Origin of the sequence: Corynebacterium kozikiae (genome assembly GCF_024580965.1) — a bacterium.
Classification (GTDB): Bacteria; Actinomycetota; Actinomycetes; order Mycobacteriales; family Mycobacteriaceae; genus Corynebacterium; species Corynebacterium kozikiae.
On the sequence record NZ_JANIKJ010000011.1, the window covers coordinates 1 to 56,781 of the forward strand.

Annotated in this window: 52 protein-coding genes and 1 tRNA gene (1 of these 53 only partly in view); 30 read left to right on the forward strand and 23 right to left on the reverse strand. The window is 62.7% G+C overall.

What is annotated here, in order from left to right:
• The first annotated feature begins 136 nt into the window (after positions 1–136).
• Genes NQ018_RS07625 through NQ018_RS07640 form a run of 4 tightly spaced genes read left to right on the forward strand, consistent with a single transcriptional unit; the run spans position 137 to position 2,100 of the window.
• The gene (locus NQ018_RS07625) at positions 137–577 is read left to right on the forward strand and encodes a DUF3180 domain-containing protein (protein ID WP_257060122.1); all 441 of its coding nucleotides are present in this window, start codon (positions 137–139) and stop codon (positions 575–577) included.
• 5 nt (positions 578–582) lie between these two features.
• Positions 583–975 carry a DUF6779 domain-containing protein gene (locus tag NQ018_RS07630; RefSeq protein WP_257060126.1) on the forward strand — a complete coding sequence of 131 codons (393 nt, stop codon included), beginning with the start codon at positions 583–585 and terminating at the stop codon, positions 973–975.
• A complete protein-coding gene (locus NQ018_RS07635) occupies positions 972–1,367 on the forward strand; it encodes a hypothetical protein (protein ID WP_257060128.1) in 396 nt (131 codons plus the stop codon). Before NQ018_RS07630 ends, NQ018_RS07635 begins: the two co-directional genes overlap by 4 nt.
• Positions 1,357–2,100, forward strand: coding sequence for a pantoate--beta-alanine ligase (locus tag NQ018_RS07640; RefSeq protein WP_257038949.1), 744 nt, complete (start codon positions 1,357–1,359; stop codon positions 2,098–2,100). The genes NQ018_RS07635 and NQ018_RS07640 overlap by 11 nt, the downstream gene beginning before the upstream one ends.
• On the opposite strand, the gene NQ018_RS07645 is transcribed toward NQ018_RS07640, so the two are convergent.
• On the reverse strand, positions 2,073–3,206 hold the full coding sequence (locus NQ018_RS07645; RefSeq protein WP_257060130.1) for an HNH endonuclease signature motif containing protein: 1,134 nt from the start codon (positions 3,204–3,206) through the stop codon (positions 2,073–2,075). The genes NQ018_RS07640 and NQ018_RS07645 overlap by 28 nt on opposite strands.
• Positions 3,207–3,295: 89 nt before the next feature.
• Positions 3,296–4,138 carry a carbohydrate kinase family protein gene (locus NQ018_RS07650; RefSeq protein WP_257060133.1) on the reverse strand — a complete coding sequence of 281 codons (843 nt, stop codon included), beginning with the start codon at positions 4,136–4,138 and terminating at the stop codon, positions 3,296–3,298.
• Here NQ018_RS07650 and lysS point away from each other — a divergent pair.
• Positions 4,137–5,669 (forward strand): lysine--tRNA ligase, encoded by a 1,533-nt coding sequence (gene lysS, locus NQ018_RS07655; protein ID WP_373566920.1) that lies wholly within the window; start codon positions 4,137–4,139, stop codon positions 5,667–5,669. The genes NQ018_RS07650 and lysS overlap by 2 nt on opposite strands.
• On the opposite strand, the gene NQ018_RS07660 is transcribed toward lysS, so the two are convergent.
• On the reverse strand, positions 5,613–6,422 hold the full coding sequence (locus tag NQ018_RS07660; protein ID WP_257060137.1) for an alpha/beta hydrolase: 810 nt from the start codon (positions 6,420–6,422) through the stop codon (positions 5,613–5,615). The genes lysS and NQ018_RS07660 overlap by 57 nt on opposite strands.
• 160 nt (positions 6,423–6,582) lie before the next feature.
• On the opposite strand from NQ018_RS07660, the gene NQ018_RS07665 reads away from it, so the two are divergent.
• Together NQ018_RS07665 and NQ018_RS07670 are read left to right on the forward strand one after the other, a co-directional pair.
• On the forward strand, positions 6,583–9,216 hold the full coding sequence (locus NQ018_RS07665; protein ID WP_257060140.1) for an ATP-dependent Clp protease ATP-binding subunit: 2,634 nt from the start codon (positions 6,583–6,585) through the stop codon (positions 9,214–9,216).
• Positions 9,217–9,219: 3 nt separating this feature from the next.
• Positions 9,220–9,390, forward strand: a complete 171-nt coding sequence (locus tag NQ018_RS07670) for a DUF4236 domain-containing protein (RefSeq protein WP_257038955.1) — start codon at positions 9,220–9,222, stop codon at positions 9,388–9,390.
• Here the strand turns inward: NQ018_RS07670 and NQ018_RS07675 are convergent.
• On the reverse strand, positions 9,387–10,181 hold the full coding sequence (locus NQ018_RS07675; RefSeq protein WP_257060141.1) for an HhH-GPD family protein: 795 nt from the start codon (positions 10,179–10,181) through the stop codon (positions 9,387–9,389). The two genes, NQ018_RS07670 and NQ018_RS07675, sit on opposite strands and share 4 nt — an antisense overlap.
• 17 nt (positions 10,182–10,198) lie before the next feature.
• On the opposite strand from NQ018_RS07675, the gene NQ018_RS07680 reads away from it, so the two are divergent.
• Both NQ018_RS07680 and NQ018_RS07685 read left to right on the forward strand, forming a co-directional pair.
• Positions 10,199–10,807 (forward strand): carbonic anhydrase, encoded by a 609-nt coding sequence (locus tag NQ018_RS07680; protein WP_257038957.1) that lies wholly within the window; start codon positions 10,199–10,201, stop codon positions 10,805–10,807.
• Positions 10,808–10,861: 54 nt separating this feature from the next.
• Entirely contained in the window at positions 10,862–11,494 is a 633-nt protein-coding gene (locus NQ018_RS07685; RefSeq protein ID WP_257060143.1) for a hypothetical protein, read from the forward strand.
• Here NQ018_RS07685 and radA read toward each other — a convergent pair.
• The gene (gene radA, locus NQ018_RS07690; RefSeq protein WP_257060144.1) at positions 11,465–12,826 is read right to left on the reverse strand and encodes a DNA repair protein RadA; all 1,362 of its coding nucleotides are present in this window, start codon (positions 12,824–12,826) and stop codon (positions 11,465–11,467) included. The genes NQ018_RS07685 and radA overlap by 30 nt on opposite strands.
• A gap of 212 nt (positions 12,827–13,038) precedes the next feature.
• Here radA and NQ018_RS07695 point away from each other — a divergent pair, with 212 nt between their 5' ends.
• The gene (locus NQ018_RS07695) at positions 13,039–14,634 is read left to right on the forward strand and encodes a hypothetical protein (RefSeq protein ID WP_257060145.1); all 1,596 of its coding nucleotides are present in this window, start codon (positions 13,039–13,041) and stop codon (positions 14,632–14,634) included.
• 146 nt (positions 14,635–14,780) lie between these two features.
• Here the strand turns inward: NQ018_RS07695 and NQ018_RS07700 are convergent, their stop codons facing one another.
• Positions 14,781–15,353: a type III secretion system chaperone family protein gene (locus tag NQ018_RS07700; protein ID WP_257060146.1), complete on the reverse strand. Its 573-nt coding sequence runs from the start codon at positions 15,351–15,353 to the stop codon at positions 14,781–14,783.
• 174 nt (positions 15,354–15,527) lie between these two features.
• On the opposite strand from NQ018_RS07700, the gene NQ018_RS07705 reads away from it, so the two are divergent.
• From NQ018_RS07705 to rlmB, 5 genes are read left to right on the forward strand one after another with little or no spacing between them, the layout of a single operon-like run.
• Positions 15,528–16,112 (forward strand): CarD family transcriptional regulator, encoded by a 585-nt coding sequence (locus tag NQ018_RS07705; RefSeq protein ID WP_257060147.1) that lies wholly within the window; start codon positions 15,528–15,530, stop codon positions 16,110–16,112.
• Complete coding sequence (gene ispD, locus NQ018_RS07710) at positions 16,084–16,785, forward strand: 2-C-methyl-D-erythritol 4-phosphate cytidylyltransferase (protein WP_257060148.1); 702 nt, start codon at positions 16,084–16,086, stop codon at positions 16,783–16,785. Before NQ018_RS07705 ends, ispD begins: the two co-directional genes overlap by 29 nt.
• The gene (gene ispF, locus NQ018_RS07715) at positions 16,782–17,258 is read left to right on the forward strand and encodes a 2-C-methyl-D-erythritol 2,4-cyclodiphosphate synthase (RefSeq protein ID WP_257038964.1); all 477 of its coding nucleotides are present in this window, start codon (positions 16,782–16,784) and stop codon (positions 17,256–17,258) included. The genes ispD and ispF overlap by 4 nt, the downstream gene beginning before the upstream one ends.
• Positions 17,259–17,263: 5 nt before the next feature.
• Complete coding sequence (gene cysS / locus NQ018_RS07720) at positions 17,264–18,661, forward strand: cysteine--tRNA ligase (protein ID WP_257060149.1); 1,398 nt, start codon at positions 17,264–17,266, stop codon at positions 18,659–18,661.
• 10 nt (positions 18,662–18,671) lie between these two features.
• On the forward strand, positions 18,672–19,607 hold the full coding sequence (rlmB, locus tag NQ018_RS07725) for a 23S rRNA (guanosine(2251)-2'-O)-methyltransferase RlmB (RefSeq protein WP_257060150.1): 936 nt from the start codon (positions 18,672–18,674) through the stop codon (positions 19,605–19,607).
• Here rlmB and NQ018_RS07730 read toward each other — a convergent pair.
• The 4 genes from NQ018_RS07730 to NQ018_RS07745 are packed head-to-tail and all read right to left on the reverse strand — an operon-like array spanning position 19,573 to position 22,817.
• Positions 19,573–20,340, reverse strand: a complete 768-nt coding sequence (locus tag NQ018_RS07730) for a CE1 family esterase (RefSeq protein ID WP_257060151.1) — start codon at positions 20,338–20,340, stop codon at positions 19,573–19,575. The genes rlmB and NQ018_RS07730 overlap by 35 nt on opposite strands.
• On the reverse strand, positions 20,303–21,178 hold the full coding sequence (locus tag NQ018_RS07735) for a metal ABC transporter permease (protein ID WP_257060153.1): 876 nt from the start codon (positions 21,176–21,178) through the stop codon (positions 20,303–20,305). Before NQ018_RS07735 ends, NQ018_RS07730 begins: the two co-directional genes overlap by 38 nt.
• Positions 21,179–21,877 carry a metal ABC transporter ATP-binding protein gene (locus NQ018_RS07740; RefSeq protein WP_257060156.1) on the reverse strand — a complete coding sequence of 233 codons (699 nt, stop codon included), beginning with the start codon at positions 21,875–21,877 and terminating at the stop codon, positions 21,179–21,181.
• A 19-nt stretch (positions 21,878–21,896) separates the two neighbouring features.
• A complete protein-coding gene (locus NQ018_RS07745; RefSeq protein WP_257060158.1) occupies positions 21,897–22,817 on the reverse strand; it encodes a metal ABC transporter solute-binding protein, Zn/Mn family in 921 nt (306 codons plus the stop codon).
• Between the two features lie 95 nt (positions 22,818–22,912).
• Between NQ018_RS07745 and NQ018_RS07750 the strand changes: the two genes are divergently transcribed.
• Entirely contained in the window at positions 22,913–24,013 is a 1,101-nt protein-coding gene (locus NQ018_RS07750) for a LacI family DNA-binding transcriptional regulator (protein WP_257060160.1), read from the forward strand.
• On the opposite strand, the gene otsB is transcribed toward NQ018_RS07750, so the two are convergent.
• The 5 genes from otsB to thrE are packed head-to-tail and all read right to left on the reverse strand — an operon-like array spanning position 23,985 to position 28,513.
• Positions 23,985–24,734, reverse strand: a complete 750-nt coding sequence (gene otsB, locus NQ018_RS07755) for a trehalose-phosphatase (RefSeq protein WP_257060163.1) — start codon at positions 24,732–24,734, stop codon at positions 23,985–23,987. The genes NQ018_RS07750 and otsB overlap by 29 nt on opposite strands.
• Positions 24,731–25,168 carry a hypothetical protein gene (locus NQ018_RS07760; RefSeq protein ID WP_257060165.1) on the reverse strand — a complete coding sequence of 146 codons (438 nt, stop codon included), beginning with the start codon at positions 25,166–25,168 and terminating at the stop codon, positions 24,731–24,733. Before NQ018_RS07760 ends, otsB begins: the two co-directional genes overlap by 4 nt.
• A complete protein-coding gene (locus NQ018_RS07765) occupies positions 25,161–26,597 on the reverse strand; it encodes an alpha,alpha-trehalose-phosphate synthase (UDP-forming) (RefSeq protein WP_257060167.1) in 1,437 nt (478 codons plus the stop codon). Before NQ018_RS07765 ends, NQ018_RS07760 begins: the two co-directional genes overlap by 8 nt.
• Complete coding sequence (locus NQ018_RS07770) at positions 26,598–26,927, reverse strand: hypothetical protein (protein ID WP_257060169.1); 330 nt, start codon at positions 26,925–26,927, stop codon at positions 26,598–26,600.
• 50 nt (positions 26,928–26,977) lie between these two features.
• Entirely contained in the window at positions 26,978–28,513 is a 1,536-nt protein-coding gene (gene thrE, locus NQ018_RS07775; protein ID WP_368734692.1) for a threonine/serine exporter ThrE, read from the reverse strand.
• Positions 28,514–28,635: 122 nt separating this feature from the next.
• On the opposite strand from thrE, the gene NQ018_RS07780 reads away from it, so the two are divergent.
• Both NQ018_RS07780 and NQ018_RS07785 read left to right on the forward strand, forming a co-directional pair.
• Positions 28,636–28,708, forward strand: a tRNA-Thr gene (locus NQ018_RS07780).
• Between the two features lie 358 nt (positions 28,709–29,066).
• Positions 29,067–29,726, forward strand: a complete 660-nt coding sequence (locus NQ018_RS07785; protein WP_257060172.1) for a lipocalin family protein — start codon at positions 29,067–29,069, stop codon at positions 29,724–29,726.
• Between the two features lie 16 nt (positions 29,727–29,742).
• Here the strand turns inward: NQ018_RS07785 and NQ018_RS07790 are convergent, their stop codons facing one another.
• The 5 genes from NQ018_RS07790 to NQ018_RS07810 form a co-directional block, all read right to left on the reverse strand.
• The gene (locus NQ018_RS07790) at positions 29,743–31,185 is read right to left on the reverse strand and encodes a threonine/serine exporter family protein (protein WP_306428987.1); all 1,443 of its coding nucleotides are present in this window, start codon (positions 31,183–31,185) and stop codon (positions 29,743–29,745) included.
• Positions 31,172–32,467 carry an MFS transporter gene (locus tag NQ018_RS07795; RefSeq protein WP_257060176.1) on the reverse strand — a complete coding sequence of 432 codons (1,296 nt, stop codon included), beginning with the start codon at positions 32,465–32,467 and terminating at the stop codon, positions 31,172–31,174. The genes NQ018_RS07790 and NQ018_RS07795 overlap by 14 nt, the downstream gene beginning before the upstream one ends.
• A 26-nt stretch (positions 32,468–32,493) precedes the next feature.
• Entirely contained in the window at positions 32,494–34,440 is a 1,947-nt protein-coding gene (locus tag NQ018_RS07800) for a solute carrier family 23 protein (protein ID WP_257060178.1), read from the reverse strand.
• A 125-nt stretch (positions 34,441–34,565) separates the two neighbouring features.
• Entirely contained in the window at positions 34,566–35,105 is a 540-nt protein-coding gene (locus NQ018_RS07805) for a TetR/AcrR family transcriptional regulator (protein WP_257060179.1), read from the reverse strand.
• A complete protein-coding gene (locus NQ018_RS07810) occupies positions 35,092–36,552 on the reverse strand; it encodes an MFS transporter (protein WP_257060180.1) in 1,461 nt (486 codons plus the stop codon). Before NQ018_RS07810 ends, NQ018_RS07805 begins: the two co-directional genes overlap by 14 nt.
• 203 nt (positions 36,553–36,755) lie before the next feature.
• Here NQ018_RS07810 and NQ018_RS07815 point away from each other — a divergent pair, with 203 nt between their 5' ends.
• Both NQ018_RS07815 and NQ018_RS07820 read left to right on the forward strand, forming a co-directional pair.
• Positions 36,756–37,469: a response regulator transcription factor gene (locus tag NQ018_RS07815; RefSeq protein ID WP_257038983.1), complete on the forward strand. Its 714-nt coding sequence runs from the start codon at positions 36,756–36,758 to the stop codon at positions 37,467–37,469.
• Positions 37,469–38,944, forward strand: coding sequence for a sensor histidine kinase (locus NQ018_RS07820; protein ID WP_257060181.1), 1,476 nt, complete (start codon positions 37,469–37,471; stop codon positions 38,942–38,944). The genes NQ018_RS07815 and NQ018_RS07820 overlap by 1 nt, the downstream gene beginning before the upstream one ends.
• Here the strand turns inward: NQ018_RS07820 and NQ018_RS07825 are convergent.
• Positions 38,919–39,587 carry an alpha/beta fold hydrolase gene (locus NQ018_RS07825; RefSeq protein ID WP_257060183.1) on the reverse strand — a complete coding sequence of 223 codons (669 nt, stop codon included), beginning with the start codon at positions 39,585–39,587 and terminating at the stop codon, positions 38,919–38,921. The two genes, NQ018_RS07820 and NQ018_RS07825, sit on opposite strands and share 26 nt — an antisense overlap.
• A 3-nt stretch (positions 39,588–39,590) precedes the next feature.
• Complete coding sequence (locus tag NQ018_RS07830) at positions 39,591–40,013, reverse strand: HIT family protein (protein ID WP_257060184.1); 423 nt, start codon at positions 40,011–40,013, stop codon at positions 39,591–39,593.
• 52 nt (positions 40,014–40,065) lie between these two features.
• Between NQ018_RS07830 and purD the strand changes: the two genes are divergently transcribed.
• The 8 genes from purD to trhA all read left to right on the forward strand — a co-directional run bounded on the left by purD (position 40,066) and on the right by trhA (position 53,852).
• The gene (gene purD, locus NQ018_RS07835) at positions 40,066–41,334 is read left to right on the forward strand and encodes a phosphoribosylamine--glycine ligase (RefSeq protein ID WP_257060185.1); all 1,269 of its coding nucleotides are present in this window, start codon (positions 40,066–40,068) and stop codon (positions 41,332–41,334) included.
• A gap of 4 nt (positions 41,335–41,338) precedes the next feature.
• Positions 41,339–42,475 (forward strand): pyridoxal phosphate-dependent aminotransferase, encoded by a 1,137-nt coding sequence (locus NQ018_RS07840; protein ID WP_257060210.1) that lies wholly within the window; start codon positions 41,339–41,341, stop codon positions 42,473–42,475.
• A gap of 600 nt (positions 42,476–43,075) precedes the next feature.
• On the forward strand, positions 43,076–44,515 hold the full coding sequence (gene purB / locus NQ018_RS07845) for an adenylosuccinate lyase (protein ID WP_257060187.1): 1,440 nt from the start codon (positions 43,076–43,078) through the stop codon (positions 44,513–44,515).
• 108 nt (positions 44,516–44,623) lie between these two features.
• Positions 44,624–45,517 carry a phosphoribosylaminoimidazolesuccinocarboxamide synthase gene (locus NQ018_RS07850; protein WP_257039377.1) on the forward strand — a complete coding sequence of 298 codons (894 nt, stop codon included), beginning with the start codon at positions 44,624–44,626 and terminating at the stop codon, positions 45,515–45,517.
• A gap of 467 nt (positions 45,518–45,984) precedes the next feature.
• Entirely contained in the window at positions 45,985–48,099 is a 2,115-nt protein-coding gene (locus NQ018_RS07855; protein WP_257060188.1) for a S9 family peptidase, read from the forward strand.
• A gap of 10 nt (positions 48,100–48,109) precedes the next feature.
• Positions 48,110–48,580, forward strand: coding sequence for a glutathione peroxidase (locus tag NQ018_RS07860; RefSeq protein WP_257060191.1), 471 nt, complete (start codon positions 48,110–48,112; stop codon positions 48,578–48,580).
• A gap of 89 nt (positions 48,581–48,669) precedes the next feature.
• Positions 48,670–52,380: a phosphoribosylformylglycinamidine synthase gene (locus NQ018_RS07865; protein WP_257060192.1), complete on the forward strand. Its 3,711-nt coding sequence runs from the start codon at positions 48,670–48,672 to the stop codon at positions 52,378–52,380.
• A gap of 809 nt (positions 52,381–53,189) precedes the next feature.
• Positions 53,190–53,852, forward strand: a complete 663-nt coding sequence (gene trhA / locus NQ018_RS07870; RefSeq protein WP_257060212.1) for a PAQR family membrane homeostasis protein TrhA — start codon at positions 53,190–53,192, stop codon at positions 53,850–53,852.
• 35 nt (positions 53,853–53,887) lie between these two features.
• On the opposite strand, the gene NQ018_RS07875 is transcribed toward trhA, so the two are convergent.
• A complete protein-coding gene (locus NQ018_RS07875; RefSeq protein WP_373566923.1) occupies positions 53,888–54,874 on the reverse strand; it encodes an acyl-CoA thioesterase in 987 nt (328 codons plus the stop codon).
• A gap of 59 nt (positions 54,875–54,933) precedes the next feature.
• Between NQ018_RS07875 and NQ018_RS07880 the strand changes: the two genes are divergently transcribed.
• On the forward strand, positions 54,934–55,314 hold the full coding sequence (locus tag NQ018_RS07880) for a sterol carrier family protein (protein WP_257053688.1): 381 nt from the start codon (positions 54,934–54,936) through the stop codon (positions 55,312–55,314).
• Positions 55,315–55,455: 141 nt separating this feature from the next.
• Positions 55,456–56,781 carry the 5' portion of an amidophosphoribosyltransferase gene (gene purF, locus NQ018_RS07885; RefSeq protein ID WP_257039162.1) on the forward strand. The gene runs 165 nt beyond the window's last position, so only the first 1,326 of its 1,491 coding nucleotides appear in the window; the start codon lies at positions 55,456–55,458; its stop codon lies beyond the right edge, outside the window.

Genomic DNA, 56,781 nt, shown 5'->3' on the forward strand with positions numbered 1-56,781 from the left:
CCCTCCCGCACCCCCACGCCCACGAGCGTGACTTTGTGCTCGTCCCCTGGCTCGACGCCGACCCCCACGCCACACTGAGTGGGAAGGCCGTGACCAGCCTGATCACGGGCCCCCCACTCACTACACTGGGGGACCTATGATCCGGTTCCTCGCGGCGGCCGCCTTCTTCGCGGCCTGCACCTACATGCTGATGCTGCGCTTCTACGGCGCCCTCGTGCCGGTGCCCGCGGCGGTCCCGGTGACGCTGCTTGGTATGGCGGCGTTGTGCGTCGGCTTCGCCCTCCATATCCGCCGAAGTGTGGCGCAGCGCCGCGTCGGCCTCGACCGCACCCAACTCAACCCCCTGCGCGCCGCCGGCTACCTGGCGTTCGCGAAAGCCAGTGAGTGGACGGCGGCGATCATGGGCGGCACCTACCTCGGCATGGCGGGCTACGTACTGCCGCGGGCGGGGCGCCTGAGTGCAGCGGCTGCCGACGCCCCCGTGGTAGTCGCGGCCGTAATCGCCTCCCTAGCCCTCGCGGCGGCGGCACGCTGGCTGGAGCGCAACTGCATGACCCCGCCGAACGCGGTAGGTTAGAACCCATGAAAGAATGGGTCCTGATCGCGCTGGCCGTGGTGTGCAGCATTGTCACGCTCACGACGGGATCAGTGCCGCTCCTCAAAATCGCCCTACTCATCTCCCTATGGGCCGCCCTCGGCGGCGCCTTCATGGTCGCCCGCCTCCGCCAGCAGCAGACTCACGAGGACTCACTGAGTGAAATACGCGCTCAACTGGACGCCATGCGCGAGCAGCTTGAGGAGCTCAGCGGCTACTCAATGGCACAGCAACCAGCCCTGCATGCCGAGGCACAGCGCATCGCCGAACTGCCCGCAGCCGACTCTGACCCCGACACCGAATCCGCCGGCCGCCGCCGCGCCGACGCCCACACCAACGGCATCTCCGTAGCCGAACTCATCGCCCGCAACCGCAAATGAACACCCCCAGCCTCAGCGTCTACATCACCGACCCCACCGTCACCATCCCCACTCACCACCGCCTAGTGAGTGACCCCCACACCGCAGACGCCCTCATCTCCGCCACTCCACTGAGTGGGCTGCGCCGTGGCCAGCTCGTCATCTACACCGACCCCGCCCTCGGCCTTGAGCCCGCGGTGGACCACAGTGGCTTGGCGGTTCCCTACGGCGAGCGCACGGTGATTTTCGCCTCCAGCGAGATCGCCCAGGTGCTCATTGAGCTGCTGTTCCCGGCCCACCCCCACTCAGTGGCGTTGGAGCACCTGCCTGCTTTCCGTGCTGCCTACGCGGCGTTCGTGCGCGCGCAGCAAGAATTGGACACCCTGATCACGAGGAGCCCCAGTGCCTTTTGAACCCGGCCGCGCAATGCCGCTTTCCGACCCCGCCCCCTTCACCCGCGCCTTCCGCCGCCTCGGCAAGCCCGTGTGCCTGGTCCCTGTACTGAGTGACACCCTCCACGCCGGCCACTTTGCGCTCATCCGCGCCGCCCGCTCAGTGCCTGGGGCGGTCACGCTGGTCGCCGCGCCGTTCGCGGTGCAGGGGTTGGAGAAGGAGCGTGTCGACGCCACCTGGCACTACGATCCCCGTGAACTCACTCCCCGAATCGGCTTTGACTACGAGCCCCTCAACCCCGAAGTCCCCGACAAACTCGCCCGCCTGATTGCACTGAGTAACAGTGTCGGTGCCAGCGATATGTTCCTGGGCGAGAAAGATTATGAGCTGCTGGTGATCACTCAGCGGGTGGTGAACGATTACCGTTTGCCGCTCAAGCTTCACTCAGTGCCGGTGGTGCGGATGCCGGATGGGTTGGCGGTGTCGGGCCGGAATGTGCGTGTGCCTGAGTCGGAGCGGGAGTTGGCGCTGGTCCTGGCTGCTTCACTCACTGCTGGGGTGCATGCGGCGCAGGGTGACTCGGTGGGGGCGGCGTTGGGTGTGTTTGAGGCAGCCGGGATTGCCCCGTTGTATTTGGAGTTGCGGGGGCTGGGGTTGGGGCCTGCGCCGCGGGAGGGGGATGTGCGTTTATTGGGTGGTGTGGAGCTCCCTTGTGGTGTGGTGCTTCATGATTCGGTGGGTTGGGCGAGGTAGGCTTCGGTTTCTTCGCGCCAGCCTTTGCGGGTTGTGGCGGTGTGGTTGCGGGTGCCGGGGTGGTGGGGTGTGCGTTTGTAGATGGGGGCGCCGGTGGTGGGGCAGCGTTCCATGCGGCCGTTTTTGGGGTGGGCGGGGTTGTCGTCGTTGGTGGCGTTGTGGTCGGGGCAGAGGAGCATGAGGTTGTCGGTGGTGGTGGCGCCGCCGCGGCTGAAGGCCACGACGTGGTGGTATTGGCAGCGCCAGGCGGGTTGGGTGCAGCCTGGTTGTGGGCAGACGAGGGTTTCGGTGGCCAGCAGGAGGCGTTGGAGGCGGTCGGCGAAGCGTTTGATGGGGATGGCTTCCGCGCCGATGCGCCCGCGTTCGTCCTGCGCGGTCACGATGGCGTAGCCGGTGTCGCCGATCTCCAGCCCGCCGAGCTCGGACAGGGGGATGCCTGCGCCGTCAAACGTGTAGACCTTGCCGTCCTTGAAGTAGCCTTCCGACGGGCGCAGGGGCAGCAGGAGGCCAGGTTGGTAGGCCCGCGCGCCGTCGGCGGCGTGTTTGCTGCCGAGGATGGCGTCGATGAGGGACTCGGCGAAGGCTTCGGGGCGGCTGACGCCCTGTTTGAGGCGGGAGTTGATGTCGCGTTCGAGGAGGCGCTCGATCCGGGTGAGGGTGGCGTCGTTGAACACTCCGTGGAGGCGGCGCTGGCCGTTGGCGTCAGCTTTACGCTGAGAGTAGAGGCGTTGCTTGCGGTTCGGGGCGTAGCCGCGGCTGGTTTTGAACTCGGTGACCAGCTCCTTGGCTACGTCGATAGCTTCATCCACCGTCTTGCCGGCGGCTTTGACAAGGCACCGACGCGTGACCTCGGGGCGATCCTCCTCCGAGAGGGCCTTGACCTGCTTTGCGATGCCGTCGAGGGCCTCCAGCGGGATCCCCTGCGCCGCCTCGCGTACCCCGGGCGGCGCGAAGAATTTATACATCCACTCCATGCGCCGCACGGTGTCCTTGGACATGCAAAATCGCCGCGCCACCTCTTCTTTTGAATCCTTGCGCCGCGCGGCCACCACAGCCGCCACGAGCGCAAAACCTGCCTTGTGATACGCCAGTGCAATTTGTTCCATGGCACACACGCTAAGGGGGCGGAAAGCGGCAGAGAAGAGGCCCTGGCTGCCTGTGGATAACTCAGTGCAACCAGGCGGCAACCAAGCGGCTAGTTATCCACAGAAGCGAGGAAGGCCTTGACTTCTTCCCTCGTAGGTGGTTGGGCGCCCACCCGTGTGCACGTCACCGCGGCGGAGTTGGCGGCGTGCTGGGCGATCTCCTCCCACTCAGTAGCGCCTGCCTGGAGCTGAGCCAGGATGGCGCCCATGACGGTGTCGCCGGCACCGATCGTATCTGCCACCTCAATCGCCGGGGCGCTCACGCGGAATACCTTCCCCAGTGAGTGGACCTCTAGGCCCTCGCCGCCACGGGTGATCACCTTGACCGGCGCTGTGGGGTGGCCCAGGAACTCGTCTTCTTCCTCGGAGAGTTTCAGCAGATCAACGTGATCGATCAAGTCCAGCAGGCGGGCTTTGTGTGACTCAGTGGCGTAGAACGGCCGAATATTCGGGTCCAGCGCCACGAAGCATCCTACTGAGTGGAGGTGTTTGGCCAGCGCGATGTAGCGGCTGGCCGCCGGCTCGAGGGCGAGGGAGACGGTGCCAAAGCAGGCGATGGAGGGCGTTTCACTCAGTGAGGGGTTGGCGAGGCGGTCTGCGGTGCCTTCGGCGTAGAAGGTGTAGGTGGCGGAGCCGTCGGGGCCGATGTTGGTGAGTGCGAGGGTGGTGGGTTCGGGGCCGCGTTGGATGCCGGTGGTGTCGATGCCTTCTTGGGCGAGGGTTTGGACGAGTTGTTCGCCGAAGGCGTCTGTGGAGAGGCGTGAGATGAAGCGGACTTGGGCGCCTTGGCGTGCCGCTGCGATTGCTACGTTGTAGGGGCCGCCGCCGAGGGCCGCGGTGAATGCGCCGTTCTGGGGTACGAGGTCTACTAGGCCTTCGCCGCAAATGATCATGGCTGTTATTGTATCCCGTGTGGAAAAAGAACCAGAGCAGCTTCGTATTCGGCGTGAAAAGCGCGCGTCCCTCCTAGATCGCGGCCATGAGCCGTATCCGGTGGAGGTGGATCGCACGGATAGTATTTCTGCTTTGCGTGCGCAGTATGAGGGCAAGCTTGAAGACGGCGAAGAGACGGACCATGAGGTTGCCGTCGCGGGGCGTGTGATGTTTGTGCGCAACACCGGCAAGCTGTGTTTTGCGGCGTTGCAGGAGGGCAATGGGCAGACGATTCAGGCGATGCTTTCGCTTGCGGTGGTCGGCGAGGAGGCGTTGGCGAGCTGGAAGCAGGACGTTGACCTGGGGGATATCGTTTCCATTCGCGGCCGCATCATCCGTTCGCGCCGCGGTGAGCTGTCTGTGATGGCCTCCTCCTGGCACATGGCGTCTAAGGCGATCCGTCCGTTGCCGGTGGCGTTTGCGGAGATGAGCGAGGATTCCCGCGTGCGCCACCGCTACACCGACCTCATCATGCGTGAGCAGGCCCGTACCAACGCCTTGACCCGTATCAAGGTGATGCGCGCCCTGCGCAACTTCCTGGAGGGGGAGGGCTTCCTTGAGGTGGAAACCCCGATGCTGCAGACGTTGCACGGTGGCGCAGCGGCACGCCCCTTTGTCACTCACTCGAACGCCCTGGACATCGACCTTTACCTGCGCATAGCCCCTGAGCTCTACCTGAAGCGCTGCGTGGTCGGCGGCATCGAGCGGGTCTTCGAGGTCAACCGTAACTTCCGCAATGAGGGCGTGGACTCCTCTCACTCACCGGAGTTCGCCATGCTGGAGACGTACCAGGCGTGGGGCACATACGACGACGGCGCCGCCTTGATCCAAAACCTCATCCAAGCCGTAGCCCTCGAGGTTTTTGGCTCCACCACGGTGACGCTTGCGGATGGCACTGAGTACGACCTCGGTGGCCAGTGGAAATCCATTGAGATGTACCCCTCGCTGAATGAGGCGCTGGCGCGGAAGTTCCCTGGCCAGCCGGAGGTAACCATCCATTCCACGGTGGATGAGCTTAAGGGAATCGCTGCGGTGATTGGCCTGGAGGTGCCGTCGAAAGGCGGCTGGGGCCACGGGAAGTTGGTGGAGGAGATCTGGGAACATCTGTGCGCAGACCAGCTCCATGGGCCGATTTTTGTGCGGGATTTCCCGGTGGAGACCTCGCCGCTGACTCGCCAGCACCGCAGCAAGCCGGGTGTGACGGAGAAATGGGATCTGTACGTGCGCGGCTTTGAGCTGGCCACCGGTTATTCGGAGCTGGTGGACCCGGTGATTCAGCGCGAGCGTTTTGAGGACCAGGCGCGCCTGGCTGCCGGCGGCGACGAAGAGGCAATGGTGTTGGACGAGGACTTCCTCGCAGCCATGGAGCAGGGCATGCCGCCCACTGCGGGCTGCGGCATGGGCATTGACCGCCTGCTCATGGCGCTGACCGGCTTAGGTATCCGCGAGACCGTCCTGTTCCCCATGGTCAAGCCGGAGCGTCTCAGTTAGCCACTCGATGTAGCGGGCGGTGACCTCCTCCTTGCCGTAGTCATTGAGGATTTCGTGGTAGCCGCCCGGCTGCAGTTCAAGCTGGATGGACGTGGACTTCTTGGCGAACTCCTTGGAACCTTGGGGGTTGGCCAGGTGGTCGTCGGTTCCGTGGAGGATCAGGGTGGGGATGCTCGGCCAGGAGCCGGCCAGGGCGGCGTGGCCTTCCAACATCATTGAGGTGCCAGTGAGGAGGGGGACTTTCCCCAGGTAGTTCAGGGGGTCGTTCTGGTATTCGGCTACCGCCTGTGGGTCGCGGGCGGTGTGGGCGGCGTCCAGGCTGGCGGCAGGGAGGCCGGGGAAGAACTTGGCCAGAGCGCGGCCGGCGCGCACTGCGGGCAGGGGCAGCGCCGTCTCGGGGAGGAATGCCGGGCCGGAAAGCATTACTGCCTGCACGTTTTCAGCGTTGTGCTGCACTGATCGGGCGGTGATGAGTCCTCCCATTGAGTGGCCGAAGAGCACCAGCGGTTGGGAGCCAAGCTCGCGGCGTGCGGCGAGGTGATCCTGCACGAGGGTAGCTACGTCTACCTGTGCCTTCTTTCCCTCTTCGGCGGCTGCGCCGTGACCGCGGTGATCGTAGGTGTAGGCCTCGATGCCGGCGTCGTTCAGCGCCTCGATAAAGGGCAGGTAGCGCCCGTGATGCTCGGCGTAGCCGTGGGCGATGAGCACGGTGGCGCGGGGACGTTGTGGGGTGGGGAAGTGTTTGAGTTGCATTCTTCCTTTGTAGCGCGCTTTGTTCGCTTATGGCGTACATGGTGCCTGAACTGGGAAAATGGGGGTTTTAGGTGGGGTTGGGTGAGCGTTTGGGAAATGCGTGTCCATTGCGAGCGTTAGAGTGGGTGACACATTAGGACAATCTTTTAGGGGAGTGAACATGTTCGAGCGGTTTACTGATCGTGCTCGTCGCGTGATCGTGCTGGCCCAGGAGGAAGCCCGCGGGCTGAACCATAACTACATTGGCACTGAGCACATCCTGCTCGGTCTTATCCATGAGGGTGAAGGCGTTGCGGCGAAGGCGCTGGAGTCCATGGGGATTTCGCTTGACGACGTCCGCCGTGAAGTCGAGGAAATCATCGGCCGCGGCGCGGAACCGCCGGTAGGCCACATCCCCTTTACTCCGCGCGCCAAGAAGGTGTTGGAGCTTTCCCTACGCGAGGGCCTGCAGATGGGCCACAAGTACATCGGCACCGAGTTCTTGCTGCTCGGCCTCATCCGTGAAGGCGAGGGCGTTGCTGCGCAGGTGCTGGTGAAGCTCGGCGCTGACCTGCCTCGCGTGCGTCAGCAGGTGATCCAGTTGCTCTCCGGCTACGAGGGTGAGACGCCAGAAAACAGCCAGGAAAACGACGAGCCCGTGGGCGCATCGGCCCCACGCGGTGGCCAGGGCCGAAAGGGTGGCCAGGGCGATCGTTCCAACTCGCTGGTACTGGACCAATTTGGCCGCAACCTCACCCAGGCTGCGCGCGATGGCAAGCTGGACCCAGTTGTGGGCCGCGAGCAGGAAATCGAGCGCATTATGCAGGTGCTTTCCCGCCGTACCAAAAACAACCCGGTGCTGATCGGTGAGCCCGGTGTGGGTAAGACCGCCGTGGTGGAGGGCTTGGCGCTGGATATTGTGAATGGCAAGGTGCCGGAGACGCTCAAAGATAAGCAGGTCTACTCACTGGACTTGGGCTCCCTGGTGGCCGGCTCCCGTTACCGTGGTGATTTTGAGGAACGCCTGAAGAAGGTGCTCAAGGAAATCAACCAGCGTGGTGACATCATCCTGTTCATCGACGAGATCCACACCCTGGTTGGCGCAGGTGCCGCAGAGGGTGCGATCGACGCCGCCAGCTTGCTTAAGCCAAAACTCGCCCGCGGTGAGCTGCAAACCATTGGTGCTACCACCTTGGATGAGTACCGCAAGCACATCGAGAAGGACGCCGCCCTTGAACGCCGCTTCCAGCCGGTGCAGGTCCCGGAGCCATCCGTGGAGATGACGATCGAGATCCTCAAGGGCCTCCGCGACCGCTACGAGGCACACCACCGCGTGTCCATCACTGACGGCGCCCTGGCAGCAGCGGCGCAGCTTTCTGACCGCTACATCAATGACCGATTCCTGCCAGACAAGGCAGTGGACCTCATCGATGAGGCCGGCGCCCGGATGCGCATCAAGCGCATGACTGCACCTGAGTCTATCCGCAAGGTAGATGACAGGATCGCGGAGGTCCGCCGCGAAAAGGAAGCAGCCATCGACGCCCAAGACTTTGAAAAGGCCGCTGGCCTGCGCGATCAGGAGCGTCAGCTCTCCGAGGAGCGCGCGGTCAAGGAAAAGCAGTGGCGCGATGGCGACCTGGAGGAAATCGCTGAGGTAGGCGAGGAGCAGATCGCTGAGGTGCTGGGCAACTGGACCGGCATTCCAGTGTTTAAGCTCACTGAAGAGGAATCCTCCCGCCTGCTGCGCATGGAAGAGGAGCTGCACAAGCGCATTATCGGCCAGGAGGATGCGGTCAAGGCAGTCTCTCGGGCAATCCGACGCACCCGCGCCGGCCTCAAGGACCCTCGCCGCCCATCCGGCTCCTTCATCTTCGCCGGCCCATCCGGTGTGGGTAAAACGGAGCTCTCCAAGGCCCTGGCGAACTTCCTGTTCGGTGAAGATGACGCCCTCATCCAGATCGACATGGGCGAGTTCCACGACCGCTTCACCGCCTCCCGCCTCTTCGGTGCTCCTCCGGGCTACGTGGGCTACGAGGAAGGTGGCCAGCTCACCGAGAAGGTGCGCCGCAAGCCATTCTCGGTTGTGCTCTTCGACGAAATCGAAAAAGCGCACAAGGAAATCTACAACACCTTGCTGCAGGTGCTGGAAGACGGCCGCCTCACCGACGGCCAGGGCCGCGTGGTGGACTTCAAGAACACCGTACTGATCTTCACCTCGAACCTAGGCACCCAGGACATTTCCAAGGCTGTGGGCATGGGCTTCAGCTCCGTTGGCGAAACCGACGCCGAGGGCCAGTACGAGCGCATGAAGCAGAAGGTCAACGACGAGCTCAAGAAGCACTTCCGCCCAGAGTTCCTCAACCGTATCGATGAGATCGTGGTGTTCCACCAGCTCACCCAAGAGCAGATTGTGGAAATGGTGGACCTGCTGGTTGGTCGCGTGTCCAAGGCGCTCGGCCAGAAGGACATGGGCATCGAGCTCACCGACCTGGCCAAGAACCTCCTGGCCAAGCGCGGCTTCGACCCTGTGCTCGGCGCGCGCCCACTGCGCCGCACCATCCAGCGTGAGATCGAGGACGTACTGAGTGAGAAGATCCTCTTCGGCGAGGTCGGCGCTGGTGAGATCGTGACCGTAGACGTTGAAGGTTGGGACGGGGAGTCCAAGGACACCGACCGCGCCCGCTTCACCTTCACGCCTCGGCCAAAGCCGCTGGATGAATTCACTGAGTCAGAGGAGGTGCTCGCAGCGCAGCAGGCGGTGCTCGACGCAGCGGACAACCCCGAGGACCTGCCTGAGGAACTGGTAGAGGAGTAAGCAATGGGAATCACCTTCCGCAAGCGCAAGAAGCTCGGCAAGAACTCTTGGCTGAACCTCTCCGGCTCCGGTGCGTCCGCCAGCACCAAGATTGGGCCGGTAACGGTGAACTCCCGTGGCGGAGTGTGGGTGAACCTGCCCGGTGGGCTCACCTACCGAGGGCGCTGGCGCTAAGCCGGCAGGTCGTAGTGGCCCTCGTGGTGGACCACGAGGCCGTCGGCAATAAGTGAATCCAATGCCACCTGGCGCATCGAGGGGTCGGGCCAAGCAACATCAACGCTTGGCACCGGCCCCTTTTCGCGCAGCAAGGCCAGGATCTTCCCGCGCACCTGCCGGTGGCTGCCAGCAAACCTCCCCTGCTTCCGCGTCACCTCCACAGTGCCATCCCATTGGCAGCGCCCACTGAGTGGGCAGGCCCCACACTGGGGGTTCTTGGTGCACACGAGTGCGCCGAGTTCCATGAGGGCAACGGAGGCGGTGGGCGCATCGGTGAGGGGAAGCAGGTTTTCTACTGCCTCGATGGTGGGTTTGATGCCGAAGGCGCGGCTGACCACGCGGCGGACGTTGGTGTCCACCACCCCAACTCGCTGCCCGTAGGCGAAGGCGGCTACGGCGCGGGCGGTGTAGTCGCCCACCCCCGGTAGTTTGAGCAGGCCCTCGACGGTGGTGGGCATGCCTTCTTCGGCGACGATGCGCGCGGCCTCTTGGAGGCGCAGCGCCCGCCTTGGGTACCCTAGGTTCGCCCACGCGCGGATAACCTCGCTCGTTGGGGCGCTGGCGACGTCGGCAGGCGTGGGCCAACGCTGCATCCATGCTTCCCAGAGTGGCTCGACGCGGGAGACCTGGGTTTGCTGGCTCATCACCTCGCTGACGAGCACGCCCCAGGCGGTGGTGTGCTCATTGCGCCACGCGATGGTGCGTTTGTGGGTGTGATACCAAGAAATTACGGGCAAAAGTTCATTCATGCGTGCACAATTGAACCATGAATGAAAGAGATCCAAAAGCTGTATGGGAAGCACTGCTTGAAGGCAATGAGCGCTTTGCCAACGGCACCCCAATGCGCCCGCACCAGGAGCTGGAGCGACGCCTGGAGTTGACCAAGGGGCAGTCGCCGCGGGTGTGCGTGTTTACCTGCGGTGATTCCCGCGTACCGGCGGAAATCCTGTTTGACGCCGGCCTGGGGGACATCTTCGTGGTGCGCACCGCCGGTGAAGTGGTGGATTCCGGCGTGATGGCCTCCCTGGAGTTTGCCGTCAGTGGCCTCGGGGTGGAAGTTGTGGTGGTGCTGGGTCATGAGAGTTGCGGCGCGGTGAAAGCAGCGGTGGAGGTGCTCAATGGCGCGGAGGTTCCCCAGGGGCACCTGCGCACCTTGGTGGAGCAGATCACCCCTTCGGTGCTCGAGGCCCGCACCCAGGACCACCTCACTTCTGGGGACTTTGAGCGCCACCACGCGGATGCCACCGCTCGTAAGGTTCTGTATAAGTCGCCGGCGATCAAAGAGGCCGTGGACCGCGGAGATACAGCCGTGGTGGCTGCGCGCTACCGGCTTTCCGACGGCGCCGTGGAAACCGTAGCCACCTACGGGCTCTAGACACGCCCAAACAAAACCTCAACGCGCTGGTGATCACCGCTTATTCTGGTAGGCATGAACAGGCTTCCAGAGGTGTACTACCAGCGCAGGCGCGCCGCCGCGGCGGCAATTCTGGTGATTGTTGTGCTGCTATTGGTGGCGGTGTTTGCTCTTAACCGCCCCGATACTTCCGCCCCGGCGGCACAAACCTCCACGGTGATCACCACCACCACTGCAGCGCCAGCCTCTGCAAGCTCCGAACCCACGGAAACCGAAACCGAAACGGAAACCCAGGCTCCAGCCGCTACCGAAGCCAGCGGCTGCACTCTGGCGGACCTTGAGATCACTGCAGAGACGGATTTTGCCAACTACCCGGCGGACTCGCAGCCGGTGTTCTACATGACGGTGCGCAACCCCACTCAGGAAGATTGCGTGATCAACCTGGACCAGGACGTGCTGCGCTTTGAGGTCTACGCGATGGACACTAACCAGCGCATGTGGGCAGATATTGACTGCAACCCAGCGGTGGGCAACGGTGAGGAAACCTTCGCTGCCGGCTCGGAGCGCTATTTCGAGGCAACGTGGTCGCGTACCACGAGCGCCCCTGAGCAGTGTGAGGACCGCGCCCCCGTGCCGGCGGGCAGCTACTACTTGCACACTGTGGTGGGGGATAACCCCTCACAGCCTGCCACGTTCAATCTCCAGTAGCGCTTCCTTGATGGTGCCTACGGGGCGGATTTCCAGCCCCGCGGGCGCCTTTTGCTTTGTTCCGGCGGGAAGGATGGCGCGCTCGTAGCCAAGGCGAGCGGCCTCCTGTAGGCGCTTGTCCAGGCCGGGGACGGCGCGGATTTCTCCCGCCAGGCCGACCTCGCCAAGCACGATCGTGCGGGGTGGCAGCGGGGTTCCACTGAGTGCGCTGGCTGTGGCCAGCGCGATTGCGAGGTCTGCTGCGGGCTCGCCGATTTTCAGCCCGCCCACGGTGGCCACATATACCTCTTTATTGTGGGTGGGTTTGCCGCCGCGGGCGCCGAGCACGGCGAGGACCATGGGGACTCGGGTGGCGTCGAGGCCCGTGACTGCGCGGCGAGGAGATTTGGACTCAGTGTGCACCACGAGCGCCTGGACTTCGGTGAGCATGGGGCGAACCCCGTCCATGGCTACGGTGACCGCGGTGCCATCTGGGGTTTCGCCGCGATGGGAGAGGAAGAGGCCGGTGGGGTCGGGGACTTCGTGGATGCCGTCGCTGCGTTGTTCAAAGCAGCCCACCTCGTCGGTGGCGCCAAAGCGGTTTTTGATGCCACGGAGCATGCGGAGGCTGAGGTGGCGGTCGCCTTCGAAGTGCAGCACCACGTCAACTAGATGCTCGAGGACGCGGGGGCCGGCCACGTTGCCGTCTTTGGTGACGTGTCCCACCAGGATGATGGGCACGCCGGTGGTTTTGGCCAGGGTGGTGAGCGCCGCGGTGACTGCGCGGGTTTGGGCAACGCCGCCGGCCACTCCTTCCACACCGCTCGCGTGCATGGTCTGCACGGAGTCCACGATGAGCAGGCTGGGCGTCAGCTCCCGGGCGTGGCCAAAGATCACATCGAGTTCACTCTCTGAAGCCAGGTAGAGGCTGTCCACGAGGGCGTCGGTACGCTGCGCGCGCATGCGCACCTGCCCCGCCGATTCCTCCGCGGTCACATACAATGCCGTGCGCCCGAGCTTCGCCCACTTGCTGGCCACTTCAAGCAGCAGGGTGGATTTGCCGACGCCAGGTTCACCCGCGAGCAGGATCACTGAGCCTGGCACGATGCCGGAGCCGAGTACTCGGTCCAGCTCGGAGATGCCGGTGGGCAGGCTGGTGGCGGCCGTGGGGTCAACGCTTGTGATGGGGGTAGCGGGGGAGGTTGGGGTAAGCACTCCCACTTTGCTTACCGACGCAGGCGTTGGGGCTCCCTGTTCCATCGAACCCCAGGCGCCGCACTCCGGGCAGCGTCCAAGCCATTTAGGTGACGTGTACCCACACTCGGTGCAGGTGTGCTGTGGTTTCTTGGCCATGCGAACACTGTAGATCACCTGAGATCACCTTAGGTCACAGTCTACTGAGTGGGCCTGGTGGGCATGTCAGAATTCCTTGGTGGGCGATTTTTTTCTAGGATGAGTTTGGTGCTTTGCGTCACCACAAGAAACTTAGGAAAATATAAGAGTCAGTGGTAGTATCGCCTTAGAAAATTACTAACAGCAGGATTGAAGCAGAAATGGAGGTGCCCGTGAGCAAGTCTGTTCGTCGGGCGGCAGCGGCAGCAATGGCGCTGAGCTTCAGTTTTGCTGTATCTCCACTCGTTTTGGCGCAGGACGTAGCCGAAGTGCAGCCAATAACGGACGTCGTTACTGCGCCTGCTCTCGCGCCAGAAGCAGCGCCCATTACAACGCCCGCGGTGATTGCGGACGACATTGTGGGCACCATCCCCAGCCCCGTTGATGCGACGGTGACCCGCACTCTGCGTGATGCCGAGGGGAACGTTCTGACCGATGGCTCCACCTACCAAGCTGGCACCCGCATGAGCCAGTCCATCCACTTCAATCTCAATGAGATTCCTGAGGATGGCGACTTCATTCCCTTCCAGCTCACCGGCTTCAGGATCTCCCGTGACGTGGGATTTGACATCAACGACGAACACGGCAACCTCATGGCTGTGGGTTCCATCTCCACGTCTGGTGAAGGCATCATCATTTTCAACAGCCACCTCGCCGAGGAGAACCGCCGCGTCCACATCAACCTGGAGCTCGGTTACATCCCCGCTGGCATGGAAAACAAGCCTTCCTCGGTGGAATTGGGTATTGACTACGAACTCATCAACCTCAACGTTGCCTATGCCCGATTGCCATGGTTTGTGCGCACTGTGGGCCAGGAAATGACCGTGGTCATCAACCAACCAGAGCGCGACCTCACCAACGTCCTCATCCGCGCATCGGGTATCGACGGCGCCAGCATCCACTCCACCAGCGCAGCACTGCCCGAAGGGGTCACGCTTGTAGAGGAAAACGGCGAGCTCTTCTACAACATCGCGCACGTACCCGCCGGCACGTCCGTGGAAATTCCCGGCATCGGGGTTGAGGGCGTGGAAGATAGCAAGGTTCGTTTTGAGATCACCTCTGACCAAACTCTTTCCCTCGGCATGAATGTGCCGGCGCCAGTGCGGGTGGTTGAGCCAACGCCGGAACCGGAACCGGAACCTACGCCGGAGCCGGAACCGGAACCTACGCCGGAGCCCACGCCGGAACCGACTCCCGATCCGGAACCGACACCCGAACCCGAGCCCACGCCCGAACCGGAGCCTACTCCGGCGCCGGAGCCGGAACCGACGCCGGAGACCCCTGCTTTCCCCTATGAAGTTCTCGCTCCAATCATCGGTGCGGCGCTCGTTCCTCAGTTCTGGGCGCAGCCAAGTCCGGGTGTGGCTCCTGCTCCGGGTGCGGGTGCCCAGCCAAATGCGCAGGCAGTGGAAACGCATCCTAATGGTGAAACCACAGACTTCCAGGAGTCTGAGCTGCCCTCGGAGATTCAGTCTCTTGTTGCTGTGACACCCGCTCTGGCGTTCTTGCCTGGCCTGTTCGGTCAAAACATTGGGCAGGCCGGTGAGGTAGTGGGCACTGTGGAAGTGAGGGATGAAAACGCCCCTGTGCCTTCCGCTGCCGATACCGATGGTGAGCAATCCAATGGAGTGGTGGCTGCACCCCTGGAGACGCATGAAATCCAAGTTGCCCAGCCTTCCCGTGAGCTGGGACTGCCCACCGTGCTGCTGAACATGGTGGCTGCTACTGTGCTTGTGGTTGGCTTGGTGGTGTTAATCCGCCTGATTTAACAGTGAAGGGAAAGCCGCCGCCGAGGTGAGAAGTTGAGGCCTCGGTGGCGGCTTTCGCCTTCGTTGGTGTACTCAGACAGCAAAAAGCTCCCCGTGAGTCCAACTCAATTCACGGGGAGCTCATAGGCTACAACCTATGTGACCAATTAGTGGCCTTCGCCTGCGCCTTCACCGATGACGCGGTCGTTTTCACCGGAAGGGGCAACTGGCATGGAGACGGTGGAGTTCACGGTGACTTCACCGGAGCCGAAGTCGAAGACCACGGGAACGTTGCCGCCAAAGGCGAGGCCGGTGTTCTCCAGGGTTGCGTCCACGAGCTGGTAGCACTGGCCTTCTGGCTCGGTGAGGAGGTCCATCTCCTCGGGCAGGCCGCCCATGACAACGCAGCCCTTATCCAGGGTCACTGGTTCGGAGAGGGTCACTGGGGTGCCGTCCACGGTGATGCCGCGGAGATCGTAGCTGCGGTCTGCGGTGTCCAGGTTGGCGGCAAAGAACTTCACGCCTGCCTGGCCTTCCTCGTTCACATGCACGGTGACATCACGGAGCTGCACACCTTGGTACGCGCTGAAAGCGCCATCCACTGCAGGGACCTGGGAGGAGGTTTGGGTGATTTGTCCAGCGCTGCAGGATGCGAGTGCGAGCGCAGAGGTGGCGGCTACTGAGATCAGCGCGCCACGGCGTGCTGCAGACTTCAGGGACTTCACGAGTTCGTCCTCCATAGGGTAAAAGGTGGCGTAAATCGTTCTTAACTCTAGTATTTGTTGGCCCCTCACATCTAGTTTCCGGCAAACGGGGGCAAACTTTCGGTGTAGGGGTTTTCGAGCCTTTTAAGGGCGCGTTTTCCATGGTCGTGGTAGCATTGGCGAGTTACGAACCAGCAAGGGAGTAGATGCATGGAATTCAAGGTCGGCGATACCGTTGTGTACCCACACCACGGCGCGGCTGTCATTGAGGCTATCGAGCACCGGGAGATGGGTGGGGAGACCCTGGAGTACCTGGTCCTGCAGATTCACCAATCCGACCTTGTGGTCCGCGTCCCCTCCAAAAATGCCGAGCTCGTGGGCGTGCGCGATGTGGTGGATGATGAAGGTCTCCAGCGTGTCTTTGGCTTCCTTCGGGAGACGGACGTGGAGGAGGCTGGAAACTGGTCCCGCCGTTTCAAGGCCAACCAGGAACGCCTTGCTTCCGGTGATGTGAACAAGGTCGCTGAGGTGGTGCGTGACCTGTGGCGCCGGGATCAGGGCCGTGGTCTTTCCGCCGGTGAGAAGCGCATGCTGGCCAAGGCTCGTCAGGTGTTGGTGGGTGAGCTAGCGCTCGCGGAAAACGTGGATGACGCCAAGGCCGATGCCTTTATGGAGGAGGTCAACGCCACCATCGAACGTCAGCGCGCGGACGGCGTTGCCGAGCCCACCACGCAGCTCGCGGACGATGACGCCGACTTAGACCTCGATGATCTCAACTTCGACGACGAAGATTAACTCCGTGACCTTTGCCCTTATCGCAGCAGCCGGCCAGGGCACGCGCCTGGGCGCCAACATGCCCAAGGCGATGGTTCGCCTCGCCGGCCGAACGCTGCTCGATCACTCAGTGGCGGCGATGGAGGCCTCCGGGGCAATCCAGGAGATCCTGGTGATCATCCGCCCGGAGATGGAAGCACAGGTCAAGGCGGAAATCGGCGCCCGCGCGCGCATCGTGTATGGCGCCGGGGAGCGCGCTGACTCCGTTTGGGAAGGCCTCAAAGCAATCCAGGCCCAGGAGGGCAGGGTGCTGATTCACGACGCTGCCAGGGCCCTCACACCCCCAGCGATGATCGCGCGCGTCGCCGCCGCTCAGGCGCCCGCTGTGATCCCGGTGGTGCCGGTATCGGACACCATCAAGGAAGTGTGCGGGTTAACGGTACAGTCCACCCCGGACCGCTCCACGCTGCGGGCGGTGCAAACTCCCCAGGCCTTTGACCTGCGCACGTTGCGTGAAGTTAATGCCAAGTATTTTGCCCAGCGCAGCTTTGAAGCCACGGATGACGCCTCCCTCATGGAATGGGCTGGCATCCCAGTGGAGTGCGTGGAGGGCGACCCTCTGGCTTTTAAAATCACCACCTCGCTGGACCTCTTGTTGGCCCAAACCCTCATCGATGCTCAGGAGCACCAATGATCATTCCCCGCGTAGGTGTGGCTACGGACGCCCACCAGATTGAACAAGGTAAGCCCTGCTTCATCGCCTGCCTGGAGTTCCCGGAGGACCACGGTTGCGAGGGGCACTCAGACGGCGACGTAGTAGCCCACGCCATCGTGGATGCATTGCTTTCCGCCGCGAATTTGGGCGACCTCGGTTCCTTTGTGGGCGTTGGCCGCAAGGAGTACCAAGGCGCCTCCGGCGCCCGCCTGCTGGCCGAATGTAAGGCGCTACTGAGTGAGAAGGGTTTCACCATCGGAAATGTGGCGTGCCAGTTGGTGGCCCAAACGCCGAAGATGGGCCCGCGCCGTGAGGAGGCGGAGCGAGTGATTGGGGAGATCCTCGGCGCGCCGGCGAGTGTTTCTGCAACCACAACGGATCGTTTGGGTTTCACTGGCCGTGAGGAAGGGCGAGCCGCAATAGCCACCGCTGTGGTGTGGCAACTAGACTGAGCGGCGTGACCTTGAAGATTTTTGATACCGCCACCCGCACTTTGAGAGATTTTGTTCCCCTGCGCGAGGGGCACGCTTCCATTTACCTCTGTGGTGCAACGCCGCAAACGCAGCCGCATATTGGGCATGTGCGCTCCGGCGTGGCTTTTGACATCCTGCGCCGCTGGCTTCTGGCCAAGGGCTTGGATGTGGCGTTTGTGCGCAACGTGACGGATATTGATGACAAGATCTTAACCAAGGCCAGCGAGCATAATCGCCCCTGGTGGGAGTGGGTTTCCACCTATGAGCGCGAGTTCACCAAGGCCTACAACATCTTGGGAGTGCTGCCGCCTTCCGTGGAGCCGCGCGCCACGGGGCACATGACTCAGATGGTGGAGTACATGCAGCGGCTCATTGATGCCGGCTTTGCCTATGAGGCGCAGGGCAGCGTGTACTTTGATGTGGCCGCCTGGGCCGCGGCCCCGCACTCGGACTACGGCCATCTTTCCGGCAACCGCTTGGAGGAGATGGAGCAAGGGGAGACGGACAACCTGGGCAAGCGCGGCCCGCAGGACTTTGCTCTGTGGAAGGCTGCGAAGCCCGGCGAACCCTCGTGGCCCACCCCTTGGGGTCCGGGGCGCCCAGGGTGGCACTTGGAGTGCTCGGCAATGGCCACCTGGTATTTGGGTGGGGAGTTCGACATCCACTGTGGCGGCCTTGACCTGCAGTTCCCGCACCACGAGAACGAGATTGCCCAGGCTCACGCGGCCGGTGACGGTTTTGCCCAGTACTGGATGCACAACCACTGGGTCACTATGAGCGGTGAGAAAATGAGCAAGTCTTTGGGCAACGTACTCAGCGTGCCCAATATTTTGGAGCTGGTGCGTCCCGTTGAGCTGCGCTATTACTTGGGCAGCGCCCACTACCGTTCCATGCTGGAGTATTCCGAAGCCGCGCTGCAAGAGGCAGCCGCCGGGTATCGCCGCATTGAAGCCTTCCTTGGGCGCGTCGGCAATGTTGAGGCCACGGCCTGGCCGCAGGAGTTCGAAGCCGCGATGGACGAGGACCTCTCCGTGCCTAAGGCGCTGGCAGTAATTCATGGGCATGTGCGCCAGGGCAACAGCGCGCTCGCTGCCGGTGACGCCACCGCCGCGCGCAGGATCGCCGGGGAGCTGCGCGCCATGACCAAGGTGCTTGGCATCGACCCCACTGAGTGGGAGGACACCAGCCAGCAGCAATCCGACGCCGCCATGTCTGCCCTCGACGCACTCATTACCGCGGCGCTTCAGGAGCGCACCGACGCCCGGGCGGCCAAGGATTGGGCCAGGGCAGACGCGGTGCGGGATCGTCTCCAGGCCGCCGGCATCAGCGTGGTGGACACCCCGGAGGGCCCCACTTGGGAGCTTTCCGAAACACAACTTTGAGGATTATTGAATGGGATCAAAAACTAACCGCCCTGGTCTGCGCAAGACCAACAAGAAGGGCGCCGTCAAAGGCTCCGGTGGGGTTCGTCGCCGCGGGTTGGAAGGCAAGGGGCCCACGCCCAAGGCCGAGGACCGCGTGTACCACGCAGCGCACAAGCGCAAACTGGAGCGGGAGCGGCGTGACCGCGGCCGCCATGTGAAGGAACAAGATGAGATGGTGGTGGGCCGCAACCCGGTGATCGAGTGCCTGCATGCCAAGGTGCCTTCCTCCGCCCTGTACCTGGTGGAGGGCACCCGCAACGATGACCGCCTCTCCGAAGCACTGCAGATGGCGCTCACCCGCAACATCCCCATCATCGAGGTGCCGCGCCATGAGATGGACCGCATGACTGGCAACGGCATGCACCAGGGCATTGGTCTGCAAATCCCGCCGTACCAGTACACCGATGCGCACACCCTCATGGAGCGTGTGGCCGACTCCGGCACCCCAGGCATGGTGGTGATGCTGGACAACATCACCGACCCCCGCAACCTCGGCGCGGTGATTCGTTCGGTGGCGGCCTTTGGTGGCCACGGCGTGGTGATCCCCGAACGCCGCTCCGCCTCCGTGACCGCCGTTGCGTGGCGCACTTCCGCGGGCACCGCCGCGCGCTTGCCGGTGGCCAAGGAAACCAACCTCACCCGCACCATCAAGCAGTTCCAGCAAAACGGCTACCAGGTGGTGGGCCTCGACGCCGGCGGTGAGCACACCCTGGACACCTACGACGGCACCGGCCCGGTCCTGATCGTGGTCGGCTCAGAAGGCAAAGGCATTTCCCGCCTCGTGCGCGAGCAGTGCGACGTCATCATGTCCATCCCCATGGCCGGCTGGGTGGAATCCCTCAACGCCTCCGTGGCTGCCGGCGTGGTGCTCAGCGAGTTTGCCCGCCAGCGCCGTCAAGGCTAAAGCCCAGGCCGAAGAACTGCGCGATCGCCTCCGCCGCCACAAAGTGCGTGCTCGCCGGCCCTAAAAACGGTGAGGCCACCGGCCTGGTGGTGGGTACGTGGTGGCCTACGCCATTGAGCACCCAGGCCTGAACGGGGGCCTCACCTGCCCAGTCATACACATCAAAGCCCTGCCTCCTTGTGTGGCGGGGCTTTGGCATGAGGCCGTTGTGCTGCACAAAGTACAGATTGGAGTCCGTAAAGCTGCGGTGGGCGCCGCGGGAGCCTGCGCTGCCGCCGTCGAAAGGCGCGATTGGATCCTCAGTGCCATGCATCGTGAGGATCGGGGTGGGTATCCAGCCCTGGGCCGTGGAGAGGAAGTTTTCCGGCGTGGGCATGGTACCCGCGATGAGCGCTGCGCCGGCTAGGAGGCCGGGAGCATCATGGAGCAGGCGGATGATCATCTGCGCGCCATTGGAATAGCCGGCGGCGAACACGCGCTCATGAGGGATGTGGGCAATGAGGTCTTGGATATAGGAGACGTCGTCAGTGCCGAGCTCCCTGGTGCGCTCCGGGAGGGTCTTGCGCGAATCATTCCAGTGGCGGTGCACGCCCTCCGGATAGACCACTGTGGCCTGGATGTGTTCAAAGCTACGGTTGGTGAAGCGGCGTGCCACCCGCGCGGATTGCTGCGAGCCGTGGAAGTACAGCAGCAGGTCAGTCCCGTTCTGGGTGGCAATGAGATGTTGGCGCATGGGCGTAGCGTACAAGATCTTTGGTGGCGCGGCGATTACGCGCCCAGCCAATCCCGCGGCACACCAGGTAGATGGCAAAACTCACGCTGGTCACCAGCACGCTCACTGGCAGGCCCGGCGCCAAAGACAGCACCAAACCGCCCACGGCGGCCACCTCCGCGAACAGCAGTGAGTAAAGCACTGCCCTGCGTGGGGAATCGGTGATTTCTACCGCCGCCGCGCCGGGCGTGATGAGCAGCGCCATGACCAGCAGCGCGCCCACGATCTGCACGGACTGCGCCGCAACCAGGCCCACGAGCACCGCGAAGAGCATGTTGTAGCGCCCCAGCGGCACGCCCATGGCCTTGGCCATGATCGGGTCCGTTGCCGCAAACAGCAGTGGGCGCCACCACAGGGCAAAGGCGAGCAGCACAATAGCGGTCACGCCGGCCAGCGCCCACACGCTGGAGGAGCGCACACCCACGATCTGGCCGGTGAGCAGGGAAAGCGCGGCGTTAGAGTTGCCGGGGTAGAGGTGGATGAACAGCACGGAAAGGCCCATGCCAAAGCTCAAGACCACGCCCACGGTGGCGTCCTGGCGCTTAGTCCCCAACAGTCCCAGCACCACCGCGGCCACCACTGCGCCGGCGATGGCGCCGAAGCCCACGTTCAGCCCGAACAGCAGCGCGCCGGAGGCGCCCATGAGGGCTAGCTCAGAGGTGGAGTGGACGGAAAAGCTCATGCGGCGCATCACGATCAGCGGGGCCATCACGCCGGAGACCACGCCAAGCAGGGCCGCGGCGATCAACGATTGCTGCACAAAATCCACGCCGAGAAGCGCAAACGTATCTGCGATCATTTAGAGCACCACCAGCCGGTCATCCACGCGAACCACCGTAACCTTGGAACCATAGAGCTCGCTCAAGGATTCGGAGGTCATCACTTCCTCCACGCTGCCAATGCGGTGGCCGTGCGGCCCCAGGTACAGCACCCGGTCCACATGTTGCAGCACGGGGTTGATGGAGTGGGTCACAAACAAAATCGCCGTGCCTTTGGTCTGCCTGCGTTCGGCGAGCATTCCCACCACTTTCTCCTGCATGTTGAGGTCCAGGGAGAGCAGCGGCTCGTCGCACAGCAGGAGTTCGGGGTCGCAAGCAAGTGCCTGAGCTTGGCGGATGAGTTGCTGTTGCCCGCCGGAAAGCGAGCCGACGCGCCGATCCGCAAGGCCCAGCGCCCCCACCGATTCAAGCAGCTCAAGGGAGCTGCCGGATTCGGATTTCCGACGCCACCAGGCGGGCTTGTGGTTCAGCGCCAGGTCCACCAGATCACGGGCGCGGACAGGGATGTCCTCAAACATTCGCTGCTGGGGGATGTAGCCGATGCGGGCGTCGGTACGCACCTCGCCTGCGGTGAGCGCCCGGGTGCCCAGCACCGTGTGCAGCAGCGTGGATTTGCCTACGCCGTTGGGGCCCAAGACGGCAATGAATTCGCCGCGGTGCACCGTGAGGTCGAGGTCGGACCAAAGGGGTGCTACCGCGGCGTGAGTAAAGGAAAGCACAGTGACAGTCTAGGCGACGCTAAGCCCGCGTTGCCGCCTCAAGGCGCTCGATGGCGGAGGTCACGAATTCCAGGTAGGACTCGCCCTCGGAAGGCGTCTCGTACACCTCAACAACCTGCACGTTTGCGGCCTCGGCTGCCTCGCGGATGCGCTGCGCAGTATCGGTTTGGGTCTGTGGGTTGAACACCACGATGTCCACCTGGCCGCCGGAAATCATCTCCAACATCGCGGCCAAGTCCGCAGCAGAAGGCTCTGAGTGGGAAAGTGTTGCGCTGCGGTAACCCTCCGGGGTGACCTCTTGCAGGGAGGAATCCGCAATCAGGTAGTCAGCAATCGTCTCAGTTTGCACCACGCGCTTCTCCGGGAGTGCGGACAGGCGCTGTTCCAGGGCCTCGAGCTGTTCGCCGAACTCAGCGGTGTCCACGGTGGCCTCCGGGGCCAGCTCGGTGGCGCGCTCGGCCAGGCTGTGGGCTAGTTCCTCCACGGCGTGGAGTTCGTACCAGATGTGCTCGTTGCCTTCGGCATCGTGCTCGTGCTCGTGCTCATGATCGTGCTCATGCTCGTGATCGTGTGTGGTGAGGTCCATCGCAGAGATCACCTTTGATTGGTCCACGGCCTTGTAGAGCCAGGCATCGTAGCCGCCGCCACCGACGAGCACGATATCTGCCTGCTGTGCCGCTGCGATATCTTGCGCGGTGGGCTCAAAGGTGTGTGGGTCGATGGAGTTACCGGTGACGATGGCGGAGATTGCTGCGTCGTCTTCACCCACCACTTCCTTTGCTACGTCCGCCCAGATCGCGGTGCTGGCGACGATGGTGAGGGCCTGCGTGGAGGCATCGGTAGCCGCGGAGGTTGTGGATTGGGTGGAGTCCGCGGGGGTGGACGCCTGGCATGCGCTCAGGGCTAGGGCAAGGGCTGCAAGAGTGACTGTGGTACGCATGAGCACCGATTTAACCCCTATTGATAATAATTGTCAATTGAAAACCTATTGAAATACCATGAAGGCTTCCGCCCATGTTGAACTAGGGTAAATGTATGGTTTCAAAAGGCAGGCAGCGTCCGTCTTTGGCCAGCATCGCTTCGGCCTTAGGCGTTTCGCGAACCACGGTATCTAACGCGTACAACCACCCTGAGCAGCTCTCACGCAAACTCAGGGAGGAGATTTTGGCAACCGCGGAGCGTATGGGCTACCCAGGGCCAGACCCCACGGCCCGTTCATTGCGTACAAAATTCGTGGGTAGTGTGGGGGTACTGTTTACGGATCGCCTCACCTACGCCTTTGAAGACCGCGCATCCGTGGATTTCCTCGCGGGCATGGCCTCTGCCTCCACGGACAACCAGACTTCACTCACCCTGGTGCCGGTCAGCCCAGAGTCTGCCTCAGACCCCATCAGCGCCCGGCAGATCGTCAACTCCGCCGTGGTGGACGGCTTTGTAGTCTACTCAGTGGCCGCCGGCGACCCCCACCTGGAAGCCGCCCTCACCCGCGGCCTGCCGGTGGTTGTCTGTGATCAACCCACGAATGAACCCCGCACTCCCTTTGTGGGAATCAATGACCTCACCGCCATCAGCCCCGCTGCCCAGGCACTCGTTGAGGCGGGGCACACCAAGATCGGCATCCTTTGCATCCGCCTCGACCCCACCCCAAACAACGGCCCAGTCACCGCTAAGCGCCTAGAGAAAGCCAAGCATCACGTGCAGCGCGCCCGCGTGCAGGGCGCCCTAGAGGTGTTCGCCGCCGCCGGCATCCACCCCAAGGGTGTCCCAGTAGTGGAGCGCTACATCAACGACCGGGAAAACAACTACGCCGCGGCCAAGGAACTCCTGGAGACCCATCCCGAGCTCACCGCCGTGCTGTGTACCACGGACACCATGGCGCTCGGGGTACTGGAATACGCCAATGACCACGGCATTTCCGTACCGGATCAGCTCAGCGTGACGGGCTTTGACGGCATTGCCCCAGCCCTGGCCAAAGGACTGAGCACCGTGATCCAGCCGAATCGGCTGAAAGGGGAGCGCGCGGCGGCGCTCCTGCACTCACTGATCGGGGAGCCGACGCCCGAAAAGCGCACGGTAGAGATCCTAGAGACTACATTCCACCGGGGCTCTAGCGTTGCGCCTCCGCGCGAGCCTTAGCCAAAGCCTGCAGGAGTTCTCCCACCTCGGTGGGGTTGGCCACCCGGGTGTTGGCCAGGGTTTCCCCGGCGCCCACCTTCACTCCCAAGTCCTGTGGGCCGAGGACTGCAAAGCCGTCCTCATCGGTGCGGTCATCACCCAAAAACACCGTGGCGTCAGCACCGAAACGTTCCATAGCCTGGCGCAACCATGAACCCTTCGTGGCCTGCGACACCCCAATTTCAACGATGAAGTGCCCCTGCTTGGTCACCGTGCCCGGAATCTGCAGTGCCAGCGCTGCCTCGGTGAGGGCTGCGGTGGTGGCGGCGTCGTCACGCAGCTTGATCATGTGCAGCACCCGGTGCAGCGGCTTGTGCTCCACGTGCGCTTCGGTGCCAGCTACCAGCTCCTCAAGGGCTTCAGTCACCTGGGCCAGCGTCTCACGTTGGGTTTGAGTGATCTCGAGCGGGCGGCCCTCCTCCTCAGCACCGTGGGAGCCGCAAAGTACAAGATTGCCACCCGCACCGCTCACAGTTTTGAGGCTTTGCAGGTCACGGCCACTCAGTAAGCCGGCGCGGGTATTGGGCATGGCCGCCAACGCATAAAGCGCGTCCATGCCCTCTTGGTTGATGGGCACATTCATGGGGTCGGTGGAGAAATTGGAAAGGGTGCCGTCAAAATCAGAGATCACCAGCAGACGGTTGGCGGCGGCAATGCGATTTAGCGTTTCTTGAAGGCTCATTGCACCAACTTTATTGATTCAGGATCCACAATATTGCCTTGCTCGCGCAGGATCATCGTGCGGGACTCGTCGCCGCCGGGGCGGAGAACCTCAAAGGTTGCCAAAGACCAGAAATTCACCATGGCCTCGTGCACCTCAGTAGGGCAATCAGGGGCAGGGGCATCAAAGTGGAGGTCTGTGATGGTGAGCTGATCTTCACTCAGTAGGGAAGTTGCCTGGAATCCCGCACAGCCGGTGTACCCCGCGATGGAGCGTTGGCCAAACGCCACTGTGACCGTGCCCGCCACGGAGGCCGGTAGGGTGCTGGGTTCGCCGGGAACTTTGTAGAGGTCAGTTACCTGCCAGGTTGGGCCATACACCTCAGTTTCGGAGGTGCAGGCGCTTAGTGCCGCCAGGGAGGTGATGAGCGCGGTACTGAGGAAGCGGTTATACACGGTTGAGATCCTCCATGAATGAATTGGCCCAGAGGTCTACGTTGTGGGTCATGACCTGCGCATGCATGGTGTTCATCCGCTGGCGCGCGTCCTGCTGCCCCAGCCCGGAAATGGCGCTCTTGATCTGGCGTTTCAACGATTCTGCGTCAAAAGGATTGCACAAATAAGCCTGGCTGAGCTCCGAAGCTGCGCCGGCAAACTCACTGAGCACCAGCGCCCCAGAGCCATCTGGGTGGCAGGCCACATACTCCTTGGCAACCAGGTTCATGCCGTCTTTGAGTGGCGTTACCACCATCACGTCGGCTGCCGTGTACAGCCCTGCAAGCTCTTCCTTGGACAAGGACTGATGCAAGTAATGCACCACCTGGTGCCCCAGCGAACCAAAGCGCCCATTGATGCGGCCCACCGCGGCCTCCACCTCAACCCTGGCCTGGCGATACTGCTCCAGGCGCTCGCGCGAAGGCGTGGCGATCTGCACAAACAGGCAGTCCTCCGGGTTGACCGCCCCGGAGTCCAAGAGCTCCTCGAAGGCCTGCAGGCGGTGCAAAATCCCCTTGGTGTAGTCCAGGCGGTCTACGCCAAGCAGCAGGGTCTTGGGGTTGCCGAACTGCTCGCGGATCGCCTGCGTGTCAGCCTTCCCACTCAGTGCGGTGAGGGGAGCGGTGTCAATGGAGATGGGGAAGGCGGCAATGCCGACGCGGCGGCCGTCGGACGCAGTGATGTGGGCGCTCACCTCGCGGGTGCTGGCGGTGCCGTCCACCTGGAGGCGGTCCGGCTGGCCCGTATGGGAGCCCGTGGCACCGGCAACCTGGCGGGTGAGCGCCAGGAAATTGTTGGCGCTTTGGGGAAGGTGGAAGCCGATCAGGTCCGCGCCCAGCAGCCCGCGCACCACCTCTTCGCGCCACGGCAATTGGCGGAACAGGTCTGGGTGGGGGAAGGGAATGTGCAGGAAGAAGCCGATTTTCAAGTCTGGGCGCAGCTGGCGCAAAATGCCCGGAACCAGTTGGAGCTGGTAGTCCTGAACCCACACGGTGGCACCAGGGGCGCTGAGCTCAGCTACGGCCTCGGCGAACTTCAGGTTGACCTCGCGGTAGGTTTCCCACCAGTCCCTGCGGTAGATGGGGGTCACGATGAGGTCGTGGTACAGCGGCCACAACGTGGCGTTGGAGAAGCCCTCGTAGAAGCCCTCAAAGTGGTGCTCGGTGAGAGGAACCGGGGTGAGCAGAACGCCTGCGTCGGTGTGGAAAGGCTCAAAAGAGCTGTCCACGCTGCCGGGCCACCCCACCCAGCAGCCGTGGTGTTTTTCTAGGATCGGGGTCAGCGCTGTGACCAAACCGCCCGGGCTGGCTTTCCATGTGGTTGAGCCATCCGCCGCGACGTTGAGATCCACGGGAAGGCGGTTTGCCACCACCACAAAGGAATGCGCCATTTAGGCCTTCTTTGCGGTTTTCTTTGTAGCCTTCTTAGCCGCCTTCTTTGCGGTTTTCTTCGTAGCCTTCTTCGTAGCCTTCTTGGTGGCTTTCTTAGCTGCCTTCTTGGTTGCCTTCTTCGGCGCGTTGGCGAGCTCGTGCTCCGCGGCCACCTTGCGGTAGGAGAATCCCTCTGGTTCCACGCCGAGCATGCACATGAGAGTCACGCCGTCAAAAAAGTCCTTGGAGTAAGTAGCGACGATGCGACGCGCCGCCGCGGCGGTCTCCGCCTCAAGGGCGTGCAGGGACTCCACTGGCGTAGTACGGGTATCTGTGACCTTTGGTGGCAAGGATCTCTCCAATAACAAGAGGCGAGTAGGTGCAAAACCCGAATTCTACGCTACTTTTGGTCCTCGTGCAGCCCCTGGGCGGGGAAGCTGCCGGTGATGGGGGTGTCGCTGTATACCACCTTGAGCCCGGAATCCCCCGTGCTTTGCTCTGGGAAAGTGTAGCGCCGGGGGCGTCGGAACGCTTTGTATGGATTGAACACCTTTGGCCTGCGGATTTTGCGGGCCGTCCACTCGCCCAGCACCACACCAGCGGCAAGGGCACAGCAGATGGAAAGGGCGAGCGCCACGTTGGTGAAGCCCACGAGCATCTGGTCGTTGAGTGCAGCGTACATGCCGCGGTAAATCCACAGGCCAGGCAGCATGGGGGTAATGCCGGCGATAGCAGTGATCAGCGGCGGGATCAGGAACCTGCGCGCCAAAAGACCACCGGCCACGCCAATCACGGTTGCGGCGATGGCGGTGGAAATCACCGGATCCACGCCGGCGGGCATAAGCAGCAGGTAGTAGATGCTCGCGCCGGTGGCGGCGGTCAGCGCGGAGACCACAATTGCGGAGAACTCCGCGTAACAAGCCAGGGCAAAGGAGGCACTCGCGGCAACTCCCGCTCCCACCAGCACTGCCGAATCCACATAGCCAATTCCGGCGCCGGCTTGTGCACCGGTTTCCATGGTTGGCAACGTGATCCCCAGCAGCTCACTGGCCTGCATGCCCACACCAACGCCAGCCACAATCGCCCCGGTGAACAGGAAGGTTTCAAAGAAGCGAGCGCTGGCAGTCACGGGGGCGCCGGTAATGCCATCTTGCAACGACTGCACCATCGTCAGCCCCGCCAGAAGCACAATGAGGCAGGCCGCAATCACCTGGCTCGGTCGTAGATCCATCCCCACCTGTCGTGCCAAGCTGTACGCCACCGCCACCGGCAACGTAGACATGAACCCGCCAAACACGTTCTGGAAAAACACCGGCAAACTCTGTCTGCCCAGCCAGCGCGCACCCGCAATGATCAGGGCGGACAGTACAAAAGAGAGCACTGCGCCCAAGGCGTTGCCGCCCAAAAGCACGCAAGCCGACGCCCCCAGTCCGCCCCAACCAAGCACCGCGACTTTGGGGCCATAGGTGGGGCGGGCGGCGGTGAGGTCATCCAAAATCTTGATAGCCACCTCCGGTGGCGTGGCGCCCGCCTGAATGGAGCGGATGAGGCGGTCTACCTCTGAGAGCTTGGAGAAGTCCGTGCGCATGTGGCTCACCACGCGGAACACACTCACTGGCGTCTTGGTTTCCGTGCCGATGGTGGTGAACAGCGTGATGGTGTTCAACGTGATGTCCACATGGGCATAGTGGAGGCCATAGGTGCTGGTCACCGCGTGGATGTGGGCCAGGGTGTCCCGGTTGGAGGTGCCCGCGGCCAACAATATGTGGCCGATGCGCGCTGCAAGATCCATAACGGCAGTCACCTGCGCCGGGTCCGTAAGGTCCACCGGCGCCAGTGGTGACGGAGGGGGAGCGGCCTTGACGGCGTCGATGGTGGCAAGCTGCGAGCCGCCCGCGCGCCACCGAGCCGTAAGGTGCTGCAGCAAATGCGCCACGGGCAACCTTTCTGAATGTGAAGTCCTACACCACTTTGTACACCAGTGCGCCCAGAAATTCGCGGCGGTGCCCCCATATGCTGTAACATCTTGCACCGAGTTGGCAGCACATGCCGGCCGGTGCTGGAGTGGCGCAATTGGTAGCGCAACGGTCTTGTAAACCGTAGGTTGTGGGTTCGAGTCCCATCTTCAGCTCATTTTTCTTTCCAGGGGGCGGTGGGGATTGGCCTTTCGGTGGGGTGGGGTTTCGCGTTGGTCGATAGGTCAAAGTCGATAGGGCGCGGTTTTCCCCAAAATCCCGGGGTCCTATCGACCAACGGGCCGTCCTATCTACCTTGAGCTATCGACCAACACCAAAATCGGTGCCAGTGAACCGGCGGCGGGCATCTGCAAAATTGGCCAATTGTGCAAAGGGTTGCGTCGATTTGCCCGCGCAGGCGGCGAACAACGGATAGGCTGACAGCCACCCAGCAGGCGCCAGAGCGCTTTGGGTTCGAGTAAGTCCCTGATACTCCCCACTGAAAATACTGAAAATACTGAAAGGCTGAACACCATGCGCTTCGTCCGATCCACCATAACCGCAGTGCTGACCGCCATCACTGCGACTGCGCTCCTTGTGGCGCCCAATGCGCAGGCACAGAACCTTTTTGAAGGCGGCCGCCTTGGTGGGCTTTCTTCACAGCTTGTTCCGGCGGGTTCCTCGTTTTTCGGCGAGGAGCTGCCAGAGGTGAGCACACCAGTTGATGTGAACCGCTACGCCGGCACCTGGTACCAGGTTGCTGCGATCCCGCAGCCCTTTACGTTGCAGTGCGTTCGTGATGTTACTGCGCAGTATGGGGTCATTGACGCCACCACCATCTCAGTACAGAACTCTTGCGGAACGCTTTTGGGGCCCGATTCGAGGATTGAAGGCACCGCCACCGCGCGCTCCGGGGCGTCCCTGCGGGTGAATTTCCCCGGTGTTCCGTTCCAAAACCCCGATGGGCGGGTGAATTACCGGATCACTTACCTGGACGAGGCGTACTCACTGGCCATTGTGGGCGACCCCGCCCGCCTCTCCGGATTCGTGCTGTCCCGGAACAAAGCGCTGACTGGCGAGCAGTGGTCGGAAGTTCGCCGAATCGTGGAAAACCGAGGCTACAACGCCTGCACCTTCCTCACCGTGCCCATGACGGGTGGCCGCGGTGACGTAGTTCCTCTGTGCTGGCTGTAAGTGCAGCACAACGTTCTCACACAGCACCGCCCGCACCCGCACTGCGCCCACCCCTCGCGGCTGCACGCCGGCGCACAAATTGCCCGGCGGAGATCACGTTTTGCGGCATCCGCACTCGGCGGGCGAGCCATTCCCCGAACACTACGCCCGCACTGAGTGCGGTGGTGGCTACCAGCGCGTATGTGAGGTTGGAAAAGCCCACGAGTACTTGCTCGTGGAGCAACCCGTACATGCCGCGGTACACTGCCAGTCCGGAAAGGAGCGGGGTGACGCCGGCGATGGAAATGATGAGTGGTGGGATGCTGTAGCGGCGGGCCAGCAAGCCGCCGATGAGCCCGATGAGCACGGCGGTGAGCGCGTTGGCGGTCACGCCGGGCACGTTGTAGGGCACCAAGACGTAGTAGAACAGGCTGGAGCCGAAGGCCGCGGTCAGCCCGGATACGGCCACTGAGGTCCAGTTTGCAAAGCAGGCACGGGCGAATGCCATGGTGGCACCCACTGATCCGAGGACGCGCACCCAGGTGGAGGCGAAGTTGGGGGCGGCGGAGGTTTCCAGTGGTGGGAGGGGGAACCCGAGGGCCGTGGACAGGGTGATGCCGATGCCCACTCCGGCGACGATGCCGCTGGTGGCAAGGAGGGCGTCGAAAAGGCGTGCCGTTCCGCTGATGGGGGCGGAGGTGATGAGGTTTTGCAGGGCCTGGACCAGGGTGAGGCCTGCGAGCATCGCAACGATGCAGGCGGCGACCACCATACTTGGCCGCAACGCCACACCGTACACCTGCCCCACATAGAAGGCGCCCGCTGCGAGCAGGGAGGCCACCACGCCGCCGTAGACGTTTTGAAAAAACAGGGGCAGGCCGAGTGCGCTGAGGCGGTCGCTGCCCAACACGATGATCACGCCCGCCACCAACGCCAGCGCTGCCGCGACCAGCGAGCCTCCAATCAACAGCGCAACCGAGCCGCCCATGGCGCCCCAGGCCAGAGCCACTGGCCATATCCCAAAGGGCTCTCGAGAGTTGTCCAGGGCATCCAGCCGCGCAGCCGCTGCGGCTGGGTTGGCGGCGCCGGTGAGGATGTCATGAATAAGTTGGTCTACCACGGTGAGGGTGTGGAAGTTTTGCAGCGCGGGGCGGATCACGCGGACCACCACCACGGGGGTGTACTCGCCGGACTGTGCGAACAGCCGGATGAGGTTGTGCGTCATGTCCACGTGGACGTACCACAGGCCAAAGGCCTCGGTCACGGCCTTGACCTGTGCGGTGGCGTCGGAAGAGGTGGACCCGGCGCTTACCAGGATCTCGCCGATTCGCGCTGCGATCTCCAGCACGCCCGTGATCTGCCCGCGGTCCGCCAAATCCACTACTGGGGCGAGCGGTGCCAAAGGCGCTGCCCTGGCAACGTCGATGGTTGCCGCGGGGAGCTCACGCGGGGTGCGGCGGGTGAGGTTAAGCAGCCGCATGTCCGCCACCACGCGCACCAACACCACGCGAAGGATCACGCACAATCAACGTGAGTGCACAGCCAATGGCAAGCACGAGCATGAGGCCAAAGATGCCCTCGCGGTCGTTGCCGGTGATTGCGGCGAACTGGGCAAACGCAAACGGAGCCATCCAGCTCACCGCGCGCCCGGTGGTGGCGTAGAGGCCAAACATCTCACCCTCGCGTTGGTCTTGGGCAAGGCGGGAGAGGAAGGAACGTGAGGCCGTCTGCGCCGGGCCCACAAACGCGCACAGGATCAGGCCGAACACCCAGAAGGTGGTGGTGCCTTCACCAAAGTACAGCGCGGCGCTGGTGAGCAGCATCGCCACCAGCGAGCCCACAATCACCACCTTGGGCCCAAAGCGGTCATCCAAAAATCCAGACGCCAGCGCGCCGAGCGCGGAAATCACGTTTGCGGCGATGCCGAACAGCAGCACCTGGTCCGCCGCCAGGCCATACACACTTACCGCGAGCAGCGCGCCGAAGGTGAACACGCCGGCGAGGCCGTCGCGGAACACTGCCGACGCAGCCAGGAACCACACGGAGTTGCGGTCCTCGCGCCACATGCGGCGCAGGGTGGCCACAAGTTCGCGGTAGGAACCGCCTTTCATGTTGGGGTTTGGGGCGATTTCGGGGACGCGGAACATCGTGGGAAGGGCTGCCAGGAGGAACCAAGCAGCGGCAACGAGTGCCACGAGGCGAATGTTGAACCCGTTTTCCGTCGGGAGGCCAAACACACCGCCCTCGCCGGAAATGAAGCCCACATAGCAGATGAGCAACAAGAAGATGCCGCCGAAGTAGCCCATCGCCCAGCCGAAGCCGGAGACGCGCCCCACGTTTTCCTTGGTGGACACCTGGTTGAGCTGCGCAAAGTAGTTCACCTCAGCGAGCTCAAAGGTGATGGACGCCACCGCCAGCACAATCAGGCCAAACCAGAAGTAACCGGGGGCGGTGTTTTCGGTGAAGAAGAGCACCGCCATCAGCGCAACCGTGAGCACGGTCCATACGCGCAACCCTCGGCGGCGGGTGCCGCGGGCGTCGGAGCGCTGGCCGATCACCGGAGCCAGCAGGGCGATGAGCACGCCGGCGGTGCCGATTGCCAGGCCGTACCAGCTCGTGGGGGTGCGTTCGGTGGTGATGTGCTGCCCCACGGATTCAATGAGGTAGACCGAGAACACAAAGGTGATCATCACAGCATTGAACGCCGCGGAACCGAGGTCCCACAGCGCCCAACTCAACACGGTCTTTTTATCGGTGCGCATGCGTTTAAGCATGGCAGAACTTGCGGCTATTCGCTGAACTTACGCTCCCACGCGCTGCGGATCGGGTTGGCGTTGGCAAGCAGGATGTCAAAGCGGTCATTCGCGATCTCCACGATCTCCGTCAGTGCCACCCGGTGCTCCTGCTCCTCGGAGTTCGCCAGGCGGCGCAGCCCGCGCGCCACCACAGAATCCACGGTGTCCGTGGTGCTCAGGCAGGCAACAAACGGCATGTTGAAGCGAGCCTGATACTGCGCTGAAATCTCTTGGATTTGGGCGCTTTGCACGTCATCAAGCTCATCGATGCCCACGGTGCCACGCTCGGCGGACAATGCCGGCGCTTCCTCGGCGGTGGCCAGGAGCAGGCGGGCGGTGTCGGGATAATCCTGGATGAGGGCTTCGCGGCGCTGCGGTTCGGCGGTAAGTACAGCTACCTGGATCGCTTCGCGGAGCTTCTCGACGCTCCCAAATGGCCGTGCCTGCGCAGCCTGCTCCAGTGGCCACGTCTCATTGTTGAACAGCGGGCGGAGAGCCGAGACAAAGCCCTGAACATCCATGGCGTTCAGCTCCTCCAGAGAAATGCCCTCGCCGCTGCGGCCACGGGCCACATCCTTGCCGGACTGCGAGCCCAAATGGAAGAACAGCAGGTTGAGTACAATCGCCGCGATGGCGCCGATGGACATACCGGAGGACACAAAAATCTGTGCCCACTGCGGCAGTGCTTGGGCCACGTCCGGGCGGAACGTCACCAGCATTGCCAGGCCGAGGGCAGTGGTCACGATCACCGCGTTGCGGCCATCCATGAGGTCAGTCTTCGCGATGGTTTGCAGGCCCACCCAAGCCACGTTTGCGAACAGTGCCAGCGAGGCGGCGCCCAATACCGGTGCAGGAATGGAGGCAACAATCGCGCCCGCCTTTGGCAGCAGGCCGAGCACAATCATGAAGCCCGCTGCGGCCACAGCCACCCAGCGCGACTTCACACCGGTCAGCCGCACCAAGCCCACGTTCTGGGCAAAGCAGGTGTAGGGGAAAGAGTTCATCACGCCACCGATGAGAGTGGAAATGCCGTCAGCGCGGATGGCGCGCTCTACGTCGTCGCGGCGGATGCGCTTTTTCACAATCTCGCCGGTGGCAAACACATCACCGGTGGTTTCCACCATGGTAATGATCATGACGATCACCAAGGAAAGAATCGCCGCCACATTGAATTGCGGCGTACCAAAGTAAAACGGCGTGGTGATGCCCAGCGGGGCGGCCTCGCCCACCGCATCTAGGTTGGCGTGACCAAAGATGATCGCCGCGGTGGTGCCCACCAGCAGGCCAATCAGGATGGACAGCGTTCCCAAGAATCCGGAAAAGAAGCGCTGCACCAGGATGATCACGGCCAAGGTGCCAAAGGCATACCAGAGGTCATGCGTTGCGGGTACCTCTTCCGCGTAGTTCACAAAGTCATTCGCGGAGACCGCCAGCAAGGAAGTGCCCATCACCAGCAGCACCGTGCCGGTTACCACCGGAGGGAAGAAGCGCAGCAGGCGGCCAAACAGTGGGGCCACAAAGAAAGTGAACAGGCCGGCTACAATCACCGCACCGTAAATGGTGGGCAAGGATTCCACGCCACCTTGGCCGTCAGTGGTGGAAAGACCAATGGCGATGATCGGCGCAACCGAGGTGGTGGTCACACCTTGAATGATCGGCAGGCGCACGCCCACTTTCTTGCCAATGCCCACCGCCTGGATCAAGGTGGCAATGCCACAAGTGAGCAGGTCTGCGTTGATGAGGTGGATCGTGGTTTCCGTATCCAGGTTCAAAGAACCTGCGATCAGCAGCGGCACAATCACGGCGCCGGCGTAAAACGCCAACACATGCTGCAGGCCAAGCGCCGCGAGTTGCGGCGCCGGAGGCACTGCGTCCACTGGGTGGACTGTGGTGGCTGTGCTGGCTGGGTTGGCTGGGTAGGTAGCCAAAGGTTGGGACACGCGCGGGGACTCCTTTTTAGAGGTCGTGGATCAGGCGGGACAGTCAGCGGCAGTGAGTGCCGATCCGCAGAAAACTTTAAACCACCACGAGCGCGCCGCACCTCACCCAGTAAGGTAGCTCACAGCTATGCGTGCTCGGCCTGCACGGCGGCGTCGATAAGCCTGAGCACATGCTGTGTTGCGCGCTCGCGCTCGGCGATGCTCATTGCGCGGGTGGCCACCATGTCATGGACCCACAGCCCGTCCGCCAAAAGCTGGATTGCCACCAGTTCGGGGGACTGGGCGGGGTCCACCGTCCAGGGGTCCAGGGCCTCTTGCCAGATCTGATTGAGCTCGGGCACGTCCACTGAGTCGATGGTGAGCAACAAGTCTGCCTTGCGTGCTGATTGTGCGTGCACCAGCACCATGGCGCGCAGGCGCTCGGCGGGGCTCACCTGGCTGGCAGGGCCGCCGGCGATTTCGGTGAGCTGGCTTACCCACTGCTCGGCCAGCGCCTGATGCATCCCGCGCAGCAGTTCCATGCGGGAGGGGAAATGGTAGATCAGCCCGGACTTGCTCACGCCGCTGGCTGCGGAGAGGGAGTCATAGGTAAGTGCCGCCAAGCCGTCTTGCTCCACCAGTTCGATGGCCTTTTCCAGCAGCATTGCCTTCTTACTCGTGCGCATACGCCGTCTCCTTTGGGTTGCCGCGGAAGGCGTACGCCGTGAGCGCTGCACTGAGTGCGGAAACCACCAGCACAATGAGCAGGATATACAGGTAGGAAGTGGAGATGGCCTGGTGCGCCTGCGGCACCATTGCGTCCGCATACTGTGCCGGGGCGTGCAACGCGTAGAAGTAGGGGAACAGTGAGCCCAGGGCCGCCACGGAGATCAGGGTGCCGAACTCAAAGCTCACCTCTTCCACGCTGGCAGCCATGCCCGCGCGATGCTTCGGTGCAGAACCGATGATCGCCGTGGAAGTCACGGACATCACCAGCCCGGCGCCGGCACCGGACAACATGAGGCCGCCTATGAGTAGCGGGAACATTCCCTGCGTCAGTGCGTAGGCCGCCACCGCGCTGCCCACGGCCATAAACGCAAAGCCGCCCGCGATCAGGCTCTGGAAACCCCAGCGGTGGAGATTCGCCCCGCCCAGAATCGAGGTGGGGAAGGCGCACAGCGCCATTGCGGCGGTCACCAGCCCGGCCTGCAGGGGTGAGAAGCCTTCGGCGAGCTGGAAGTGCTGCGTGGTGATCATTTCCGTGCCGGCGAGCACGAACATGCTCATCGCGGCGGCAAGCACGCCGCCCACAAAGAGGCGGTTGCGGAAGATGTCCCAGGTGAGCAACGGATCACTCAGTAGGCGCTGACGCCTCTGGAACACCACTGCGCCCAACAGCATTGCGGCGGCGGAAAGCCCAACGTGCGCCCAATCGATGTGGGTGCTGGCGAATTGCTTGATGAGCAGCACGGTCCCGGTGAGCGTGACCATCGCGAGCAGGGAAGAGGTGAGGTCCCAATGCCGCTGCGGGTTGGCCAGGTTTGGCGGCGCCAGCCACTGAGTGGCAATGACCGCAGCCAGCGCAATGGGGACGTTGATCAAGAACACCGAACCCCAGTAGAAGTGCTCCAACAGGAACCCGCCGAGCACGGGGCCGAGCGCCGCGCCGATAGTGGCAACGGAACCCCATATGCCGATTGCGGTGTTGCGCTCACGTACATCGGTGAACGTGGTGCGGATCAGCGCCAGCGTTGCGGGCATCATGGTGGCCGCGCCGAAGCCGAGCAGGCCGCGGGCAACGATGAGCCAGGTTGCGCTCGGGGCGAGTGCCGCGAATAGGGAGGAAAGGCCAAAGATCACCACGCCGATTTCAAACATGCGGCGGTGGCCAATCTTATCGCCGAGTGTGCCCGTGCCCAGCAGCAGGCTGGCCAGCACCAGCGGGTAGGCATTGATGATCCACAGTGCCTGCACCTCGCTGGTGTGGAGTTGTTCGCGCAGCACCGGCAGGGCGGTGTAAAGGATGGAATTATCCGCCCCAATGAGAAACAGTGCTGCAGAAAGGACGCCAAGGAACAGCCAGCGGTTGTTATGTGCCGTGGTGTTGAGGCTTTGGCTTTGGGTGATGCTCATGAAGGGAAACAATACCGAACGGTCGTTATAGTTTCAACGTTTCGGTGCAGTGCCGACGCACCCAGCGCCGCAGATGGCTGGGCAATCCCCAGTGAGCTCCCAGCTCGCACCCAGCTCGGGGGAGGGGTTGCTGCCAGCGAGGGCGCGCACACTTCGCTTGAATTCGCTTGATTGAACCCTCGTTTTTCAAAGGATGCTGCACAATGGAACCCATGAACGATTCTGCAACCCGCGTGCTCGTTGTAGACGATGAGCCGAACATCGTTGAACTGCTCACCGTGAGCCTGAAGTTTCAAGGATTTGAGGTGGCCACCGCCACCAGCGGAACCGAAGCCCTCCAGGTGGCGGGCGAGTTCCAACCAGATGCCTTCATCCTGGACGTGATGATGCCCGGCATGGACGGTTTTGAGCTGCTTCCCAAACTGCGCGCGGCAGGATTCGATGGCCCAGTGCTGTTTCTCACCGCTAAGGATGCAGTGGAAAATCGAATCCACGGTCTGACCATCGGCGCAGACGATTATGTGACCAAGCCGTTTTCCCTAGAGGAGGTGATCACGCGCTTGCGCGTGATCCTGCGTCGGGGTGCCTCCGTGATCGAGGAAGAAGACGATGGTGCCACCTTGACCTATGCCGACCTCACGCTGAATGACGAGACCCACGAGGTTACCAAGGCCGGGCAGATCGTGGAGCTTTCGCCCACCGAGTTCAACCTGCTGCGCTACCTTATGCTCAACTCCGAGGTGGTGCTTTCCAAGGCGAAGATCCTGGATGCGGTGTGGCACTATGACTTCGGTGGCGACGGCAACGTGGTGGAATCCTACATCTCCTACCTGCGCCGCAAAATTGACACCCAGGAGCCGGCCCTTATCCACACCGTCCGCGGCGTAGGCTACGTACTCAGGACCCCGCGCTCCTAATGTCGCTCCGAAATTCCCAGCGTTTCGCGCGGGTGCGTTCCAAGCTCTCCTTTCGGCTTTCGGCGATGCCGCTGACCGCCGGGCTGCTCATCATTGTCTTCTTTGTCTCCGCATTCGGCGTGCTCCTGAGCTCCTACGCGGTTTATAAGACCATGGAGAACTTCACCTACGCCCGCATTGATGAGGAGCTGCATCGCGGCCTCGACGGCTGGGCGCGCCAGGACTCGCTCTTCCTGGCGGACCAAGGGATTGGTTCGCGCCCGCCCACGGACTTCTATGTGGCCAAGATCTTCCCAGACGGCTCGATGGTGGTCTACAACGACAACGAAGCCTCCCCCGACCTCACCCAGCTTTACATCGGCGACCCCCAGGAGATCGGCTCGGAAGGTGGTTCCCTGCAGCAGTGGCGCGCGCTCGCGCACAGCAGCAACAACGTAATCACGGTGGTGGCCAAGAACACCACTGAGGAATCCAACACGCTGCACCGCACCGCCTACGGCCAGATGGTGATCGGCGTGCTCTACCTGGTGGTCATCGCGGTGCTGAGCTTCTTCCTCATCCGCCGCGCCCTGCGCCCCCTGCGAGAAGTGGAGCGCACCGCCCGCACCATCGCGGAGGGCAATCTCGACGCCCGCGTCCCCGAGGCCCCAGCACACACCGAGGTGGGTGCGGTGGCAAACTCCATGAACGTAATGATGGAGCGCCTCCAGGGGTCCATTGTGGAACTGCAGGCAAAAGAAGAGCAGATGCGCCGCTTCGTTGGCGATGCTTCCCACGAGCTGAGAACCCCGCTGACCAGCGTGAAAGGCTATGCGGAACTCTACTCCTCTGGCGCCACCAATGATGCAGACAAGGTGATCTCCAAAATCCAGGAGGAGGCCCAGCGCATGAGCCTGCTGGTGGAAGACCTCCTGGCGCTCACCCGCGCCGAGGGCGCCCGCTTTGAGGAAGCTCCGGTGGACTTGTTGGAAACCGTGCTCGCTGTGACTACCTCGCTACGCGGCGCGTTCCCAGACCGGGAGATCGCCGTGGCCTCTGAGTATTCAGGTGTGCCGGTGGTGTGTGGTGATGTCTCCCGCCTTCACCAGGTGTTCACCAACCTCACGGTGAATGCACTCAAGCACGCAGGCCCGGACGCCCAGGTGAAGGTGCTTCTGCGCAACGGGGATAACCCGGACGCGAACACCGTGGTGGTGGATGTGATCGACAACGGCGTGGGCATCGCCGCAGAAGACGCCTCCCACATTTTCGAGCGTTTCTACCGCACGGATGCCTCCCGCACCCGAGCCACCGGTGGTGGCGGCTCCGGGCTGGGGCTGGCAATCGTGAAATCCCTCGTGGAATCGCACGGCGGCCAGGTCAGCGTTCGTAGCGAACTGGGGAAAGGCACCACCTTCAGCGTGGAGTTGCCCGCCTACCCGCAGAATCCGGGAGCAGGATCGGTGGGAGCTACCACAGAGTCCGAGGCACCTTAAACTGCTCCACGTCTTCAACCTCAAGGGCGGCAACAATCAGATTGGCAAGCCGCGGGAGTTGGTCGTGCCGCGGGCCCACAATCTCATATGTGGCGCCTAAGGTGGCCGTGGCCTGTGGCACCACAAAATCATTGGTGGAGTACACGCTCAGCACCTCGACACCCTCCGGTGCCTGCGCCTCAAAGGGGCGGCTGAATCCCAGGAGGGCGTCGCCAAGCAGAAGACGCACAGCCGGGCTCATCCCCGGCGCGGAAAGCAGCCGCCGCGGCGTCCCCCGATACGCCGCACCGAGCCCCACCAACCTGCGCACCATCCCAGGGAAGGCGTGCGCGATGTGCAATCCCATGTGTCCGCCCGCCGAGTGGCCCACGATATCCACCCTGCCTATGCCCTGGCGGCGCAACCCGGCAAAGTACTTTTCCAACTCCGCATAGGAACGCTCCAGCGCGGCGGTGCCGTGGTTGCCGTATGCCGGGGCAAAAAACGCCCTGCCCTGTGCCGCGAGCACAGCCGCGGGACGCTCAAAATTCCCCGGTGAGCCCAGCACGCCATGCAAAAAGACCACCGGTGGCGCTGCCCCCTCCACCCACTGCGGGGAGGTTGGCAACACGCCCATCGGCGGAATCAGGCGCGCGAAGAGCACGAGCTACCTGCGGCCGGAGGCGTCGGTGCCCAGTTCCGCGCGCAGCGCCTCGGCGGCCGCGGTCATCCGCGCCGGGTCAGTCTGATCCATTGGGATGGCAGCGGAGAAGTCATAATCCGCCATTTTGCTGGTAGGGAAGAGGTGAATGTGGGTGTGCGGGACGTCGAAACCCGCAATGATGTACCCGGCACGCGGCGCATCGAACGCCTTGGTGATCGCCTGCCCGATCTCCTGCGCCACCTCGTTGAGATGCACCCAGGTTGCGGGCTCGAGGTCCGTCCAGCGATCTACTTCTTCCACCGGCACTACTAGGGTGTGGCCGTACGCGAGCGGCTCGATAGTGAGAAAGGCCACCACCGTGTCATCGCGGTAGATGAAGGTTCCGGGTAGTTCACCTGCAATGATCTTGCTGAATACACTGCTCATGCCAGCCGATAATACCCAGAATGGCACCACGCGGCAGATATGATGGGGCACTATGCGCATTCTTGTTATTGGTTCTGGTGCCCGCGAGCACGCCATCGCACTCGGTCTGAGCAAAGACCCCAAAGTCACGGAAGTCCACGTTGCCCCAGGTAACGCGGGCATTGCCGGCATGGCAACGGTCTACCCTGAGGCCACCGCAGTATCCAACCCCGAGGCTATGCTGGCGCTCGCCGAGCAGGTTCGCCCGGATCTTGTGGTCATCGGCCCCGAGATCCCGCTGGTAGCGGGGGTTTCCGACGTGCTCCGCGCCGCAGGTTTCAAGGTGTTCGGGCCCAGCAAGGCCGCAGCTCAGATAGAGGGCTCCAAGGCCTTTGCCAAGGACATCATGCAGGCAGCGGGGGTACGTACCGCGCATGCGGAGCAGATCACCCCTGGCGCAGACGATGCGGCAATCGAGGCCGCGCTGGACCGCTTTGGCCCCCGATTCGTGGTCAAGGATGACGGCCTGGCAGGCGGCAAGGGCGTGGTGGTCACTAACGACCGCGCCGAGGCCCGCGCCCACGTGGACGCAGTGCTTGCCGCCGGCAACCCAGTGCTGCTGGAGTCCTTCCTGGACGGCCCCGAGGTGTCCCTATTCTGCCTGGTAGACGGTGAAACCGTGGTGCCGTTGCTGCCCGCGCAGGATCACAAGCGTGTGCGCGATAATGATGAAGGGCCCAACACCGGCGGCATGGGTGCATATTGCCCGCTGCCGTGGCTGCCGGAGGATGGCGTACAGCGGATCGTCGATGAAGTGTGTATTCCTGTGGCCAAGGAAATGGCCTCCAGGGGCAACCCCTACTCGGGCCTGCTCTACGCGGGTCTGGCGTGGGGCGAGCAGGGGCCAGCCGTGGTGGAGTTCAACTGCCGTTTCGGTGACCCAGAAACCCAGGCGGTACTGGACATGCTGAACACCCCTCTTGGGGAAGTTCTGCTCGCCGTGGCGGAGGGCCGCCTGGCTGAGCTGCCTGCCTTGGACTGGAAGCCGGGATACGCGCTTACCGTAGTGCTCGCCGCAGCAAACTACCCAGAAACCCCACGCACCGGCGATGTGATCACCGGTGCGGATCACCCGCAGGTACGCCACGCCGGCACTGCCTTCAATGAAGCCGGTGAGCTGATTTCTGCAGGTGGGCGCGTGCTCAACGTGGTAGGCACTGGCGCCACCTTGGAGCAGGCCCGTGAGCAGGCCTACGCGGTGCTGGAGCAGATCCACCTGGACGGTGGCCACTACCGCAGTGACATCGCCCTGCCGGCCGTGCGCGGCGAAATCCACATCTAACATGCTGGTCCCGAGCCCGCGCGGTGAGGTAGAGCCTTTCCGCGTCATGCAGATCCTGGGCAAGGCGCAGCAACGCGAGGATGCCCTCCTCCTGTGCGTGGGCCAACCACGGGCTGGGGCGCCGGGGCCTGTGTTGGCCGCGGCCTCAGAGGCCCTGGTGGGGGCGTCGTTAGGCTATACCGCGACCCTCGGATTGCCCGAGCTGCGCGCGGCAATAGCCCGTTGGCATGCACACACCTACGGCACGCCCACCCGCGCTGAGCAAGTGGTGGTGACCACCGGCTCCTCCGGCGGCTTTGTGGCGGCCTTCCTGGCGCTGCTTTCCCCAGGTGACGCCGTGGCTCTGGCGCGCCCCGGCTACCCCGCCTACCGCAACACGCTGCACGCACTCGGTGCGGAGGTGGTGGAGCTGGACTGCGGGCCTGAAACGCGCTATCAGCCCACGGTGGAACACCTGGAGGCCTGCGGGCGTGAACTCAAGATGGTGATCGTGACCAGCCCGGACAACCCGACGGGCACCATCATCGATCCCGCCGAGCTGCAGCGCATCGCGAGGTGGTGCGAGCGCCGCGACGTTGTGTTGCTTTCTGACGAGATCTACCACGGCATCAGCTACGGCCAAACAACCGCAACCGCCCGCCAATTCAGCCCCGAGGCCATCACGGTGGGCTCCATGTCCAAGTTCTTCTGTATGACCGGCTGGCGCCTGGGCTGGCTCATTATGCCGGAACACCTGGTGGAGACCTTTGACAACCTCCAGGCCAACCTGGCCCTTTGCCCGCCCGCCATCGCCCAACACGCAGCCCTGGCGGCCTTCACCCCCGACTCACTGAGTGAATTGCGCTCCCACGTGCGCGAATACGCCGAAACGAGGGACTACCTCACCGCCGAACTTCCCAAGCTGGGCCTGGGGAGCTTCGCCCCGCCCGACGGCGGCTTCTACCTCTGGGTGGACGTCTCCCACCTCACCGATGACTCCGAAGCCTGGGCCGCCGACCTGCTGGAGGAAACCGGGGTGGCCGTTGCCCCAGGTAAAGACTTTGACACCACCTCCGGCCACAAATTCATCCGCATCAGCTTCTGCATCTCTTTGGAGCAAGCGCGCCAGGCGGTGGTGCGGTTGGCGGAGTGGCTGGGGTAGGGGGTTTGGGATTGGTGTTTTGGTTTCGCAACCAAGTGCCGACGCCAGGATCTATTGCTTTGGCAATTCCGATGCAATTGCCATGCGTGACTGAAGCAGATTGATTTCTTTGAGAATTGGCCTTCGGTGAGTTGCGCGGTTGCGCATGTTCAATCCATAGGTATTCGGCTCAATTGCTTAACCCTTGAATTTCGATCTGTAGCGTGGATCCTTGGTGGAAGGTGTACCCAGTTTCCGAAGGTGAGCCCGGCGACGTAATCATCATGAATCGGAGCGGTGGGCTCCTTGCGAATGTCAGCGTAATGTTGCAGTTTTTTCTGCCCGGAGGGCCGCACTAGGTCTTTGAGAACTCCTCCAGTTTTCACACTCAATGCTGTTAGTCGATAGCTAAAAGTCGATAGGAGGACGCGATTTTCCTCAAATTCGCCGCTCCTATCGACCAACGCGCCGTCCTATCGACTTTTAGCTATCTACCAACGCACATTTCGCCCCAAAATCCGCGCCCACCACCAACCACAAACCGCGCCCACCACAAACCACAGACCGAGCCCACCACCAACACAAACCACAAACCACACCCACCCCGCCCGCCGTGCGATAATGGAACGCGTGGCTGAAAAGATAAAGATCGCAAATGTCCTTTCCAATCGTTATGCCTCCGCTGAGCTGAGTAATCTGTGGAGCCCTGAGCAGAAGATCATCATGGAACGCCAGCTTTGGATTGCCGTGATGAAGGCTCAGAAGGATCTCGGTGTGGAGATTCCCGCAGAGGCTATCACCGCCTATGAGGCCGTGGTGGAGGATGTGGATTTGGCGAGCATCGCTGAGCGGGAGAAGGTGACTCGCCACGATGTGAAGGCCCGCATTGAGGAGTTCAATGCGCTGGCTGGTTTTGAGCATGTGCACAAGGGCATGACTTCGCGTGATCTCACGGAGAATGTGGAGCAGCTCCAGATTTATCGTTCCTTGCAGTTGGTGCGGGATAAGGCGGTTGCTGTGGTGGCTCGTCTTGGTGAGCATGCGGGCGCGTATAAGTCGTTGGTGATGGCTGGGCGCTCGCACAATGTGGCTGCTCAGGCCACTACGTTGGGCAAGCGTTTCGCTTCCGCCGCGGAGGAAACCTTGGTTGCGATTGACCGGGTGGAGGACATTCTGAGCAGGTACCCGCTGCGCGGCATCAAGGGCCCGATGGGCACCGCCCAGGACATGCTGGACCTGATGGGCGGCGATGAAGCCAAGCTGGCCTCCCTGGAAACCCAGATCGCTGATCACCTGGGCTTTTCGCGGGTGTTCGATTCCGTGGGCCAGGTCTACCCGCGTTCCTTGGACTTTGACGCCGTCTCCGCGCTCGTGCAGCTTGGCGCGGGGCCGTCGTCACTTGCTCACACGATTCGCCTGATGGCGGGCAATGAGACTGTGACGGAGGGCTTCAAGGAGGGCCAGGTTGGTTCCTCCGCGATGCCGCACAAGATGAACGCCCGTTCTTGTGAGCGCGTGGGCGGCTTCCAGGTGATCCTGCGCGGCTACCTCACGATGGTTGGGGATCTTTCCGGCCAGCAGTGGAATGAGGGCGACGTCTTCTGTTCCGTGGTTCGCCGCGTGGCGCTGCCGGACGCTTTCTTTGCCCTGGACGGCATGTTTGAGACCTTTCTCACGGTCCTTGATGAGTTCGGCGCCTTCCCCGCCATGATCGACCGCGAGCTTGAGCGCTACCTGCCGTTCCTCGCCACCACCCGCATCCTCATGGCGGCGGTGCGCGCGGGCGTGGGCCGTGAAACCGCGCATGAGGTGATCAAGGAGAATGCCGTCGCCGTTGCGCTGAACATGCGCGAAAATGGCGGTGAGCAGGACCTGATCTCCCGCCTTGCCGCTGATGAGCGCCTGCCGATGTCCCGCGAGCAGCTCGAGGAGGCCCTCGCTGACCGCCACGCATTCATCGGTGCCGCCGAAAGCCAGACCGCCCGCGTGCTCAAGCGGATCAGCGACCTGGTCAACCGCTACCCTGAGGCCGCCCGCTACACCCCAGGCGAGATCCTCTAGTCACTTCAGCAGTGCCGACGCCCCCAGTGCCGCTGTCTCCTGCGGTAGGTGGGGGCGTTGCGGTGCGAACTATTCACGGCGCACAAAAAGGGTCTACACTAACGTCTCATGCGTCCCGAATTGTCTCAGTACAAGCATTTGAGCGCCGGCAAAGTGCGCGAGATCTACGAGATCGACGATCAGCGCCTCCTCATGGTGGTGACTGACCGCATTTCTGCCTATGACCACGTCCTGGAGCCGGAGATCCCGGACAAGGGCCGTGTGCTCACTGCAATGAGCAAGTACTTCTTTGACCACATCGACTTCCCGAACCACCTTGCCGGGGACATCGACGATCCCGCAATCCCCGAGGAAGTCTTGGGGCGCGCTATGGTCTGCAAAAAGCTCAAGATGCTCCCGTTCGAGTGCGTTGCCCGCGGCTACCTCACTGGCTCCGGCCTGAAGGAATACCAGGAGTCCGGCACCGTGTGCGGCGTTGAGCTGCCCGAAGGTCTGGTGGAGGCCTCCAAGTTGCCGGAGCCGATCTTCACCCCGGCAACCAAGGCTGAGCAGGGCGATCACGACGAAAACGTGACTTTCGAAGCCGTAGTCCACTCACTAGGCCAAGCCCGCGCCGAGGAGCTACGTGCTGCAACCTTGAAGATCTACTCCGAGGCCGCGGCGATCGCCGAGGCCCGGGGCATCATCTTGGCTGACACCAAGTTTGAGTTCGGCCTGGATGAGGAAGGCAACCTGGTGTTGGCCGATGAAGTGCTCACCCCAGATTCCTCCCGCTACTGGCCAAAGGAGGGCTACCAGGAGGGCAAGGTGCAGCCGAGCTTTGACAAGCAGTACGTGCGCAACTGGCTGACCAGCCCTAAGTCCGGTTGGAGCGTCGATAGCCCAACCCCGCCGCCGGCGCTGCCGGGTTCCGTGGTGGAGGCAACCCGTGAACGCTACGTGGAGGCTTTTGAACGGATTACCGGGGAGAAGTTCAACTGCTGGATTGGCACCTGCGTCTAGGTTCCGTCTGGGTGCCCAGTGTGCCCAGGGTGCCCAGTAATGCAAAAAGCGCGTTGGGAAGCAAGAGCTTCCTCAACGCGCTTTGAGTTTTTGCTGGCTTAGCCGAGCTTGGAGAGCTTCACAAAGAGGTCAACCACGGAGGAGATAGCGCGGATGATGTTGTTGAACTGGGTGAAGTCGAAACCAGAAGAGAGCATGAAGCTGCCTTTCAAAAGTAGATGCTGTGATTCTTTAAGGAATACTAGGGGGTGTGGGAGGAGGGTGCAAGTCCCCAAGCAAAAATTTTTTTTAGACCCTTGGAATGCCCCTAAGGTGCAGCATTAGTGCAGCAGCCGCTTGCGCCGGCGATTTTCAATAGAAAACTACCGGTCATCGCCGCACCATAAATTCTCAGTTTCGCCCCTGTCTCCTCCCTTCCGGCTACCACCTCACCCCATACCGCGGCGAGGGCGGGTTATGATCTTGGAATGAGTCACCTGCCGCCCGTCGCTAAGCAAGTTCCTTTCATTCGCACGCACCACGGTGATCAAGTGCAAGATCCCTATGAGTGGCTGCGAGAGAAGGATTCATCGGAAACCATCGCCTACCTGGAGGCGGAAAACGCCTATACCCAGCAGGTGACGGAGCCGCTGGAGCAACTGAGTGAAAACATCTTCCAGGAGATCAAGTCTCGCGTGAAGGAGACGGATCTTTCCATCCCGCAGCGCAGCGGCAACTATTGGTATTACGGCCGCACCATCGAAGGCCAGGATTACGGCATTTCCTGCCGCATCCCGGTGGCCGAGGGCACCGACCTCTGGCGAGCCCCCATCCTGCCTGAGCAAGGCGCGCCGGAAGGGGAGCAGGTCATCTTAGACCACAACGCCCTGGCAAAGGGGCATGAGTTTTTTGCCCTCGGCGCGTCTGCGGTGACCGATTCTGGGCGCCTTTTGGCCTACTCAGTGGATACGGTAGGTGATGAGCGCTTCACCCTGTACTTCAAAGACTTGGAGACGGGCGAGCTGCTGCCGGACATCATTGAGGATGTGTTCTACGGCGTCACTTGGGCGGGGGAGGAGTACGTGTTCTACGTCCGCGCCGATTCCGCGTGGCGCCCTGAGTCCGTGTGGCGCCACCGCTTGGGCACGGACCCCAGCGAGGATGTCCTGGTGTTCCGCGAGGAAGACGGGAAGTTCAACGTGGGCGTAGGCGGCACACGCAGCGAGCGCTTCTTGATGATCGCTGCGGCCTCCAGCACAACCTCGGAGATGTGGGTGCTTCCCATGGATAACCCGGAGGGGCAGTTCAGCTGCATTTTGCCGCGTGAGCAGGGTGTGGAGTACTCGATTGATCATGCGGTGGTCGCTGGTGAGGATTACTGGGTGTTTACGCACAATGTGTGGGGCCCGAACTTCTCGCTGAGCTATGCCCCGGTGGGCCAGGATTCCTATGACCTCCGCACAATGCCCGAGTTAGTGCAGCACCGCGAGGACGTCCGCGTGGAGGGCGTAGATACGTTCCGTGACTTCATGGTTCTGGGCTACCGCGAGGGCGCGATCATGCGCACCTCGGTGATGGACGTGCGCGAGGGTTGGTCCACCTTCAGCCCGATCGCCTTCGACGAGCCGCTCTACACCTCCAGCTCACTGGGCCACCCCGAATGGGACGCGCCGGTGATCCGCCTTTCGTACAGCTCCTTTACCACCCCCAGCCAGCTCTACGACTACTGGCTGGCCACCGGTGAGCGCGAGCTCCTCAAAGAGCAGGAGATCCCAGGCGGCTACAACCGCGAGGACTACGTGGCAAGCCGCGCCTGGGCAAGCGCTTCCGACGGCACCAAGGTCCCCATTTCCCTCGTCCACCGAGCTGACCTGGATCTTTCCAAGCCAAACCCCACGCTGCTCTACGGCTATGGTTCCTATGAGGCCTCCATTGACCCGGGCTTTTCCGTTTCCCGCCTTTCCCTGCTTGACCGCGGGATGATTTGGGCGGTGGCTCACGTCCGTGGTGGTGGCGAGATGGGCCGCGGTTGGTATGACTCCGGCAAGATGCTCGCAAAGAAAAACACCTTCACGGACTTCATCGCGGCGGCAGACCACCTGCTCGCCGAGGGCATCACCACCAGGGAAATGCTCGTGGCTGAGGGTGGCTCCGCCGGCGGCCTGCTCATGGGCGCGGTGGCCAACATGGCGGGCGACCGCTTCAAGGCCATCGAGGCCGTGGTGCCGTTTGTGGACAACCTCACCTCAATCCTGATGCCGGAGCTGCCGCTCACGGTGGGCGAGTGGGAGGAGTGGGGTGACCCGCTGCATGACCCGGAGGTGTACCAGTACATCAAGAGCTACGCCCCCTATGAAAACGTGGAGGCCAAGGACTACCCAAACATCCTGGCGGTGACCTCACTTAACGACACCCGCGTGCTCTACGTGGAGCCGGCCAAGTGGATTGCCAAGCTGCGTGCCACTGCCACCGGTGGGCAGTTCTTGCTGAAAACGGAGATGGCCGCGGGGCACGGTGGCGTGTCTGGCCGCTATGGCCGCTGGAAGCAAACCGCGTTCGAGTACGCATGGCTGGTGAACCAAGCAACGGGCAAAGTCCAGTAGAGGAGCAAAGTTGAACATTTTTGATGTGCAGGTGGAGCTTCCCGACGCCACCACTACCACCATGGCCAATTGGGCAGGCCACTGCCTTTTGGTGGTGAACACCGCCAGTGAGTGCGGCTACACCCCACAATTGGAAACGCTGCAGGAGCTGTTTGAGGAATACGCCCAGCGGGGTTTCTTTGTGATCGCCCAGCCCTGCAACCAGTTTGGTGGCCAGGAACCGGGCAGTAATCAGGAGATTGCCCAGTTTTGCACCAGGAACTTTGGCGTGGAGTTTCCCATTTTGGCCAAGGCGGACGTCAATGGCCCACATGCGAGCGCGCTGTTTCAAGCCCTGAAGGGCAGCGGCCCGGATATTGCCTGGAATTTTGAAAAGTTTGTGGTGTCCCCGGAAGGGGAGGTGGTTGGCCGTTTTGATTCCGCAACGCAGCCGGATGACATGGCGATCATCAACCTGCTGGAGGAGTATTTGCCAGTCTAGGCAGGCTCCGAGAATGTATTAAGGCGTGCAAGCCAGCTAGTGTTATTGGGGAAAATCTTTCACGCATTTTGGAAGGCCTGAACACTTTCATGGACGCACGTCTGGCAGTTCGCCGTAAGCCACAATTCCGCAATGAGGAATCCGCGCTGCGCGAGACCTTGAACAACCTCGGTGGGGTGAGCCTTGAGGGGCTCAAGATTGTCAATATCTATGACGTCTTTTCCGCCACTGAACAAGACCTCGCAGCGCTCAAAGCCTCTGTTGTAGCGGAGGAGCGCATTGATTCTGTGCTCACTGAGCAGGAACTGGCTGACCTGCTCACTCAGCCCCACCTCTCGGTGGAGCCGCTGCCCGGCCAGTATGATCAGCGCGCCGACGCCGCCGAGCAGGCCCTGCGCTTGCTCGAGCCGGCTACTCAGGCGGCAATTTTCTCTGGTGAGCTTTTTGTGTTCGAGCCCGCACCTTCGGCTGAGGCGCTGGCGGCAATCCGTGCGTTTTTGATCAACCCGGTTGAGTCGGGGGAAAAGGACATGGCGGTGCTGCGTCAGCCCGAGATGGGTGAGGTGGAGCCGCTGCGCACTTACCCGGATTTCCTCACGCTTGATGACGCCGGCCTGCAGGCGTTGCTCAAGGACGTTGGCATGGCCATGAGCCTTGCAGACTTGAAGGTCACTCAGGAGTACTTCCGTGGGGAAGGCCGCACCCCTACTGAGGTGGAGCTTTCCGCCTTGGATACCTATTGGTCGGATCACTGCCGTCACACCACCTTCAACACTGAGCTGACCAGCATCGCCAATTCCGAGCCCACCTTTGGTCCCCTCCTGGATCGCGCGCTCGCGCGCTATGAGGAGCTGCGTGAGGCGAATGGCCGCGTCGGCAAGCCCCGCACCCTCATGGATATGGGCACAATCATGGGCCGTGAGCTGCGCCGCACCGGTGTGATGGATGATCAGGAAGTCTCTGAGGAGATTAACGCCTGCTCGGTGTACGTGGACGTGGAAGGCACGGAGAAGCCGTGGTTGCTCATGTTCAAGAATGAGACCCATAATCACCCCACGGAGATTGAGCCTTTCGGCGGCGCGTCTACGTGTTTGGGTGGTGCGATCCGCGACCCGCTGTCTGGCCGCGCGTGGGTGTATCAGGCGATGCGCCTTTCCGGTGCTGGTGACGTGAACACGCCGCGCTCGCAGACGTTGGAAGGCAAGCTGCCGCAGGCAGACATTTCCACCCGCGCCGCGCACGGCTATTCCTCCTACGGCAACCAGATTGGCCTGGCCACCACGGGTGTCCGCGAGCTGGTGCACCCAGGCTATGTGGCCAAACGCATGGAGCTCGGCGCGGTGGTGGCTGCAGCCCCGGTGGAGAACGTGAAGCGCCTGGAGCCGCAGCCCGGTGACGTGGTGATTTACCTTGGTGGGCGCACAGGCCGTGACGGCGTTGGTGGCGCAACTGGTTCCTCCAAGGCTCACGATGAGGAGTCGCTGGCGCGCTCCGGCGCGGAGGTCCAGAAGGGCAACCCGGTGAACGAGCGCAAGATTCAGCGCCTATTCCGCAAGCCCGAGGTGGCGCAGATGATTGTGCGCTGCAATGACTTCGGTGCGGGTGGCGTTTCCGTGGCGGTAGGCGAGCTTGCCGATTCCATTGACATCCACCTGGACCGCGTCCCCCTGAAGTACGCCGGCCTCAACGCCCGCGAGATCGCCATTTCCGAGTCCCAGGAGCGCATGGCCGTGGTGGTGCGCCCCGCGGACGCCGAGACTTTCATCGAGGCCGCCGCAGCAGAAAACATCGAGGCAGTGGCCCTGGCGGAGATTACCGACACCGGCCGCCTGCGCATGTTCATGGGCGAGGAGCTGGTCTTCGACCTCTCCCGCGAGTTCATCGACACCAACGGCGCCCACCGCGCCCAGGCCGTGGAAATGGTTCCTTCCGACGCGCCCAGCGCCCCAGCCACACCCGCCTCCATTCTGGAGGCTCTGCGGCAGGCGCCTTCCGGTTCCCAGGAGGGCATGATCGAGCAGTTCGACGCCACCGTGGGCCGCTCCACCGTTCTCATGCCCTACGGCGGGCGCACCCAAAAGACCGACGAACAGGCCTCCGTGCAGACCCTGCCGCTGGCAGGTGGCACCTCCACGGCGTCGGTCATGACCTGGGGATACTCCCCGCGACTGGCCGATGAATCCCCATTCCTCATGGGCTCCTACTCAGTGGTGGAGGCCATGGCCAAGCTCGCAGCCGCTGGTGCTGATGCCCGCGGCGCGTGGCTCAGCGTCCAGGAATACTTCCAGCGCCTTGATCAGGACCCCGAGCGTTGGGGTGAGGTCACTCAGGCGCTGCTCGGCCTCCTTGAGGCGCAGGACGGCCTGCAGGTGGCCGCGATCGGTGGCAAGGACTCCATGTCCGGCACCTACGGCGAGGACCTGCATGTGCCACCGACCCTGGTGACCTTTGCGGTTGCGGCAATGGATGCCTCGCACACCGTCTCCGCCGCGATCCCAGCCGGCGAATACGAGCTCTACCTGCTGGCTCACACCCCGCTGGAGGCTGGCGACCCGAACTACACCCAGCTTCGCACCAGCTTTGCCGCCGTGCGTGAACTGGCCGTGGCGGGCAGCCTGGCCGCTGCGAGTGCGGTGACCGAGTCCGGCCTCGGCTCCGCCCTGGTGAACATGGTCCTAGGCAACGAGGTTGGCCTGGAAGTGGCAGACCTGCCGCAGGCGCCGATTGGCTCCATTGTGCTGGCCGTTGCCCCAGGCACTGAGGTTCCAGGCGCGCAACTGCTGGGCACCACCAACACCAGTGCTGCCCTGCACCTGGCAGGGGAGAGCTTCACCGTGGCGCAGGCGCTGGACGCCCTGGAGTCCGGCTACCGCGAGGTCTACCCGCTGAACACCGCGCAAGGCGAGGAACTGCCGGCCTTTGCCACCGAGCTTCCTGCCGCTCAGGCTACGGATCCAGCTACGCAGCGGGCAGTGAGTGGGGGCGGCGTGCACGTGCTGCTTCCAGTGTTCCCTGGCACGAACTCCGAATATGACATGGCGGAGGCCTTTGAGGCCGCTGGTGCCACCACCGAGTTCCACGTGATCCGCAACCTCACCCCGACCATGCTGGAGGAGGACACCCGCCAGTTCATCGCCAAGTTGGCGGACCCGAACACCCACATCCTGGCGTTCTCCGGCGGCTTCTCCCTTGGTGACGAACCCGATGGCTCCGCCAAGTTCATCGCGGCATTCTTGCGTTCCGCAGAGGTAGCCCAAGCCCTAAAGGACTTCACGGCCCGCGACGGCCTTGTGCTCGGCATCTGCAACGGCTTCCAGGCGCTGGTGAAGTCCGGCTTCCTGCCATACGGTGACCCGGCCCTGCAGCGTGAGGATTCCCCAACGCTTACCCACAACCGCCAACTGCGCCACGTCTCCCGGATTGCGGAGACCCGTGTAGCCACCTCCCCGGATCGCTCCCCATGGCTGAGCACCTTTGCTCCAGGCCAGCGCCAATTGGTGCCGGTCTCCCACGGCGAAGGCCGCTTTGTAGTGAGTGAGCAGGAGGCCCAGGCGCTCTTCGCAGCGGGCCAGGTGGCGTTCCAGTACGTGGACCACGCCGGCCAGCCCACCATGGACGCGCCAGCCAACCCCAACGGCTCCTCTTATGCCATCGAAGGCATCATCTCTGCCGACGGTCGCATCCTGGGCAAGATGGGCCACCCGGAGCGCTTCCGCGAGGGGCTCATGCGAAACATCCCAGGCATTGAGGTGCAAGACATCTTTGCCAACGCCGTGAGCTACGTTGCGCAGCGGGGATAAGTAGCGGGGATAGGTTCTGAAGGCCGGTAGGGTGCGTTGAGATGGCCCCTACCGGCTTTTTGCGTTTGCGTTGAAGGAGGTGGGCGTCGGAAATCTTTACAAGCGCTGTTCAGGCACGCCTGCGCAAATAGCGAAACAAGTCCAGATCGGATCGTGTACGCGATTCGCGTAAGTGAGAAGGTAGTTGCCTCGCACACCGGGAAAGCGCCCCTCAACGCTTTAGCCACGGTGCCCTCAAACGAGTCAACCTGCTTGCTCGCTGCCAGTGGCAATGTCCCTCAACAAACCACCGGCGCGGTATGTGCAAGCAGCCTTGCACGATCCAATCTGAACTTGTTTGCTACGGCGGTGTGAACCAACCGATGCCACCAGTGTGGCATGCGTTGAACGTTTTCGCAAAGTTTATGCAAACAATTTCATAGGGCACTGACCTGCACTTTTCAATTTTCTGTATGCATCCTGTGCGATCGCCGCCCCCTGTTCAAACTGAGATTTATGCCACTGACCTTGCTAGATATTGTTCAACAGCCCGAATGGGGCAGCGGTTGTGCAGCAAACCTGAAAACTTCCTGCCAATTGCGTTGAAGTTCGGTACCGCCCATTACCTGCGGTAGCTCTCCACCCACACCATAAGTTACGGTGTAGTAAGAAACCGTGGAGAAGCAAACAGTAAGTTGGCCCCAATGACCGCTGAACAACACACACAGCACGCCGCCGCGCTACAAACGCCGGGCAACCACGCCGCTCAACCCAAAGTGCAGCGCCCAACCTCACGCCCAACGGATTTGTCAGAATCCCCGCTCAAGGAGATGCGCCGCTGGGTCTACGACCGCGGCCAGCGCCCCGCCATGCGTGGTTGGTTCCACTTGGTTGCCTCGTGGCTTTCCGTAGTGAGTGGTTCCGTGCTTGCAACCTACGGCTTCATGGTGCTGCCGTGGCAGCAGGCCATTGGGGTGTTGGTGTATGCACTCGGGGTGGTGGGGCTGTTCGGGGTGTCCGCCGCCTACCACCGCGGCCCATGGAAGTCACTGAGTGCGATCAACTGGTGGCGGCGTGCGGACCACTCCATGATCGCCGTGTTCATCGCCGCCACCTACACGCCACTCTGCCTCATCGCCTTGCCCGGCAATTGGTGGATCCTCACCGCCTCCTGGATTGGGGCGGCTGGCGCGGTGGTGCTCAACATGTGGTGGATTGAACATCCTCGGTGGCTGGACGTGGTGGTGTATTTGGCGCTCGGTTGGCTGATTGTGCCGCTCATCCCGCAGTTGTGGGTAACCGCGGGTCCGGCGGTGGTGTGGCTGTTGTTCGCTGGCGGAATTGTGTACACGGTGGGTGCACTGTTCTACGGCCTCCAGTGGCCAGGGAAAAGAGCCAAGATCTTGGGTTTCCATGAGGTGTTCCACTTAGCCACCGTGATCGCGGCGATCATCCACCTGGTTGCGGTGTGGATCGTGGTCGCCGGCCACTAGGACCTACCTAATAGCACCTCTCTAATAACACCTCCCTAATCAATCCGCTGCTGCGTCACTTGCGGGATCAGCGGCAATGGGGTGTATTCGGCGCGGAGTTCGCGCAGGATTTGCGCGTGTTCGGCAAGGCGCTTGTCTTCCTCCGTGACGGGGATGAATTGCCGGGCGGGCAGAGGATTTCCGTCAATGTCCACGGCTACATAGCTCACGGTGGCGTGGATCGCAGTTTCCAGCTCGCTGCGCCCGCCCTTCGGATTGCCCGAGCGGACGTGGATGGACATCTGCATGCCGCGGCCGTCGGTACGCATGAGCCGGGCGTCTACCTCGATGAGGTCGCCGATTTGGATTGGCTGGTAGAAGCGAATGCCGCCGGCGTAGACGGCTACGGTGTGCTCGCCGGACCACTCCATGGTGCATGCGGCGCCGGCTTCGTCGATCCATTCCATCGCGGTACCGCCGTGGACTTTGCCACCCCAGTTCACGTCGGTGGGCTTGGCCAGGAAGCGGGTGATCAGCCGTGGGGCGTCGGAGGGGCCGTCGTAGGTTTGCTGCTCCATCTCCGCCTCGATAGCTTTGCGCAGATCAATGCGGGAGAGTGCGGCGTTGTGGATGCGGATTTCCTCGGGGGTGTCCGGCTCGTAGGAGGGCACGGGCATGGCTTTGCCGCTGTCGGGGTCCTTGGCTACAAAGATCACCAGGCAGTCGCAGGCGCGGGTGAATTTGCCCTCGCGGGGATCGGCGGAAAGCACCTCATTGACGATGTGCATGCTGGAACGCCCGGTCATGGCTATCCGGGAGCGAACCTCCACAATGTGGCCCGATGGGATAGGCCGCGTGAAGTGAATGTGGCCAACGTATGCGGTCACGCAGTAGGTCCGCGCCCACTGCACGGCGCAGGCGTAGGCCGCTTTGTCGATCCACTCCAGCACGCGCCCGCCGCCAACACCCCTGTTGCCCTGCATCAACACATCCGTGGGGGCGGCAAGAAAGCGCAGCGTTACCGATGAATTTGGGGAAGCCATGCAGGTCATACTAGCCCAACGCCACCGCCCAAATGTGAGGTGTAGGATTCTGAATCATTATGAACCCAATTCCTCGCACACAGGAACACAATGACTATCAGGCAACCAGGGGGCTGCAGGGATGGATAGAGGGGGCCGACGCCGCCCCGGCGCCCGCTCGTGCCCAGGTAGCAGCGGCGGTGCGGGAGACACTGGAGGTGCTTGCGCGGATTGCGCCGGGCCGTTCCGTGGAAGTACGCGTGCCTCCATTTGGGGCAATACAGTGCATCGAGGGTCCGCGTCATACCCGAGGGACACCCCCAAATGTGGTGGAGGTGGACCCGCATACTTGGCTGCAACTTGCCACCGGCCTGCGTGAATACGAGCCTAAGTTTGGCTCGGGAACCCGCGCCGGGGAGGTGGCGCACTGGCTGCCGCTGCTCCGCTTCACGGCCAACTAGGCGCCGAACACCTGCCGCCTGCTGGCAAGTGTCTGCAACCTGTTAGGCGATACTTGACGCACGCACTATCATGGTGGCGTGGCACAAACTCAATCTGACCACCCGTTCAATACCGAGCCGTCTGAGCTTTCTGAGCATTCCATGCTTCCCATCTCACCTCTGGATGACCAAGGTGAACAATCCCCGAGGGAGGAGTGCGGCGTATTTGGCGTCTGGGCTCCAAGCGAGGACGTCTCCAAGCTCACCTACTTTGGCCTCTTTGCCCTCCAGCACCGCGGCCAAGAGGCCGCCGGAATTGCGGTGGGTGACGGTGACCAAGTGGTGGTGTTCAAAGACTTGGGCCTGGTGTCTCAAGTATTCGATGAGCAAACCCTGGATTCCCTGCGCGGCGACGTTGCCATCGGGCACACCCGTTACAGCACTGCCGGCGGCGTGACCTGGGAAAACTCCCAGCCAATGTTCCGCGTGGCTCAAGACGGCACCGACATTGCCCTCTGTCACAATGGCAACCTGGTGAACTACCTGGAGCTGATGGGTGAGGCCGGTGAAGCTGGCCTAGTGGACCCGGAAACGGAGCCCTCAGACTCCGACGTCATGACGGCCCTGCTCTCCCGCGGCGTCGGTGAGGGCCGCGGCGTGCTGGAATCTGCCCGCGAGCTGCTGCCACGCATCCGCGGCGCCTTCTGCCTCACCATTACCGACGGCCACACGCTCTACGCCGCCCGCGATCCTTGGGGCATCCGCCCACTGGTGCTCGGCCGGCTGGAGGCGGGCTGGGTAGTCGCCAGCGAAACCTGCGCCCTGGACATCGTGGGCGCGTCGTTTGTGCGTGAGGTGGAGCCCGGCGAGCTCATTGCGATTGACGGCGCCGGGGTGCACTCCGAGCGCTTTGCCACGGGTGAACGCAAGACCTGCGTGTTTGAGTACGTTTACCTCGCTCGCCCGGATTCCAACATCCACGGCCGCAACGTCAATGAATCCCGCCTGGAAATCGGGCGCCGCTTGGCCAGGGAGTGCCCCGCTGATGCTGACCTGGTAATTCCCGTGCCCGAGTCTGGCAACCCGGCGGCGGTGGGCTACGCCCAGGAGTCGGGTATCCCCTTCGGCCAGGGTTTGGTGAAGAACGCCTATGTTGGCCGCACCTTCATCCAGCCTTCGCAGACCCTGCGCCAGTTGGGTATCCGGCTGAAGCTGAACCCGCTGCGCGAGGTCATTGCGGGCAAACGCTTGATCGTGGTGGATGATTCAATCGTGCGTGGCAACACCCAGCGCGCCCTGATCCGCATGCTGCGTGAGGCGGGTGCGGCGGAGGTACATGTGCGCATTGCCAGCCCGCCGGTGAAGTGGCCTTGCTTCTACGGCATTGACTTTGCAAGCCCGGGGGAGTTGATCGCCAACGCAGTGACCGGTGACAACGAGGAAGAGATCGTGGCCTCGGTGTGCTCGGCGCTCGGCGCGGACTCCCTG

Bases quoted from the DNA above. Each gene is read 5' to 3' on its own strand.
- NQ018_RS07625 (WP_257060122.1), top strand. From the start codon at position 137: ATGATCCGGTTCCTCGCGGCGGCCGCCTTCTTCGCGGCCTGCACCTAC.
- NQ018_RS07630 (WP_257060126.1), top strand. From the start codon at position 583: ATGAAAGAATGGGTCCTGATCGCGCTGGCCGTGGTGTGCAGCATTGTC.
- NQ018_RS07635 (WP_257060128.1), top strand. From the start codon at position 972: ATGAACACCCCCAGCCTCAGCGTCTACATCACCGACCCCACCGTCACC.
- NQ018_RS07645 (WP_257060130.1), bottom strand. From the start codon at position 3,206: ATGGAACAAATTGCACTGGCGTATCACAAGGCAGGTTTTGCGCTCGTG.
- lysS (WP_373566920.1), top strand. From the start codon at position 4,137: ATGGCTGTTATTGTATCCCGTGTGGAAAAAGAACCAGAGCAGCTTCGT.
- NQ018_RS07650 (WP_257060133.1), bottom strand. From the start codon at position 4,138: ATGATCATTTGCGGCGAAGGCCTAGTAGACCTCGTACCCCAGAACGGC.
- NQ018_RS07660 (WP_257060137.1), bottom strand. From the start codon at position 6,422: ATGCAACTCAAACACTTCCCCACCCCACAACGTCCCCGCGCCACCGTG.
- NQ018_RS07665 (WP_257060140.1), top strand. From the start codon at position 6,583: ATGTTCGAGCGGTTTACTGATCGTGCTCGTCGCGTGATCGTGCTGGCC.
- NQ018_RS07670 (WP_257038955.1), top strand. From the start codon at position 9,220: ATGGGAATCACCTTCCGCAAGCGCAAGAAGCTCGGCAAGAACTCTTGG.
- NQ018_RS07675 (WP_257060141.1), bottom strand. From the start codon at position 10,181: ATGAATGAACTTTTGCCCGTAATTTCTTGGTATCACACCCACAAACGC.
- NQ018_RS07680 (WP_257038957.1), top strand. From the start codon at position 10,199: ATGAATGAAAGAGATCCAAAAGCTGTATGGGAAGCACTGCTTGAAGGC.
- NQ018_RS07685 (WP_257060143.1), top strand. From the start codon at position 10,862: ATGAACAGGCTTCCAGAGGTGTACTACCAGCGCAGGCGCGCCGCCGCG.
- radA (WP_257060144.1), bottom strand. From the start codon at position 12,826: ATGGCCAAGAAACCACAGCACACCTGCACCGAGTGTGGGTACACGTCA.
- NQ018_RS07700 (WP_257060146.1), bottom strand. From the start codon at position 15,353: ATGGAGGACGAACTCGTGAAGTCCCTGAAGTCTGCAGCACGCCGTGGC.
- NQ018_RS07705 (WP_257060147.1), top strand. From the start codon at position 15,528: ATGGAATTCAAGGTCGGCGATACCGTTGTGTACCCACACCACGGCGCG.
- ispD (WP_257060148.1), top strand. From the start codon at position 16,084: ATGATCTCAACTTCGACGACGAAGATTAACTCCGTGACCTTTGCCCTT.
- ispF (WP_257038964.1), top strand. From the start codon at position 16,782: ATGATCATTCCCCGCGTAGGTGTGGCTACGGACGCCCACCAGATTGAA.
- rlmB (WP_257060150.1), top strand. From the start codon at position 18,672: ATGGGATCAAAAACTAACCGCCCTGGTCTGCGCAAGACCAACAAGAAG.
- NQ018_RS07730 (WP_257060151.1), bottom strand. From the start codon at position 20,340: ATGCGCCAACATCTCATTGCCACCCAGAACGGGACTGACCTGCTGCTG.
- NQ018_RS07735 (WP_257060153.1), bottom strand. From the start codon at position 21,178: ATGATCGCAGATACGTTTGCGCTTCTCGGCGTGGATTTTGTGCAGCAA.
- NQ018_RS07745 (WP_257060158.1), bottom strand. From the start codon at position 22,817: ATGCGTACCACAGTCACTCTTGCAGCCCTTGCCCTAGCCCTGAGCGCA.
- NQ018_RS07750 (WP_257060160.1), top strand. From the start codon at position 22,913: ATGGTTTCAAAAGGCAGGCAGCGTCCGTCTTTGGCCAGCATCGCTTCG.
- otsB (WP_257060163.1), bottom strand. From the start codon at position 24,734: ATGAGCCTTCAAGAAACGCTAAATCGCATTGCCGCCGCCAACCGTCTG.
- NQ018_RS07765 (WP_257060167.1), bottom strand. From the start codon at position 26,597: ATGGCGCATTCCTTTGTGGTGGTGGCAAACCGCCTTCCCGTGGATCTC.
- NQ018_RS07785 (WP_257060172.1), top strand. From the start codon at position 29,067: ATGCGCTTCGTCCGATCCACCATAACCGCAGTGCTGACCGCCATCACT.
- NQ018_RS07790 (WP_306428987.1), bottom strand. From the start codon at position 31,185: ATGCGGCTGCTTAACCTCACCCGCCGCACCCCGCGTGAGCTCCCCGCG.
- NQ018_RS07795 (WP_257060176.1), bottom strand. From the start codon at position 32,467: ATGCGCACCGATAAAAAGACCGTGTTGAGTTGGGCGCTGTGGGACCTC.
- NQ018_RS07805 (WP_257060179.1), bottom strand. From the start codon at position 35,105: ATGCGCACGAGTAAGAAGGCAATGCTGCTGGAAAAGGCCATCGAACTG.
- NQ018_RS07810 (WP_257060180.1), bottom strand. From the start codon at position 36,552: ATGAGCATCACCCAAAGCCAAAGCCTCAACACCACGGCACATAACAAC.
- NQ018_RS07815 (WP_257038983.1), top strand. From the start codon at position 36,756: ATGGAACCCATGAACGATTCTGCAACCCGCGTGCTCGTTGTAGACGAT.
- NQ018_RS07820 (WP_257060181.1), top strand. From the start codon at position 37,469: ATGTCGCTCCGAAATTCCCAGCGTTTCGCGCGGGTGCGTTCCAAGCTC.
- NQ018_RS07830 (WP_257060184.1), bottom strand. From the start codon at position 40,013: ATGAGCAGTGTATTCAGCAAGATCATTGCAGGTGAACTACCCGGAACC.
- purD (WP_257060185.1), top strand. From the start codon at position 40,066: ATGCGCATTCTTGTTATTGGTTCTGGTGCCCGCGAGCACGCCATCGCA.
- purB (WP_257060187.1), top strand. From the start codon at position 43,076: ATGGAACGCGTGGCTGAAAAGATAAAGATCGCAAATGTCCTTTCCAAT.
- NQ018_RS07850 (WP_257039377.1), top strand. From the start codon at position 44,624: ATGCGTCCCGAATTGTCTCAGTACAAGCATTTGAGCGCCGGCAAAGTG.
- NQ018_RS07855 (WP_257060188.1), top strand. From the start codon at position 45,985: ATGAGTCACCTGCCGCCCGTCGCTAAGCAAGTTCCTTTCATTCGCACG.
- NQ018_RS07865 (WP_257060192.1), top strand. From the start codon at position 48,670: ATGGACGCACGTCTGGCAGTTCGCCGTAAGCCACAATTCCGCAATGAG.
- trhA (WP_257060212.1), top strand. From the start codon at position 53,190: ATGCGCCGCTGGGTCTACGACCGCGGCCAGCGCCCCGCCATGCGTGGT.
- NQ018_RS07875 (WP_373566923.1), bottom strand. From the start codon at position 54,874: ATGGCTTCCCCAAATTCATCGGTAACGCTGCGCTTTCTTGCCGCCCCC.
- NQ018_RS07880 (WP_257053688.1), top strand. From the start codon at position 54,934: ATGAACCCAATTCCTCGCACACAGGAACACAATGACTATCAGGCAACC.